The sequence below is a fragment of the Snodgrassella sp. W8124 genome, from assembly GCF_016100875.1.
In the GTDB taxonomy this organism is placed as follows: domain Bacteria; phylum Pseudomonadota; class Gammaproteobacteria; order Burkholderiales; family Neisseriaceae; genus Snodgrassella; species Snodgrassella alvi.
This window is the reverse complement of the sequence record NZ_JACFRP010000002.1, coordinates 115,344-173,014: the sequence shown is the minus strand read 5'-3', so window position 1 is coordinate 173,014 and position 57,671 is coordinate 115,344. Positions and strand designations below refer to the sequence as shown.

Genomic DNA, 57,671 nt, shown 5'->3' with positions numbered 1-57,671 from the left:
AACTTGCGGAAAATGGAGTCCGTATTAAATTTATAATACCTACGAGCAAAAAAAGTGATATTAAATGTTATAAATCAAAATATCTTACTTTTGGTAAAAAAAATCGCCTATCTTATCAAGATAACTTAAAAAATGTCTCTACAGCGGATATCCTGGTAGATTTTGTTATTGCAGATCATAACGGTTTATCGTTCCGCCATTTTGAAGCACTTTACTACAAAAAAAAAATAATCACCACCAACAAACACATTCAATATTATGATTTTTATCATCCGAATAATATATTCATTTGGGACGATAAAAATTTAGGAGAGATAAATAACTTTCTTATGAAACCATATAGTCCTATAAATCCGGATATAGTTGCGAAATACAGTTTTAAAAACTGGATAGAAAATATTTTAGGTATAAATTCATAATTAAAATATATAGACTCATTCAGAATTTAGTCTGAAATTTGTAACACCAGATAAATTTTGCCAGTGACAGTCTTTAAAATTCCGAACTGAAATTAAATACAATAATATTTGAAATAAATATTCATTTTAATTTTTATTAAAATCAATTATTTAACTGGTATTTAATTTACAAAATATATATAAATCCAGATTTAAATTTATAAAAAAATAACTTAAGTTAACAATATAAAGAACAATAATTTATTTAATTAACAACAAAAAATATTAATTGCCCAAGGAATTAAAATAGCGTTTATTATGGATACAACAAATCTAAATTCTTTATTAAATTCAGTTAATCATTATTACGCCCAAAATAATGCAGAAATAGATATTAAATACATAGAGCAACTATTAAAAGAGACAGAAGATTTCCCGATTATATCTTTTGATATTTTCGACACTGTATTAACCCGCTTGTTTGAATGTCCTATTGATCTGTTTGCCTGTGTTGAAGGAATACTAATTGAAAAAAATATTTCTTTGCCTGATTTCGCAAAAAATCGTCTTATAGCAGAAGAAACCAGCAGAAAATATTATGCAGCCAAAGAGTTTCAGGAAGAAGTAACATTAGATAATATCTATTCCCAAATGTTATCATTTTATTCAGGTAAAGAGAAAGAACTAAACTTAGCTAAAAATATAGAGCTGAATACAGAAAAATCCAGCATAATACCGGTAATAGACAATCTTTCCCTCATTAACAAACTGCAGGAACAAAATAAAATAATTTATTTTGTATCTGATACATATTTCTCAAAACAATTTATTGAAGAATTACTCCTGCAAGCCGGAATATCTGATTATGGAAAATTATTTGTTTCCTCTGAAATAATGAAGACAAAACACAGTGGCAGAATCTGGGAAGAAGTACTAAAACATAGTGGAAATAAAAAAATTTTCCATATTGGTGATAATCTCCATGCTGATGTAATTCAGCCACAACAATATAACATCAAAACTTTCTCCTATACACGCTTCATTAGTGAAAGAAGATTAGGAGCACAATTATCACCAGATTTAGTTCCTTTTTCTCTGCTTCAAAAAATGAATAAATTATCTCAAAAAGTAATAGTAAAAGAAAAAAATAAGGAATCTGACTTCTGGTCTAATTTAGGCTGTACATTTGGTTCCGTACTATTGAAAAGTTTTATTTCATGGCTAGACCAGCAGATAACAAAATATCAAATAGATCACATATATTTTTGTGCTCGGGATGCTCAAATTATTCATAAAGTATGGAATATTCTTGATATGGATAAAAATCATCAAACCACTTCAAGTTATTTATACTTATCGCGACAAGCTCTACGCTACCCTATATTTTATATGGATATTCTGAATACTGGAAAATTATCAAACTCTTCATTAGATTTAATCATTAATGAATCTATAAGAGAAGGTGAATCTTACAAAATATTTTTTGATAGAATTGGTATTCAGAATAATATATTATCAAAAACCAAATTTAAATCCAAATTTGGAAATTCAAATCAGAATTTTGACTTTGAAAAAATTGCTGAAATCAAAAATTTCATTCAGTACGAATTAACACCGTATTTATTCTCAATTTACAAAAACCATTATACGGATGCAATGGCCTATTATGAGCAGGAAGGATTATTTCATCCAGAAAAACGTATTGCTATTATTGATTTAGGCTGGAATGGCACATTACAAACTGCATTAACTTATTTCCGGGAACATAAAGGTATTAAACAAAAATTATACGGATTTTATTATGGTTTATTTAATCACAGTGCACCAGGTCGATTATACAAAAATGGTATAATGAAATCTGCTTTTTTTAATATGTTTCAGCGGCCAAGTGAAGAATTACTTTTAGAAAATTCTGTAAATATTCTTGAAAATCTTCATTCAGCCAACCACCAGACAACTTCAAAATTTACTAAAAATTCTGATTCAAATACTTATGAGCCCGTATTAAAACAAGATTCAGAAAATATCTACGTCAATCAGTTTAATAAAACAATTAATGTATTTCAACAAAGTACGATTCAAACCATCACAAATTGGATTCGTAACAATAATCTTTTTGGAATTGGTACTGAATGGATTACTACTTCTGTTGCAACAGCAGCTATTTTACAAGTGTGTATTACACCGAACCAAAATGAACAAAAATATTTAGGCGAAATCAGTCACTGCGCATTGAATGACCATAAAACATCATACTATCTCATACCACAGGAAATTCCTGCAGAGAAAAAAGATGTTACACGACTACTTACTTTAGGCGGTTGGCCATGTGGGGTTATAGGACATTGGAAAGCTAATAAGAACAAGATAAAACCTGAAATTTATAGAATAGCAACTAAATTTTTTGATAAATATCCTGAATTAATTAAAAATTATTTGATGAATTAATATGACTATTAACGAAAACCTATACCCAATTAAAAGTTGGTCTGATATACAACTAAACAATATAAAACATGATAATTCAGTAGCAATTATCATGCGGACCAAAAATCGCCCTGTATTATTAGCTCGGGCATTGGAAAGCGTTATTCAACAAAGCTATACAAACTGGCATTTATATCTGGTTAATGACGGAGGTGATACCAGCCCCGTTAATCAATTAATTGATCTGAATTTTATAGATTTAAACCATAAAATTACCGTAATACATAATAATTATTCCTTAGGGATGGAAGCAGCATCTAACTGCGGTCTAAATATTGCTAATGAAGAATATTTAGTCGTACACGATGACGATGACGCCTGGCACCCTGATTTTTTAAAAGAAACTGTTGCCTATCTCAATACTGAACAACAAGCTGTTGCTGTATTAACAAATTGTATTATCATTAATGAGGAAATTCAGGAAGATAAATCCATTCAACTTGGTACAATGCGATGGCCTAACTGGCATGATCAGGTTGATATTACAACTTTAATAAAAAATAATGTATCTCCTCCGATATGCTTACTTATTAGAATGAGCGTTGCTAAACAAATTGGTGAATTCAACAAAAATTTACCAGTTTTGGGAGATTGGGATTACATATTACGATTGTTCAGAGCTGGTGAAATAAAAACATTAAATAAGATTTTAGCCTATTATTATCATAGACCAAATCACAGTAATAATTATGGTAATTCGGTTATTGCAGCAATAGATAAACACCAAAAATATCATGTTGAATTTAGAAATTCTTTAGTTCGTCAATCTATTTTAGAAAATCAGGGGAATTATGGTATTTTACATATACTGTTAAATGATAATATGGAAAAATATAACTTATTATCACAAAAAATCAATAAATTAGATCATAAAATCGGCGATATCCAAGGAAATGTTTATTATTTAAGAAGAAAATCATTTCCCTTAAAGCGACTGGCAGCAAAACTACAGCGGTGCATAAGAAAATGGAGACATAAAATTTAAAATTAATCTCGTACTACATATATATTTTCTAGATGGTTCAATTTTAATTTATTGAAAAGGCAAGCGTATTTTATCATATGAGGATAAATTTAGAATATTCTTTATCCAATTACCAAAACTATATTTTTTTACAATTTCATCATCTATCGGTCTAAAGGGTTTAGATAAAAACTCTTTAATTTTTTGTGAAAGATCATCTTTATGCCAGATAAGGATATTATCAGGATGATAAAAATCATAGTTAGATACATTAACATTATTAGTAATTAATTTTTTCTGGTAATACAAAGCTTCAAAAAAACGAAAAGATAAACCATTATGAAGTGGATTAACGAAATCGACAATAATATCTATTTCGTTTAACATTTCTATGTTTTTAGAAAAATCAACTTCATTTTCGGCACCAAAAATAAAATAATCAGAGCGAGTGTATTGATTAATCTTATTCTGATTGCTCGTAGGGATAATAAACTTGAGCTGGATACCGTTCTTAATTAGCTCAGCTGCACAATACTCAATGTCAGCAACACGTTCGGAAACATGTGTTCCTACATAATATGCTATTGTTCCATTGTGCTTCACCGGTTGCGGTTTGTTCATATCAAAATAAAAATTGGTTATTCCCTCCAATTTATAGTTTTGATAATTATTATCAACTAAATCATGACTATCAAATACATAAAATCTATCAAATAAATTTATTGTATCTTTTGTACAAGGCATGCGTCTCAGTCCATCCCATTGATAAGCAATAAATTCGTTTTTGGTATGTGCTTTCATCAGGTTTAATAAGCTTACCGGATACAAATCAGGACGTATAATAATAGCATATTCATAATTCCTTTTACTTAGCGTTCGCTCAGCATTTGATAAAAGTAATTTTTCTTTTAATTTTGTTTTATATGAATAATTTCTAAAAAAAAGCTTTTGCACCTGATTATACAAATAATCTTTAAAACTCTGATAATGAAAATGCTTGATATATTCTGGATAGTTATCTATGTACAAAACATCAAACCCGTAAAATTCCAGATTTTTTTTGATTTGTAAGTAAATATTACGGCTTTTAGGCATACCCAGAATAATTGTTTTTGTCATAAAATATACCTTGTCTCCCATATAAAATTTACGGAACCATTATACAATATAAATTTAAACAATATCAGACCAACTATATTGCTCGTTAAACAAAGATGACTCAAATTAATTAAATAAATTTTTTTCATCTTACTTTAAATTTTTTATATTCTGATATAATTTATATTATAAAATATTACATTTTTACCAATTTTGAATGTAATTTTATGAATATCCTTATCACTGGGGGAGCAGGATTTATTGGGTCAGCAGTTATCAGATATCTGATCAATGAAACTGACCATAAAATTTTGAATGTTGACAAATTAACCTATGCCGGTAACTTAGAATCATTAGCCACTATTGCAAATAATTCACGTTATCATTTTTGTCAGGCCGATATTAGTGATCTAGTACATATAACACAATTATTTAAGCAATTTCAGCCAGATATAGTAATGCATCTGGCAGCAGAATCACATGTTGATCGTTCAATATCCAGCTCAGCAGAATTTATTCAGACTAATATTGTAGGCACATTTCAACTTTTGGAAATAAGTCGTCATTACTGGGAAAATTTGCCTGAAGAAAAACAACATCTATTTCGCTTCCATCACATATCAACTGATGAAGTATATGGTGATCTTAGTGATTTAAGTTCAGAATTATTTACAGAATCTACTCCATACGCTCCAAGTTCACCATATTCAGCCAGTAAGGCAAGTTCAGACCATCTGGTTCGTGCCTGGCATCGTACTTATGGACTGCCTGTTATTATTACAAATTGCTCGAATAATTATGGACCTTACCATTTCCCGGAGAAATTAATTCCATTAACTATTCTTAATGCTTTACAAGGAAAAAAACTGCCTGTATACGGAAATGGTGAACAAATCCGGGACTGGCTGTATGTTGAAGATCACGCCAGAGCTTTATATCAGGTTGTCACAAAGGCCGAAGCAGGCAGTACCTATAATATTGGAGGGCATAATGAACAGAAAAATATTGATGTCGTAAAAAATATATGTACTCTTCTAGATGAACTGGCACCCAATAAAACACTTGGGATAAAATCCTACAAAGATTTAATCACATTTGTTCCGGATCGTCCCGGACATGATGTACGTTATGCTATTGATGCGAGTAAGATTAAACAAGAACTTGGCTGGGAACCAGAAGAAAATTTTCAATCAGGTTTACGCAAAACCGTATTATGGTATCTAAACAATCAGGATTGGGTAAATCATATTCTGACCGGAGAATATCAGAAATGGATACAACAACAATACCACCCGCAATAAGACATAATAAACCAAATATTTATTTAAAATTAAATTCTAATTGAATTAATAATCAAGGAACAAAAAATGGTTAAACGAAAGGGTATTATACTGGCTGGCGGATCCGGAACCAGACTTTATCCTATTACTTTAGGCGTATCAAAACAGTTATTACCCATTTATGATAAACCGATGATTTACTATCCCCTTTCTGTACTTATGCTGGCCGGGATACGAGAAATCATGATTATTTCAACTCCTGCAGATTTACCTAATTTTAAAAAAATGTTAGGTGACGGCAGAGATTTAGGAATTGATTTATCTTATAAAGTACAACCATCTCCTGACGGATTGGCACAAGCTTTCATTCTCGGAGCAGAATTTATTGGCAAAGATAATGTCACACTTATTCTGGGTGATAACATTTTTTACGGGCAAAGTTTCGGTGCACAATTACAAAAGGCAGCACAACAAGAAAAAGGTGCTACTGTATTTGGTTATTATGTCAATGATCCTGAGCGATTTGGTGTAGTCGAATTTGACACCCATGGAAAAGCACTTTCCATAGAGGAAAAACCGAATGAAGCAAAATCAAATTATGCAATTACAGGATTGTATTTTTATGATAATGACGTTATTGAGATAGCCAAGAATATTCGTCCTTCACCCAGAGGTGAACTCGAAATAACCGATATTAACAATGCTTATTTAAATAAGAAATTATTAAATGTTGAAATACTCGGGCGTGGCTTTGCATGGCTGGATACTGGTACACATGATTCACTGATTGAAGCCAGCTGTTTTGTTCAGACAATTGAAAAAAGACAGGGTTTAAAAATAGCATGTCTTGAAGAAATTGCTTTTAATAATAGATGGATAGATTTAGATCAACTGTTTAAACGCGGCAAACTTTTTCAAAAGACAGATTATGGTAAATATCTATTAAAACTATATAGTGAATTTTCGAGGAAAGCCTGAATATGAATGTGATTGAGACAAAGATTAAAGATCTGCTGATTTTAGAACCCAGAGTTTTTGCAGACAATCGTGGCTGGTTTATGGAAAGTTTTAACCAAACAACCTTTAATTCCATTTTATCGTCATATAATCAATCAATTGTAAACTTTGTACAAGATAATCACTCAATTTCACATAGAGGCGTAATCCGTGGATTGCATTATCAGATAAATCCACATGCTCAAGGAAAACTTGTACGAGTAGTCAGTGGAAAAGCATGGGATGTCGCTGTGGATATACGGACATCATCTCCAACTTTTGGTCAATGGGTGGGAGTTGAGCTATCTGAAAGCAATCTTCGGCAATTCTGGATACCCGCTGGATTTGCACATGGTTTCATTGCCTTAGAAGATAATACTCAATTCTTATATAAAACCACCAATTATTATTCTAAAGAATGCGAACGCAACCTGTTATGGAATGATACAGATCTAGCTATTAATTGGCCGATAGAAAACGATATGTCAATAAATCAAACAGATAAAGACAATAATGCTCCAAATTTTAAGAAACTGATAGATAACAAAATCGATTTATTTTAAGCAAATAAAAGGATTAAATCATTAATCCTTTTATTTTTCTTAATTCAATACTAATCGTATCAACTAACCAAACCTCTGCCACAGTAATCGTCATCCAGAATTAAATTTTCTAAAACTTTATTTTTTTTAATTCTTAAAGTTAAACAAAAGTCTTTATATAAAGAGTCGGCGATAAACAAAGAAGGTTTAAAATCAAAGTAAAGATTTTTACGAAGATTGACCGCATCCTTCACAAAATCTATAGCACCTTGTTGTAAAGCATTTCGTATTGGCTGGGTTGCCAGTTCTCTATCGGACAAATTTTTAAACTCTCCTTTTAGCATATCATCATTAATGCAATATTTTATAATTTGAGTATCATCAGCACTTAATAATTTTTCTAACTCAAAACTTCGGGCAAAAATTTGAGAATCAGGATACAGATTTGCTAAATTATTTACATAACAGCCTTTTATCTTAATATCTTTTGTTCTTCCTTCTATATTCGGGATGATTGTTGCAAAGTAATAACCATGAATTGGCTGTATCGATAGTTTATTTAATGCTTGTTGAATTGTCCCAGAATACCCTACATCTACAACTGCAGAATTTTTACTTGAAAAGAGACCGGATGTTTTCAGATATGTCATTAAAGGCAGTTTTTCAGTTTGTGCCAGATTTAAAATATCTGTTTGCAGGTATTGTAATAAAGGCTTTATATGATCAATTTGTTTTTGTTTTATAATTAATTTTTTATCCTTATCCCATAAATTTTTTTGATATATTTTTTTCCAACGTTCAGCATCCAGACTTAAGCCAAATCGTTCAATCAAATAATTTTGAATACTATTTTCACAGTAGTTTTTCTCTGCAATATCAATAATATCTTCAAAAGAATTAATAGCCGGTACTGTTACACATCTACGAGAAACTTGCAGATAATGACTTTGAGGAGTATTTTTTTGCGGTGAACTCCACAAATCATAAATTTGTTTAACAAGCTTACCTTCTCTGGCTAAAAAATATAATTCATTAATATGATCTGTCTGAGCTTGCTCAATCAGCCATTGACAAAAGGCACTCACTACGGGCCCTAATACGTTATAACCTAACTGATAAGGATTTGAGCTAAATAATTTGAATTTTTCTGATGAGTTATTATACCCATATATATTGTTTAAATTTTTTCTGACTAATAAGCCTATTGTTAATTCATTATTAATATTATCTTGATTTAAATCGCTTTTTATAATTTTAAAATAGTCAGGCAGTGCACATGCCAAATCCGCGGCCCTCAAAATATGAATACATTTTATTCCAAATTCATCCGTAGGCAATTGTATATCCGAACGTTCATTGTCACCAATCATCACTACTTCGCGTCCAGTGATATCTTCTTTGTTTAACATGTACTTATATAGCTCTCCAGTATCCTTTCGAACTCCGGTTTCTGAAGATAAATATAAATTATGCCATTCCGTAATTCCATGTTGAGATAACATCCTCTCAACTATTTCTCTTGATAAAAACATATCGCTAATTAAAATAATCTTTTTCCCTATATTTTTAGCAAATTGCATTAATTCAATTACGTCATAACGGGGACTGACTGAAGCCAGTTCAACCCTTTCCTCAATTTTTTGTATTTGCTGAACCTGATTATTTGTAAGTTGTGATAAATTTTTAAATTGAACATATATTTCATTTAATGAAACATCCTTACCTTTACTACTCCTAGCCTGAGTTTCCGCAACTACCCGATATTTTTTAAAAATCATTCTGCATTCATCATCTAGATACTGGGATATTATTTTTTTTGTGTGATCAGGATTTAAAAGTGGTCTTACCAATAAGGTATCAAATATATCAAAAGCAACTATTTTTACTTTCTCTTTGTTAATTCTTGATTTATAAAATTGTATGTCTCGTGTCAGGTATTGGGTATCAATCCGGAAGGATGACCAGGAAGAATACTTTAAATCCTGAATAATTACTGAGTTATAACCGGTTAAAGGGGGTACAATGCCTAGCAATCTTTCAAGTGCATGTGCCAATGTTCCATCTGTTTGTCCTCGTTCTTCTGGAAAATCTTCCCATTTCAAATTGAGATCAAATAAAGGCATTAATGCATTCGTTTTAGCCCAGAACATTGAGCCAACCGGATAATTGAAATAACCATTTATCATTGGTAATTGCATACGAGTTAATAACTTTTGCCCCTGGCTTTTATTTGCTAACCAAGTACAGGCAAAATAAGGTAGCCGATGATAAATTTGCGGATAAATTATACCTAAATTATTATTTTCTATTAATAATGAATAAATTTTCTGTATGTTTGCCGCAGAACCAAACATCGAATTAAAAAGATACGAACGCCAACCATCTGTAACCCCTTTGTTATATATCGATTTCTTACTGTGTAAATGTACCAGATAATCATACTGCTTTAATTGCTGACCAAACTCTGCAAACATTGGCGCGAGGTCACGACCACGATTTGGAACTATTTTTATTTTAATTTCATATGCATTTTTTAATTTACTCATATATCTTTGACATCGTTGCTGAGAATCCTTATCCGGTACAGAAACAAATAAATCAAATCTAAACGGAATTTTTGATAAATGGTCTATAAATTCAGATATTAAATCTATATAAAAAATATGACAATGAATTGCAAATTTATATGATTTTAATATTGGTTTATATTTATATATATCAATATTTAACAGTAATATCCCATTTCCATAATAAATTTTTTTATTTAATACTTTTGGATGGTTTTTAAACCAGCTTGGATGAATTTTGATTGCCCAAGCTAATAAATTCGGTCGCCACCGTTCGGGGAATATGTAATAAAGTTTTTTAAAATAATTTCGTATTGCTTTCTTAATTTTTTTTTTCACTTTCGACCTTTGTATGTTTGATATAACTGAAATAGTCTGATAAGTGTATAAAATTAAATATTTCTCTCACTTTTCTATAACTATTTCAGTTTATGGGATTAACACATCCCCTAATTTTTATAATTAATTCAAACATTAACAAAAACAATACTATTAATTTCAATTTATTTTTATATAAGAAAATTTTATGTGAAAAATTTTTTATTTACAAGACAATAAATAAAAAATTTATTATATGCAACATATTTACAACCTAATACGTTGAAATAAGGGGATACATATATTTATGATTATTGGAAATAAATTTGGGTTTTATGATATCTTTTTATTATTTCAGCATATTAAATACAGATATCTGCAAAAAATAAAACCAAATACAGAATTCATTAATAAATATCGATTATTTTGATACTACTTATAAATTTTATTATTTTATATGCTTTTAACATTTTAAATATACTTAATATAAATAGAATATACGAATTCAATATTCACATAACTATTTTTCAGTAGCTCATCAATAGGTTTAGTCTAATCTTCACATTACAACACTGAATTATTCGATGTCAGTGTTAAATAAATGCTATTATTTAACACTGTTGTTTGCTATAAATTTTAATAAATCATGACCATTATGACCTGGCTAATTTTGATATTTTTATTTATCTTAATCATTTGTATATTATATCTATTTTCACGCCAAAAGTTGTTACAGGAACGCCAGGCCGGACATATTCTCTTATCTGAAGCCCAAAATGATCTAAGTCGAATCCAAGCAGAAGTAAATAATCTACACCAAATCAATCAGAATTATAATGCTGAGCTTTGTAATTGCCGCCAAGAGTTACAGATCGTACATAAACGTTTAAGTGCAGCCGAAGCTGTTAATGCTCAATTAACCGATATTCAGAGTGCTTTAGAGCGGGAACAGCAAATATGCCGGTCTGTTTCTACCCAACTGGCAGCAGCAGAACAGCAACTACAAGACTGGCAGTTACGTAGTGAGGAGTGGCATTTGCGTGAAGAAGAGTTTCTAAAGGTACAGGAAGAATTAAATCATGTGCGTGTGGAAAATAGTCGTCTGGCTACACAATTAAAGCATGAACGTGAAACTTATGATGAAAAGCTAACTTTGCTTAATGAAGCCCGTGTTAGTCTGACTGATCAGTTTAAAGCACTGGCCAATGATATACTTGAAGAAAAAAGTAAACGTTTCAGTGAACAGAATCAAACCAGTCTTAATCAGTTATTAACTCCCTTACATGAACGTATGCAGGGATTTAGTCAACTTGTACAAAATACTTATGAAAAAGAAGCTAAAGAGCGCACTACTCTTGAAACTGAACTGAAACATTTACAGCAGTTAAATGCGCAGCTGCACAATGATGCTAAAGCACTTACGGATGCATTAACTGGTACCCAGAATAAAAATCAGGGTAACTGGGGCGAAATGATTCTGGAAAAAGTGCTGGAAAATTCAGGCTTACATAAAGGGCGTGAATATGTTTTACAGGCATCCTCTACTGTTATTGATGAGGATGGCCGGCAGCGCCGGCTGCAACCGGATGTACTGGTGAATTTACCGGACAATAAACAGATCGTTATTGATGCAAAAACTTCGTTAACTGCTTATGTACGCTATACTCAGGCAACAGACCCCGCTTCTGCCACCAAAGCACTGGCAGCTCATATTCAGTCAGTACGCCAGCATATTAAGGATCTTTCAGCTAAGAACTATGATGAAATTGACGGGTTAAATACACTGGATTTTGTGTTCATGTTTATTCCGGTTGAACCGGCATATTTACTTGCCTTGCAACAGGATAATCAACTTTTTGATGATTGTTTTCAGAAACGGATTATGCTGGTCGGCCCCAGCACCTTACTGGCCACATTACGTACAATTGCCCATATCTGGCGTAATGAACAGCAAAACCAGAATGCTTTGGCTATAGCCAAAGAAGGTGGCAAACTATATGACAAATTTGTTGGTTTTGTGAATACGCTAGAAGGTGTAGGTAAAAATCTGGATCAGGCTCAGGGACAATTTCAGAAAGCAATGGGGCAATTAGTAAACGGACGTGGTAATCTGGTTAGTAAAGCCAATAAATTACGTCAATTAGGTGTACAAAGCAGTAAATGTTTACCAGAACATTATCAAACCCCAGAAGAAGACGAGGAGGAATTAACTCTGTCTATTCCTGATTCACTTTGAAAATAGTTCACCATTTATTTTTGATGTTGATGATTTAAATATGATTTTGTTTAAATGTATATCAGTAACTTAAATTATAAACTAACGTACAAGAGCTGTTGACAGACAGTATTTTTAACCATCTTGCCAATTACATAAATAATTAATATTTATGCAGTCTTTCAGGCATATATCATTTGATGCTGGGTTGTATCCGAATGACTCAAACTGATTCTCAATCATCTGTTTCATTATTACGCAGAATTTTTAGCCGACATATGCTGATATGTATATTTACAGGTTTCAGCTCTGGTTTGCCCTATTATTTTCTGATTAATCTGATTCCGGCATGGTTACATAGTGAACATATAGATTTGGCAACTATTGCTTCATTTTCCATTTTCGGTCTGCCTTTTACCTGGAAATTTTTATGGTCACCATTGATGGATTTAGTTAAATTACCATGGCTGGGTAGACGGCGTGGCTGGATGTTTATCACACAAATTGCATTATTGCTGACTTTACTCGGCTACATCGGGCTTAATCCTAATCAGAATATGACAACTATAAAAATTCTGTCTGTGTTCGTAGCCTTTTTTGCGGCCAGTCAGGATATTGTTTTGGATGCTTTCCGGCGTGAAATATTGCAGGATAATGAGTTAGGATTAGGTAATGCGATTCATGTTTATGCCTATCGTATTGCCTCAGTTATACCGGGCTCTTTATCATTGATTCTGGCTGAGACACATCCATGGTCGACAGTATTCGCCATTACCGCACTATTTATGCTTCCTGGTCTATTTATGACCTTCTTTCTGACACAAGAACCCAAACTTCCTGTAATTACTCACAAATCTTTTAATCAGACAGTTATTGCTCCTTTTAATGAATTTTTTAATCGTAAAGGTATTAAAAATGCTTTGCTGATACTGTGTTTTATTTTTTTGTATAAACTGGGTGACAATATGGCTACTGCGCTGGCTACACCTTTTTATTTAGATATGGGCTTCAGTAAAATAGATATCGGTCTGATTGCTAAAAATGCCGGCTTGTGGCCAACAATTATTGCTGGTATTCTGGGCGGGATTTGGATGATTAAATTAGGTATTAATCGTGCTTTATGGCTATTCGGACTGGTACAGGTTTTTTCTATATTGGGATTTGTCTGGCTGGCAAGTCAGGGACCTTTTGCCGTAATCAGTTTAAAGCAGCAGTTAATGCTGGCAACCGTTATTGGCGTTGAAGCAATTGGTGTGGGTTTGGGTACGGCTGCTTTTGTGGCTTATATGGCACGTGAAACCAACCCTGCCTTTACTGCCACACAACTGGCATTGTTCACCAGTCTGGCGGCAGTACCAAGAACTTTATTTAATGCAACAACCGGTTATCTGATTAACTGGCTGGGCTATGTCAATTTTTTCTGGTTATGCTTTTTTCTGGCATTCCCCGGTATGCTGCTATTAATAAAAGTTGCGCCATGGAATAAAAACGTAACAGATACTTAGTACTGTTTGTGCATATAATTAAACTAAAAAGAGATTATCAGAACTCAGTTTGTGCCTGATTCAAAAGCCAATCGGCAAACAAAATGATCTGGTTCAATTCAGAATACATAATTCTGCATATTTGCATTAAAGCTTCAATAATCAGGTTTTGCAGGATAAATTTGAACTTTTTGTCAGTTAAATGTAAGCCTAATTAGCGTAAATACGGATTATGCAGTTTCTCATGACCGATAGTGGTCATAGGACCATGCCCCGGCAAAATACGAGTACTATCAGGCAAAGTTAGTAGTTTACTTTGAATCCCATGAATTAAATCAGCATGATTTCCGCCCGGGAAATCAGTACGGCCGATAGATTCACGGAATAAAACATCACCGGCGATCAATAAGTTATTTTCCTGATTGTAAAACACAACATGACCGGGCGTATGACCGGGTATGTGATAAACAATAAATTTATGTTCACCAACGGATAATTCATCGCCATCTTCCAACCAGCGTGTGGGAGTAAGTGGTTTACTAACCGGAAAACCATAATTAGCGGTAATTTCAGGTAATGCCTGCAACCAATAATCATCAGACTGATGCGGCCCCAGCACGGGAACACTTTGCTGCTCAGTTAAATCGGCTACACCACTGGCATGATCAAGATGTCCGTGTGTTAACCAGATAGCCTGCAGTTTAAGCTGGTGCTGGCTGACTGCTGATAATAAACGTTCAGACTCTCCGCCAACATCAGTTAGTACTGCTTCCCTGCTGACATCATCCCAAAGCAATGCTGCATTTTGTTGAAATGGTGTTACTGGTATCACTTGAATTTGTAAAGCCATTATTTTCTCTTATTTTGCTACAAATTTATAAGAATAGTGCTTTGCTTAAAAAATATATACTCATGAACAATAATAAACAGGCAAAACATTGTTTCAGCATTGTCGGTGAAAGCCGATGAGCTACTTTAGCACCCTGTTTGGCAGTGATAAAGCTCATAATACTTATACCAATAAATGCGTAAATATGAACATAACCAATGGTATGAGCTATATCAATGTGTTCATGCGCTCCAAAGAATATAAAGCCTAATGCCCCAGCAATCGCAATCGGCAAACCACATGCAGCGGAGGATCCTACTGCCTGTTGCATTGCTATTCCGCTTCGATTCAGATAAGGCACTGTTAAACTTCCGCCTCCGATACCAAATAAAGCAGATGCCAGGCCAATAACAACACCTGCAAACCAGTGCCAGCGTGGATTAATTAACGGCCTGTTCTGTCTGCTGGATTTTACCCGGGCACTGCGAAACATATTGCTGCCAACGAACAAAGTAAAAATACCGATAACCAGTTGCAGTTTCTGACCGGATAAAGCATCGGCAATAGCCGCACCTGCGAATGAGCCAAATACAAGTCCAGGAGTTAACCGTCCTACCACCGGCCAGAGCACTGCATGATTTTTATTATGAGCCAGCATGGAACTGACTGATGTAACCATAATAGTGGCCAGGGATGTGCCAAGCGCAAGATGCATGGTGACAGCTTCACCATAGCCCGCATGCATAAAGACTATATAGAGTATAGGAACAACAATTAAACCGCCGCCTACTCCGAACAGACCGGCAGCAAAGCCGGCTACCGCACCGATTATTAAATAAGCAAGCAGTTCCATAGATTATTTTTTTGCTGCACTAATACTGTATATTAATGGCGAAAGTGACGTACTCCGGTTACGACCATTGCTATACCATGCTCATTGGCAGCATTAATCACCTCTTCATCCCGTACAGAACCGCCAGGCTGAATAATGGCTTTAATACCCTGCGCAGCAATTACATCTACGCCATCTCTGAAAGGAAAAAATGCATCTGAGGCAGCACAGGCACCTGCCAGCTCAAAACCTGCATCCTGTGCCTTACGGGCAGCGATTCTGGTTGAATCGACCCTGCTCATCTGACCTGCCCCGATACCGTAGGTTTGACCGCCTTTACCAAAAACAATTGCATTCGATTTTACGTATTTCGCTACTTTCCATACAAACAGTAAATCATGCATTTCCTGTTCAGTCGGTGAACGTAATGTGACTACCTGCAATTGTGCTTTTTCGATCTGATGATTATCCGGTGTCTGTACCAGCAGACCACCGCCAACACGCTTTAATTCAAACTGATTGGCTCCGGCTGACAAGGGAATTTCAAGCACACGTACATTTTTTTTAGCAGCAATAATGGTTTTTGCCTCTGCAGTAAATCCGGGTGCCATTAATACCTCAAGAAACTGACCGGTAACTGCTTCTACTGTTGCTGCATCTACCTCACGGTTAAACGCGATAATACCGCCAAATGCACTGGTTGTATCGGTAGCAAATGCCAGACGGTAAGCAGTTAACGTATCCGCTGCAACTGCTACTCCGCAAGGGTTAGCATGCTTAACGATAACACAGGCTGGCTGAGTAAAAGATTTAACAGCTTCCCATGCTGCATCGGCATCAGCAATATTGTTATACGATAATTCTTTGCCTTGCAATTGCTGATAATTAGCCAGACTACCGGCAGCCGGCTTCACATCACGATAAAATGCTGCCTGCTGATGAGGATTTTCTCCATAGCGTAAATCCTGCACTTTCAACCAGTTCTGATTATATTGCTGGGGAAAAGTGTGTAATTGCGGCTTTCCAGACAGATTCTTATCGTCAATACAAGTCAGGTAATTAGTGATCATGCCGTCATATTGAGCTGTATGGGCAAAAGCTTTTCGTGCCAGATTAAAACGCGTTTGCATAGATAAACTGCCAAGCTGCTGTATTTCGGCAATAACGGCTTCATAATCATGATAATCTGTAACAATGGCTACATCCCGCCAGTTTTTGGCTGCAGAACGCACCATTGTCGGACCACCAATATCAATGTTTTCAATAGCATCTTCCAGTGTGCAGTCAGGTTTAGCTACTGTTGCCGCAAATGGATACAAATTTACACAAACCAGATCAATGGTTCCAATATCATGCTCTGCCATTTGTGCTACATGCTCAGGACAGTCACGTCGTCCCAGAATACCGCCATGAATTTTCGGATGTAATGTTTTAACCCGTCCGTCCAGCATTTCCGGAAAACCCGTATAGTCTGCCACTTCAGTGACAGCAATACCGGCATCAGCCAGTAAACTGGCTGTGCCGCCGGTTGACAGTAATTCAACCCCCAGTTGTGCCAGCTGATGCGCAAATTCAATTACACCTGTTTTGTCTGATACACTCAGCAGTGCCCGTTTGATTACAGCCATGATTTCTCCCTTAATATGCGAATATTACTGATTTAATCCAGCAGATGATGCTGGATTAATTTTTTACGTAAAGTATTGCGGTTCAAACCAAGAATTTGTGCTGCACGTGTCTGATTGTTATCACATACGTCCATTACACAACGTAATAGCGGTAGTTCCATCTGCTGTAATACCATATCATATACTGCACAAGGTGTTTCACCATCAAGATCAGCAAAATATTGACGTACATTTGCCTCTATACATTGAGCGATACTAACTTTAGGCATTTCACTCATTTACATTTTCCTTATATAACTCAGGGCAAACTGCTTATTGCTCACGGTAATCACATGGCCACTCTGTTAATTGTGCTACTTGCCTGTCCAGAAAATCATTAACCAGCCGCAACTGTATTTGCGCATCATCTGTCGTGCTCACCTGTCTGCGAAAAATTTCACCTTCTGGCAGACCGGACACATACCAGCCAATATGTTTACGGGCAATGCGCACCCCCGTAAATATCCCGTAAAAATCATGTATAGCAGAAACATGATTAACTATAATCTGTGCATGCTCCGCTACGGTCAGTGCCTGCGGTAAACAACCATGCTTATAGTAATATACCAAATCACGGAACAACCATGGCTGTCCCTGTGCAGCGCGCCCGATCATCACACCATCGGCGCCGGTTTGTTGTTTTATATCAATCGCTTTTTGCGGGCTGGTAATATCACCGTTAACCCATAATGGTAGGTTTATCTGCTGTCGTACTTGTGTAATCAGATCATAACTTGCCGTTCCCCGGTACATTTGCGTTCGTGTTCGGCCGTGGATAGCAAGAGCTGTAATCCCTGCCTGTTCAGCTATTTGCGCAATGGTTAAAATATTACAATGATCGTCATCCCATCCCAGACGGGTTTTCAGCGTTACCGGAACATCAACTGCGCCGACAACGGTTTGCAAAATAGCCTTAACCAGCGATTCATTTTGTAATAGAGCACTGCCAGCCAATACATTACATACTTTTTTTGCCGGGCAGCCCATATTAATATCAATTACTTCAGCACCACGGGCTACATTATAGCAGGCAGCCTCGGCCAGCTGCTGCGGATCACTACCCGCAATCTGTACTACCCTGACCCCGCTTTCACCGTCGTAGTCTGCCCGCTGCAAAGTCTTACGAGTTTTCTGTAAATAAGGATCACTGGTAATCATTTCACTTACAGCCCAGCCTGCACCAAATTCACGGCATAACTGACGGAAAGGTTTATCAGTTATACCTGCCATCGGAGCTAAGGCAAACGGAGTAGCAAGCTGATAACAACCAATTTGCATAATTGCTAAATCAAACGGAGAAAGAAGAATAAATATCTAAATATTGTACATTTTTTAGGCACTCACTCCAAATATAAATAATATTATTAATCTAGTACATTGATTAATTTAAAAAAATTATTTCTTAAATATAAAATAGTTTTAGCCAGATAATACTATAGCTCAGTTTGTATTCCGCGACTTGCTTTCAGATGTTCGAAATAGATAGTTGCTGCATCGGTTAAATACCGATTAATCAATTATGTGTAAAATACTAACCAACAGGCCAGAATATAATAAATTTTATGCTATCTATTTATATTTATCTCTGCTGTAATAAAGCGACTATGTCAAAATGTCAGCACTTGGATAAGAAGATATAAAACAGCCTGTCGACTTGTTGGTCAAATAACCACAAGCAAATTACAGGTGATATTTAAAGTGATTTTAAAGCTTGCTGGCAATATTTATTTTATTTTGTGTGAAGTTAAATGATCTTAGGTACAGTTAACTGGCAGGAAGATATTGAAAGCTACAAATACAGTCCATCATACTAAAAGAGCAGCTTAATAAAGTTTTATTAAGATAAAAAACTCTATTAAGCTGCCGGATACTATTCAGATAACAATTATTCTATCCATTGAAGAATTTGTTGCTGAATTTTTTCTGCACTTAATCCCATTTGCGCTAACAATCGTGCTGTATCACCATGTTCAGTAACAATATCAGGAATTCCGAGTGTCAAAACGGGTTTAGTCAGATTATGCTGTGTTAGAGCTTCAAGCACAGCACTTCCTGCACCACCAATTTTACTGTTTTCTTCAAGCGTAACTATATAATCATGTTCTGCTGCAAGCTGTACTAATAACTCTTTATCCAGTGGTTTGACAAAACGCATATCTGCTACTGTAGCATCAATAGCATTAGCTACAGTCAGTGCCGGTTGTACCATGCTACCAAACGCTACCAAAGCAATTTTACTTCCTTTACGGCGTACTAATCCCTTACCAATTGCTACTGTGGACAAATCTGATCCCGCTTCGATACCGGTACCCATACCACGCGGATAACGCACAGCCGCCGGCTGATTAAGCTGATAGCAGCTTGATAATAGTAAACGGCATTCGCGTTCATCACTAGGAACAGCAATTACCAGATTGGGTACACAGCGCAAATAGCTTAAATCATAGACACCCGCATGTGTCGGACCATCTGCACCGACAACTCCGCCGCGATCAATAGCAAACAAAACCGGCAAATTCTGTAATGCCACATCATGAATCAGCTGATCGTAAGCACGTTGCAGAAAAGTTGAATAAATTGCTACAACCGGCTTCATCTGCTCACAGGCAAGTCCGGCAGCAAAAGTAACTGCATGCTGTTCTGCAATACCAACATCAAAATAACGTTCAGGGTAACGCTTCTCAAACTCTACCAAACCACTGCCTTCACGCATTGCCGGAGTAATGGCCAGTAATTTATTGTCTGCCGCGGCCTGATCAATTATCCACTGACTAAAAATCTGTGTATAAGTGGGTTTAGCAGCTTCGGCAGATGAATGCAAACCCTGCTGAGGATCAAATGCACTGACAGCATGGAATGCAACCGGATCATTTTCTGCCAGTTTATAGCCATGCCCTTTTTTAGTAATAATATGCAACAATTGCGGTCCTTTACGGCTGCGCATTTCCTGCAATACATCTACCAGCTGAATCACATCATGCCCGTCAACCGGACCGGAATAGGTAAATCCAAAATTATCAAATAATGATAAAGTTTCGGAGCTGGTGCTTTCTTCAATCAGCCCCTTAATTTTATTTTCTACCCGCTGAGCCACATCCAGAGCGCCCGGAACCAGACTCAGCACTTTTTCTGATTTGTGCTTGATAGATTTCACTAAGTCTTTTACATCATGCAAAGGATTTTTCGCTAAATATTTGGGTAAAGCTCCCACATTGGGTGAAATAGACATTTCGTTATCGTTGAGAATAACCAGCAAATCAATGTCCATATCCCCGGCATTATTCAACGCTTCAAATGCCTGTCCCGCCGTCATTGCCCCGTCACCAATAATAGCCACACTACGATTGGTTTTATGCTGTAATTTATCAGCAACAGCCATACCCAGAGCAGCACCAATCGAAGTAGAGGAATGACCAACGCCAAACACATCGTATTCAGACTCGCTGCGTTTAGGAAAACCGGCCAGACCACCGCATTGCCGCATTGTATTCATGCGTTGCTTACGTCCGGTCAGAATTTTATGCGGATAACTCTGATGCCCTACATCCCAAATCAGATGGTCATATGGCGTCTGATATACAAAATGCAAAGCAACAGTTAACTCAACAGCCCCCAGATTACTGGCAAAGTGTCCACCTGTTTTACTTACTGATTCCAGTAAATAGGCGCGTAATTCATCGGCCAGCTCAGGTAACTGTGTTTTTTGTAAACGACGAACATCCTGCGGTAAATCAATGGTATCAAGCAGTGGTGTAGGATTCATGATCAGACTTTGCTTATTATTAATTTATTAATCCGGATGACAGATCAAATACCTGCCAAATAAATGCAGAGTAATTATATACCAGCATACCCCCTGCACGGGGGTATTTCATTGTATGACGATAAATTATTTTTATCCGGATTCATCCAAATAATTTCAGTCAATCAAAACAATTCAATCTTAAATTACCAATCAACACTATTGAATTACTCACGATGATAAGGATGATTATGCAGAATCGACTGTGCACGATAAAGCTGCTCTGTCAGCAATACCCGCACCATACCATGAGGTAAAGTAAGACTGGAGAGCCGCAATAACAAATTCGCCCGCTGTTTTAAACTATCGGTCATACCATCGGCACCACCAATAACAAAACACAGATTATCACCCTGATGCTGCCATTTTTTTAACCAGTCAGCGAGTTCCATCGAAGTAGGGGCTTTTCCGCGCTCATCCAGAACTATCAGGTAACTATGCGCAGGAATGGCTGCAACAATACGCGCCTCTTCTGCAGCCATTGCCTGCGCTGTACTCGTTCCGGGACCACGCTTTTCCGGCTTGATTTCTTTAAGCTGAAACTGAATTTCACGACCAAATCTTTTACTGTAATCGGTTACAGCATAATCTACCCATTGCGGCATTTTCGTTCCTACCGCCAGCACAGTAATATTCATTCAATTCCAGTAAAATTAGTATCCGGCACAAATCAATCTGCAGCCTGCCATGGCTTAGCTGCCCCTGCATGAAAGGAAGGTTTTTCACCACCCCACAAAGCTTCAATATCATAATAATCGCGTACTGCTGGCTGCATAACATGCACAACCAGATCACCAGCATCAACCAATGCCCATTCACCGCTATCAAGACCTTCAGTGCTGATAATTTCATAACCAGCCTCTTTCAAATCGACAGCCACATTATTGGCCAGAGCTTTCACCTGACGTGTACTGTCACCACTGGCAATAATCATGCGTGAAAACAGTGAAGTTTGTGCTGAAGTATCCAGCACAATAATATCTTTTCCTTTAATATCTTCAAGTGCATTAACGCTAACGGCTACCATATTTTCCCATTGAGCGATAAGATTTTCATCCATATAGTAAAATACCCTATTATGTTAAAAGCATTTCCAGCTTAGAAATACTCTATAAATATAAATTATGCCTGATAAAGACCTTCATGGTCGATGTATTCAGCCACAGTCTCTGGAACATCATCATGATGACCTGATGACCATTTTGCACGAATATCAGTTGAGCTGACTGGTAAAAATGATGTTTGTAATAAAACTGCACGTCCGCCATCACTACCATCCGGTACAGTCATATTTTTAGCCAGTGCATCTGGCAACCATTGCTGCAATGATTCCGGCAAATCGGTTAATCTCTGTTGACCGCGCTGAGCAATTGCCAGATTCACACTTTGTAGCAGAGCCTGATAACGATGCCAGTGAGGTAATTGCAACAATGAATCCATTCCCAGCAACCACCATAACTGAGTCTGCGGAAATACCTGACGAAACAGAGATACCGTATCAATAGTATATGTAGGTCCATTACGTAGTACATCGCAATCAGACACACTAAAACGTTTGTCTGTACTAATTGCCCTTTCCACCATAGCAAGACGTTGTAGTGCCGGTGTACAGATAACTGTCGGTTTATGATACGGATCACCAGCCGGAATAAAAATAACATTATCCAGCATTAACTCATCCGCAAAACCCTGTGCAATATGAATATGCCCATTATGCGGAGGATCAAAAGTACCGCCGAACAAACCGATACGTTTCATACTTTATTTCCGTTAACCACAATATTCAGCTTACCGGTAATCGGATGAATAACCAGACCATGTACCCTAATCTCACTGGGCATCAGAGGATGCTTACGTATCATATTCACCGAATGCATAATAGCATCTTCCACACAATCAAAATCAGTTAACCATTTATGGAAATCTACGCCGGCATTTTCCAGAATTTCAAGGCGCTCATCGCTGATCCCCCGGGCGCGCATTCTGTCAAGCATATCAGGCACATGTAATTCCTGCATGCCGCAATCATAATGCCCGATCACCATAATTTCAGTTACATTCATTTCAAATACAGCCACTAGTAATGAACGCATCACGGAACCCCAGGGATGGGTGACTAAAGCACCGGCGTTACGAATTACCTTAGCATCTCCATTCTTCAATCCCAGAGCACGGGGTAATAAATCCAGAATCCGTGCGTCCATACAGGAAACAATCGCCAGATTTTTTTCCGGATATTTATCTGTAAAAAATTGCTCATACTCTTCTGCATCAACAAATCTTTGATTAAAGTCCATAATTTCATCGATTAAAGACATAATTTCTCCCTCTGCATTTATTTAATCGTTACATGAATCTTATTACATTGATACATCAGCCCGAAGAACAAAAACCATAAAATATTTAGGCAGCCCAACGGCTGCCTGTTAACAAACCGAACTGTCTATGCACCTAACCAGAGCAATTTAAAAGCCCATAGTACAGCAATAATCCACACCATATAAGAAACTTCTTTAACTCTGCCACAGAACAGTTTAATTAGTGCATAACTAATAAAACCCATTGCAATACCATCTGCAATTGAATAAGCGAAAGGCATAAAAATCAGTGTAAAAAATGCTGGTGCAGCTTCAGATACATCTTTCCAGTCAATTTCCGTCATACTGCGCATCATCAGTACACCCACATATAACAAAGCAGGCGCAGTTGCATATGCCGGTACACTGGCAGCAAGCTTGGAAAACCACAAACTGGCCAGCATCAGAAGACCAACCACCACTGCTGTCAGACCTGTACGGCCGCCTGCAGCTGCTCCGGCTGCCGACTCTACATAAGCAGTAGTAGAAGAAGTACCCAGCCCGGCACCGACTACAATTGCCGTTGAATCGGCCAGCAACGCTTTTTTTACCCGTGGTAATTTGCCATCCACCAACAAACCGGCGCGTCCGGCAACACCAATCAGAACACCGGTACTGTCAAATAAATCCACAAAGAAAAACACAAAAATAACGCTAACCAGACTCATGTTAAATAAATCATGAAAATCCAGCTGTAAAAAGGTAGGAGCCAGAGAGGGTACCGGCGCAAATACTCCCTTAAATTCATTAAGACCTGCTACTGAAGCAATAGCCGTAATTACCAAAATACCGATAATAATTCCGCCACGTATGCGGAAATGCTCCAAAGTAACGATAAAACAAAAGCCCACGATCGTCAGCAACACCTGAGGAGAATGAATATCACCCAGACTGACCAGAGTGTCCGGATTAGATACCACTACTTTGGCACTTTTGAGCGCTACCAGAGCCAGAAATAAACCAATACCGCCGCCAATAGAATACTTGAGAGAATTCGGTAATGAATTAACAATCGCTTCGCGCACCTTAAACAGGCTTAAGATAATAAAAACAATACCGGAAACAAAAACTGCACCCAGTGCTACCTGCCATGATATACCCATACCTTTTACAACAGCATAAGTAAAATAAGCATTCAGTCCCATACCGGGCGCGAGTGCGATCGGATAATTAGCTACCAATCCCATCATCATGCAGGCAAAAGCTGAAGAAATACAGGTAGCCACAAATACCGCACCAAAATCCATTCCCGCATCCTTAAGAATGGAAGGATTAACTACCAGAATATAGCTCATTGCCAAAAAAGTAGTCAGACCGGCTAACACCTCAGTGCGCACACTGCTGCCACTTTCTTTAATTTTAAAAAAACGATCCAGAAAAGAAGTACCCGCTGGGCTCATGCCAATTCCTTTTAATACCGAACAAAGGCCAGACAAAACCGGTTATCATTAATAAATTTTTACTGATAACCAGACGAAAAAACAAACAAATATAGCATTACATTCCGACAACAAGCACAGCCTTTATACTGTATTAATGTACATGTTCCGGTATCCAGATAAATGGATTAATGCAGCGTTTCCCCTTATTAGAAAGATTAATTACTTAATCGGCTAAAACCATTTTTCCGCGTAAAGAAAAAGTATGTGCCTCAGTGATTTCCAGCTCTACCATCTGATTAATCAGACGAGGATGCCCCGTAAAATTAACTACCCGGTTATTTGCTGTACGCGCCTGTAACTGATCAGGATCTTTTTTAGACACACCTTCTACAAGACAGCGCTGTACACTACCAAGCATAGATTGATTAATACGCGCTGTCTCAGCTTCAATCACTGTATTTAATGCTTCCAGACGACGTACTTTTTCAGCATGAGGAGTATCATCCGGTAAATTTGCTGCCGGTGTTCCCGGACGCGGACTATAGATAAATACAAAGCTTAAATCAAAAGCCAGGTCTTGTACTAACTTCAGAGTTTGCTCAAACTCACGCTCAGTTTCTCCCGGAAAGCCAACAATAAAGTCTGAACTTAAACATAAATCCGGCCGGATAGCCCGCAACTTACGGATAATATGTTTATACTCTAAGGCTGTATAGCCACGTTTCATTGCCATTAAAACACGGTCGGAACCAGACTGTACCGGAAGATGCAAATGTGATACCAGCTTAGGTAAATCACGATAACACTCAATGATTGCATCAGAAAATTCTCGCGGGTGGCTGGTCGTAAAGCGCATGCGTTCAATACCGGGTATCTCATGCACTATGCGCAGCAACGTTGCGAAATCACAGATTTCACCATCACCCATATCGCCGCGATAGGCGTTTACGTTTTGTCCCAGCAGATTAATTTCTTTGACACCCTGTTGTGCCAGACCAGCAATTTCAGTAAGCACATCGTCAAGTGGACGTGAAAATTCCTCTCCGCGCGTATAGGGTACAACACAAAAACTGCAATATTTGGAACAGCCTTCCATAATAGATACGAACGCTGCTCCACCTTCAACACGTGCAGGCGGTAAATGATCAAATTTTTCTATTTCCGGAAAAGAAATATCTACCTGTGACAGACCACTGGTTTCTTTATCGAGAATCATTTGTGGTAAACGATGCAAAGTCTGAGGACCGAAAACCACATCCACATAAGGTGCGCGCTGAATAATCGCCTCACCTTCTTGTGAAGCCACACAACCACCGACACCGATAATTAAATCCGGATTTTTAACTTTCAAAGGTCGGATACGACCCAAATCTGAAAATACTTTTTCCTGAGCCTTTTCCCGAACCGAGCAGGTATTAAAAAGAATAATATCTGCATCTTCAGCCCTGTCAGTTCGTTCTAAAGGTTGCCCTTCTGCCAGAACAGACAGCATTTTTTCACTGTCGTATTCATTCATCTGACAACCAAAGGTTCGTATAAATACTTTTTTCATAACACCTACAATAATTATTCAACCTGCGGATTATTAGGTCTTACTAATGCGTCCTGCTCTTCATCAGTCAGTACCCAGATTTCCTGAATCTGATTTGCTCTGTCAACCCGCACTGCTATCGTTGCATTCTTAAATTTGTATAAATTGTTATACGTAACAAAACGATTATTTGTATCATGTATACGTACTCCCCTGCTTAATTGAAATGTTTTATTACCTTTAACTAAGCCCAGACTTAACGTACGTAACCATGCCTTTTTTGCCGTCCCTAATACAACCTGCTGTCCTTCTGCTTGTTTCAATACAACTATATGAATATCATTAGGTAAAACACGACCTGCCCATACTAATGAAGAGGATAAAAAAATCAGGCTCAACAATACTAAACGTAAATATTTCATGATTTCTCCTTAAATAACAATAGTCAGCTAAGAGTCAATAATTATACGCAGAAGAGAGATAAACAGCAGCTTTTTAAGAAAAACGAATTCTGAAAAGCTAAAACAGCAAATACAAACTTATTAAATCAAACAAATATATTTAAATAGAATTACGGTAATAAACTTACACTAAACAAGTAATTTAAATTCGTTTCAAAAATCAGCTTTTTATTTGTGTATTGATTAATTCCTAAAATAACTATATTTTCAGCATCATAACAAAAAACTACACTTACTCTATGATGAAAAAAGTAGTGAATCGTACCTAATAAAATTTATAGATATATACTGAATTAATACATCTCAACTACTAAATAAATACACATTTTTAAACTATTCACAAAACCATAAAGCAAAAAATCAAAATGAAACAAGCCAGCCTAATGGCTGGCTTGTTCGTGAAGCCTGATTACTCAGCTACAGCTTCAGATTCAGGTGCTTTCTCAACCAACTCAACCAGAGCCAGCGGAGCATTATCGCCTTTACGGAAGCCATACTTCAATATGCGCAGATAGCCACCATTCCGATTAGCAAAGCGCGGGCCTAACTCATTGAACAATTTAACAACAACATCACGATCACGTGTACGATTAAAAGCTAAACGATGATTAGCCAGTGAAGGCTTTTTACCTAAAGTAATCAATGGTTCAGCTACACGACGCAACTCTTTTGCTTTCGGCAAAGTAGTTACAATTGTTTCGTGAGTCAATAAAGAATTGGCCATATTACGCAACATAGCAGCGCGATGACTACTGGTGCGATTTAATTTGCGGTTACCATTACGATGACGCATGTCATTATCCTTTAATCATCAAACTTGTGGCTTTTCCAGACTGGCCGGCGGCCAGGCTTCCAGTTTTGAACCCAACGTCAATCCTTTGGAAGCCAGGACTTCCTTGATTTCGTTCAGAGATTTTCTACCCAGATTCGGGGTTTTCAACAATTCAGTCTCTGTGCGTTGAATCAAATCGCCAATATAGTAAATATCTTCAGCTTTCAAGCAGTTTGCTGAACGAACGGTCAACTCCAGATCATCAACTGGACGAAGCAGAATCGGATCAATCGGTGGTTCTTTCTCTTCTACCACGGTAACTGGAGTACCCTGTAAATCTGCAAAAATTGACATTTGATCAATTAAAATACAGGCCGCATTGCGAACTGCTTCTTCAGGGTCAATAGCACCGTTAGTTTCAATATCCAGAACCAGACGATCTAAATCAGTACGCTGCTCAACACGAGCAGGTTCTACTTCAAAGCTGACACGACTGATAGGCGAAAAGCTTGCATCTAGTTGAATAGCGCCGATACGTTTGTGGTCGTCTTTATTACGACGGCCTGACACAGACTCATAGCCTCTGCCTTGTTCAACCTTAATTTCCATATTGATACTACCACCTTCAGACAGGTGGCAGATAACATGATCAGGGTTAACAATTTCGACATCATGAGGTAACTCAATATCAGCTGCGGTAACAACACCGGCACCTGATTTTTTCAAACTTAAAGTTACTTCTGTGCGGCCATGCACTTTAAATACTACACCTTTCAGGTTCAGCAGAATATCAACAACATCCTCCTGAACGCTGTCAAGTGTAGAATATTCATGCAATACGCCTTCAATCGTTACTTCTGTCGACGCATAACCATTCATTGATGACAGTAAGATACGACGCAAAGCATTACCCAAGGTATGGCCGAAACCACGTTCAAAAGGCTCCATAGACACTTTGGCACGGGTAGCAGACAAGGTGTCAACGTCAATTTGACGTGGCTTCAAGAATTCGGATGTGTTTTGCATTTAACTGTCCTCACTTAACCAGCTTTATTTAGAGTAAAACTCTACCACCAGCTGTTCATTAATATCGCCACTCAATTCAGTGCGATCTGGCATGTTTTTGAAAACACCTTCCAGCTTGCCTTCTTCAACAGAAACCCAGCTTGGTAAACCAATCTGACTGGCAAGACTGAATGCTTCCTGAATTCGCACCTGTTTTTTGGCTTTTTCGCGAACAGCAACCACATCACCAGCTTTCACCTGAAAAGAAGGGATGTTTACAACCTGACCGTTCACGGTAATGGCTTTGTGAGATACCAACTGACGGGCTTCGGCACGAGTAGAGCCAAACCCCATACGGTATACCACGTTGTCTAAACGAGATTCCAATAACTGAAGCAGCAATTCACCAGTCGAACCTTTACGACGGGCTGCTTCAGCAAAATAACGGCGGAACTGACGTTCTAACACACCGTAAATACGGCGGATTTTCTGTTTTTCACGTAATTGCAGACCATAGCCGGACAAACGCGGTTTTTTTGCGCCATGCTGGCCGGGAGCAGAGTCTAGTTTACATTTTGAATCCAGAGAGCGACGTGCACTCTTCAGAAACAGATCTGTGCCCTCACGACGGGCTAATTTACATTTCGGGCCGGTATAACGTGCCATACTCAAATACTCCTGTTAGATACGACGTTTTTTAGGTGGCCGACAACCATTGTGTGGCAATGGAGTAACGTCTGTAATACTGGTAATCTTGAAACCAAGAGCGTTGAGCGCACGCACAGAAGATTCGCGACCAGGACCCGGCCCTTTAATGCGAACTTCCAGATTTTTTACGCCATACTCTTGGGCAACTTTACCAGCTGCTTCTGCCGCAACCTGAGCGGCAAATGGTGTGCTCTTACGTGAACCTTTAAAACCAGCACCGCCAGAGGTAGCCCAAGATAATGCATTGCCCTGACGGTCAGTGATAGTAATGATGGTATTATTGAAAGATGCATGTACATGCACAATACCTTCACTTACGGATTTACGTACTTTCTTGCGCACACGAGCTGTGTTTGCTTTAGCCATTATTATTCCTTATCAATTATTTCTTGCCTGCGATCGCTTTACGCGGACCTTTACGCGTACGCGCATTGGTACGGGTACGCTGACCACGGCACGGTAAACCACGACGATGACGCAGACCACGATAACAGCCCATGTCCATCAGACGTTTGATGTTCATGGTTACTTCACGGCGCAGATCACCTTCTACATGGTATTTGGCAATCTGTTCACGCAAAGCATCAAGCTGAGTCTCGTCTAAATCTTTTACTTTAGTGCTCGGCACAACGCCGGCAGCTTCGCAAACTAGTTTAGCGCGAGACGAACCAATACCATAAATAGCCTGAAGGCCAATTACGATATGGGCATTGTTAGGGATATTTACCCCTGCAATACGAGCCATATTTTTTCCTTAGGGCAAAAGTCTGTCACTATAACACAAAGACTTATGGTTATCCATTAGCCTTGGCGTTGTTTATGACGAGGGTCAGTACAAATCACGCGTACGACACGATTACGACGAATGATTTTACAATTACGGCAAATTTTCTTTACCGATGGCTGAACGCGCATATTATTTCCTTTCTACTCTTAGCGGGCGCGGAAAACGATGCGGGCACGAGTCAAATCGTACGGAGTCAATTCCACAGTCACTTTATCACCGGGTGAAATACGAATGTAATGCATGCGCATTTTTCCGGAGATATGACCTAAAACGACGTGATCGTTTTCAAGTTTAACTTTAAAAGTTGCGTTGGGCAGGGTTTCAAGAATTTCACCCTGCATTTGTATGGTATCTTCTTTAGCCATAATACTTAACGACGTGATGATAATGATTTCATCGCAGAACGCTTCATCAGATGTTCATACTGACTGCTCATTACGTAAGAAGCGATTTGCGTTTTAAAATCCATGGTCACCACCACCAGAATAAGTAGTGAGGTGCCACCTAGGTAGAAAGGTACATTCATCGCAGAAGTCAGCACTTCCGGAATCAGGCACACGATAGCAATATAAATTGCGCCCCAAAAGGTCAAACGCAATACAACTTTCTCCAGATAACGACTGGTTTGCTCACCAGGCCGGATACCCGGAACGAAAGCACCACTTTTCTTCAGATTTTCTGCCATTTCCCTTGGACTGAACACCAAAGCCGTATAGAAATAACAAAAGAAGATAATAGTAGCTGCAAATAACAAAATATAAACAGGCTGACCATGCTGCAATAATGTAGCCAGTTTCTGTAACCAACTATCAGGATTTGCCGAACCAAACCAGCTTAACAAAGTAGAAGGAAACAAAATGATACTGGATGCAAATATTGGCGGAATAACCCCGGCCATATTCAGTTTGAACGGCAGATGAGAGTTTTGCGCCTGCATAATTCGATTACCTACCTGACGCTTCGCATATTGCACAGGTACTTTACGTTGTGCACTTTCAATATATACAACAGCATATATCAATGCCAGCGCACCAACAATCAGTGCAACAGCCATCAGATAACTAATTGATCCCTGACTGGTTAATGTCAGCAAACGACCAATACCGGCAGGCAGACTGGCTGCAATACCGGCGGTAATAATCAGCGAAATACCATTACCTATACCACGTTCAGTAATTTGTTCACCCAGCCACATCAGAAACATGGTTCCGGTAACCAGACAAACCATAGTCGAGAAATAAAACTCAATCTGACCGGAAACTACTACATTTTGCTGGTAAACAAATGCAGCAGCACCAAAGCTTTGCAAAGTGGCCAGCAAAACAGTACCGTAACGGGTATATTTGGTCAAAATACGGCGCCCCGCCTCACCTTCTTTTTTTAGAGCCTTCAATGAAGGAATAATTTCAGAAGCAAGCTGAATAATAATTGAGGCTGAAATATAGGGCATCACACCTATTGCAAAAATACTGAACCTTTGCAGAGAACCGCCGGAAAACATATTAAGCATACTTAGTATGCCTCCGCCGGCACTTTCATACAATTTGGCCAAAGCAGCACCATCCACACCGGGCACTGGAATATGTGAACCGATGCGGAATACAACCAACGCACCAAGTAAAAATAACAGACGATTTTTCAAATCACCGAACTTTGAAAGTCCTGTTGCGGATTGCGGATTAGCCACTTGAGTCCTTGCCTTATTCTGCTACTTTACCACCGGCAGCTTCAATGGCCTGTTGCGCACCTTTGGTGGCCTTAATACCATTTAAAGTTACCGCCTTATCAATACTGCCTGATGCAATAATTTTAACATTCAGAGCAGTAGCAGGCACCAGTCCTGCCTGTTTCAGAACTAAAACATCAATTTCATCAACTGCAATTTTAGCTAGTTCATCTAAACGCACTTCTGCATTCAGATTAGCAGTCAGAGATTTAAAACCGCGTTTCGGTAGACGGCGTTGCAAAGGCATCTGACCGCCTTCGAAACCGACTTTATGATAACCACCTTTACGGCTTTTCTGACCCTTATGGCCTCGACCACTAGTTTTGCCTAAACCGCTGCCAATGCCACGACCTACACGGCGAGCCGCGTGTTTAGCACCTTCAGCAGGTTGAATGGTATTCAAAAGCATGTTACTTCTCCACTTTCAAAAGGTAGCTGATTTTGTTGATCATGCCACGATTTTCGGGGGTATCAAGCACTTCAACAGTATGCTCGCGGTGACGTAAGCCTAAACCGCGTGCGCAGGCACGATGAGCAGCAATAGTGCCAATCAGACTTTTAACCAGTGTAATGCGTATGGTTTTTTGCTCACTCATGATCTGCTCCTAAAATTTCTTCTACGGTCAGGCCACGTTTAGCAGCAATCTCAGCCGGCGTATACAGCTTAGACAATCCGTCCAGAGTTGCGCGAACAATGTTGTATGGATTGGTTGAACCATGTACTTTAGCAGAGATATTATGAATACCCATTGCATCAAATACCAAACGCATTGGACCACCAGCTTTCACACCGTTACCTTCTTTGGCCGGTTGCATGAATACACGGGTTGCACCATGACGACCAATTACTTCGTGATGAATGGTACGTCCATTCAAAGGCACTTTGATCATATTGCGGCGGGCTTGATCCATAGCCTTCTGTACGGCCACAGGTACTTCTTTAGATTTACCCTTGCCCATACCAATGCGACCATCGCCATCACCTACTACGGTTAAAGCCGAGAAGGCCATAATGCGGCCACCCTTAACCACTTTGGTCACACGGTTTACGGCAACCATTTTTTCAATCAGGCCGTCACCGCGTTCTTCAGTTTCGTGTTTTGCCATATTTCTGGTCTCCAGTTTATTAGAAGCTCAAACCGTTTTCACGGGCTGCCTCAGCCAAGGCTTTAACGCGACCATGGTATTGAAAACCAGAACGGTCAAAAGCCACTGCATCAATGCCGGCTGCTTTGGCTTTTTCAGCAATGCGTTTGCCAACCACAACAGCAGCATCTACATTGCTGCCATATTTAATGCTGGCACGTACATCAGCCTCAAGAGTAGAGGCCTGAGCCAGTACTCGGTCACCTTCTGCGCTAATAACCTGGGCATAAATGTGATTATTGGTGCGGAAAACGCACAATCTCACTTTGTTCAGGGCTGCAATTTTGGCACGGGTTTTACGTGCTCGACGCAGTCTTGCTACATTTTTATCCATCAGTGAGCCTCAATTATTTTTTCTTGGTTTCTTTAATAACGACACGCTCATCAGCATAACGTACACCTTTACCTTTATAAGGTTCCGGCGGACGGAATCCACGAATTTCAGCGGCCACCTGCCCTACTACCTGTTTATCTGCACCGGCAATGATTACTTCGGTAGCAGAAGGAGTAGTAGCAGTAATGCCTTCAGGCAATTCGTAGTTAATCGGATGAGAGTAACCTAAAGAAAGATTCAATACTTTACCCTGAGCCTGAGCGCGATAACCCACACCAATCAGCTGCAGCTTTTTCTCAAAACCATTGCTCACGCCCACAACCATATTATGCAATAAAGCACGAACTGTACCGGATAAAGCATTTGCTTTTGTACTGTTATCATTGGCGGTAACAACCAGCTGACCATCATTCAATGCTACATTCACTTCAGCGTGCTGATGCAGAGACAATTCGCCGTTTTTACCTTTAACAATGATAGCCTCTGGAGAAAACTTAACGTCAACGCCAGCCGGAACCACTACCGGATGTTTTGCAATTCGAGACATGTTTTCTCCTTAGGCAACTACGCACAATAACTCACCGCCAATACCATTGGCACGGGCTTTACGGTCAGTCATTACGCCTTTAGAAGTGCTCACAATCACAACGCCCAAACCATTCATTACAGAAGGAATGTCGTTGGAACCTTTATACACACGCAGACCAGGACGTGATACGCGCTGAATGCGCTCAATTACCGGCTGACCAGCATAGTATTTCAATTGTATTTCCAATGTCGCCTTAGTTTCAGCAGATACGGCGAAATCTTCTACGTAGCCTTCTTCTTTCAAAACTTTGGCAATTGCTACTTTCAGTTTTGAAGAAGGCATACTTACAGAGACTTTATTCGCACGCTGAGCGTTGCGAATACGGGTCAACATATCGGAAATAGGATCATGCATACTCATATTTTATACTCCTATTACCAGCTGGCTTTGATGACACCCGGAATTTCACCACGCATGGCGATTTCACGGATTTTGGTACGGGCCAAGCCGAATTTACGGAAATTACCACGCGGACGACCGGTCAAAGCGCAGCGACGACGTTGACGAATCGGAGCAGCATTACGCGGAATAGCCTGCAGTTTCAGACGTGCCTGAAAATGTTCTTCATCAGTCGCGTTAGCATCATTGATGATGGCGAAAATGGCTTCACGCTTTGCAGCATATTTTTTTGCCAAAGCTTCACGCTTCAGCTCACGATTAATAAGTGCTTTCTTAGCCATAATTAACCCTTAAACGGAAATTTGAACAGAGACAGCAGTGCTTTGGCTTCTGCGTCAGTTTTGGCAGTAGTGGTAATAGTAATATTTAAACCACGCAAAGCATCAATTTTATCGTATTCAATTTCCGGGAAAATAATTTGTTCACGCACGCCCATGTTGTAATTACCACGACCGTCGAATGATTTACCATTTACACCGCGGAAGTCACGTACACGCGGCAAAGCGATTGCAATCAGACGATCCAGAAATTCATACATACGATCACGGCGCAAAGTTACTTTGCAGCCAATCGGGTAATTATCACGGATTTTAAAGCCTGCAATTGACTTGCGTGCTACAGTTACTACTGGTTTCTGACCAGCAATTTTTTCCAGATCACCAACTGCATGTTCCATTACTTTTTTATCGGCAACCGCTTCACCAACACCCATGTTGAGGGTAATTTTTTCAATACGCGGTACTTCCATGATAGATTTGTAACCGAACTGTTTGGTCAACTCAGGAACAACAGTAGTGTTATAAAAGTCTTTTAAACGAGCCATTGATTACTCCTTAAGCTCCCACGGCGGCACCGGTAGATTTATATACACGGGTACGCACTACTTTACCGTCTACAGTTTCTACTTTGATACCTACGCGGTCAGCTTTTTGGGTTTCCGGATTGAAAATCGCTACATTGGAAATAGCCAATGGCGCATCTTTGGTGATTACACCACCTTCAATCCCACGCATGGGGTTAGGTTTCTGGTGACGTTTAACACGATTTACGCCGTCAACAATCACTTTATCACCCAAAACACGCACTACTTTACCCTGTTTGCCCTTATCTTTACCGGCAATAATGATCACCTGATCACCAGTTTTAATCTTTTTCATTGCAACCTCACTTACAGTACTTCAGGAGCCAATGAAACGATTTTCATGAATCGCTCAGTACGTAGCTCACGGGTTACCGGGCCAAAAATACGGGTACCAATTGGTTCCAGTTTGGTATTCAACAGCACGGCTGCATTGTTATCAAATTTGATCAGTGCTCCGTCATTACGACGTACACCTTTAGCTGTACGCACTACCACAGCGTTATATACATCGCCCTTTTTAACGCGACCACGGGGAGCTGCGTCTTTTACGGCCACTTTAATAATGTCGCCTACAGATGCGTAGCGACGCTTAGATCCACCTAATACTTTGATGCACATTACGCGGCGCGCACCAGAGTTGTCAGCCACATCTAAGATGGTCTGCATTTGAATCATGTTATTACCTTTAAAAATCCAACTTAATTTACCGCTTTCAGTCAGCCTGTTACCACTTAATAGCTGTCTGAAACCATTAACGGTTCTAGTAAACCAGTCTTGGGTCCCGAAGGGAGAGTTCCGGCGACTGCCGGAGACTTTCAAGAAACTGAAAGTTAAGGAACGAAGTTTACAGACAATATCTGATTGTCGCAAGACTTCGTTCCCTAATTGCAGCACATTGTTGTGTTAATTACACATTACGCGCTTTCTCAATCAGCTCAGTTACAACCCAGCTTTTGGTTTTTGACAACGGGCGACCTTCGGAAATGACAACAACGTCACCAATACCGTATTGGTTTTGCTCATCGTGCGCATGGATTTTAGTAGAACGACGGATTACTTTACCATACAGCGGGTGTTTCACTTTACGTTCCACCAATACTGTTACAGTTTTATCCATTTTGTCGCTCACGACTTTGCCCTGCAAAGTACGTACGTTTTTAGCTTCAGTCATTATTCACCATCCTTCTGATGCAAAATGGTTTTTACACGAGCAATATTACGACGCACTTTTTTCAGCTCACTGTTTTTACCCAGCTGGCCGGTGGCGTGCTGCATACGCAAACCAAACTGCGCTTTCAACAGACCAACCAGTTCTTCGTTTAACTGCTCAACAGATTTGTCTTTCAATTCACTGGTTTTCATTATTGACCTACCTGGCGTTTAACAAATACAGTCTGAATCGGCAATTTGGCTGCAGCCAGTTCAAAAGCCTGACGAGCCAATGTTTCATCAACACCGTCCATTTCGTAGAGCATTTTGCCCGGCTGGATTTCAGCAATGTAATATTCCACATTACCTTTACCGCCACCCATACGAACCTGAATTGGTTTTTCAGTAATAGGTTTATCCGGGAATACGCGAATCCAGATACGACCGCCACGTTTAATATGACGGGTCATTGCACGACGTGCTGCCTCAATCTGGCGTGCAGTCAAACGACCGCGACCCACAGCTTTCAGACCAAAATCACCAAAGCTAACTTTATTGCCACGAGTAGCAATACCCGTGTTGCGGCCTTTTTGCTGTTTGCGGTATTTCATTCTAGTTGGCTGCAGCATTTCGACCACCTGCCTTTCTGCTGTGTTTCTTGTCCTGTTCCGGCTTAGCCTGAATTTCACCCAGTGTCAGTTCACCTTTGTAAACCCAGACTTTGATACCGATAATGCCATATGTAGTTTTGGCTTCGCTGGTAGCGTAGTCAACATTGGCACGCAGGGTATGTAAAGGCACACGACCTTCACGATACCATTCGGTACGCGCAATTTCGATACCGTTCAGACGACCTGAAGACATAATTTTGATGCCTTTGGCGCCAACGCGCATAGCATTCTGCATAGCACGTTTCATGGCACGACGGAACATAACGCGTTTTTCCAGTTGTCCGGCAATATTGTCCGCAATAATTTGCGCATCGATTTCCGGTTTACGGATTTCTTCGATGTTTACATGCACCGGTACGCCCATGATTTTCTGCAAATCACGTTTTAATACTTCAATATCTTCACCTTTTTTACCGATTACAATACCAGGACGGGCACTGTAAATGGTAATACGTGCAGATTTTGCCGGGCGTTCAATTACCACGCGACCTACAGAAGCATTTGCAAGACGTTTGCGTAAAAAATGGCGTACGTCAATATCTTCTTTCAGCACTTTGGAAAAGTCGCCGCTTTTGGCAAACCACTTGGAAGACCAATCTTTATTCACTGCCAGGCGAAAGCCTGTAGGGTTAATTTTTTGTCCCATCGCTTTTCCTTAGTTGCCTACAATCACGTTGATGTGACAAGTTTGTTTTTCGATGCGGTTACCACGACCTTTAGCACGTGCCTGAAAACGTTTCAGACTCGGACCTTTGTCGATATAAATAGTAACCACTTTCAGTTCATCGATATCAGCACCTTCGTTGTGTTCGGCATTGGCTACTGCAGATTCCAGTACCTTTTTAATCAGTTCAGCACCCTTTTTCGGGCTGAATGTCAAAATGTTCAACGCCTGGGCAATATCTTTGCCACGTACCAAGTCAGCTACCAGACGGGCTTTTTGTGCTGAAATACGGGCATTTTTGTGTTGTGCACTAACTCTCATGTTTTATCCCTTATTTTTTAGCCTTCTTATCAGCCAAATGGCCTTTGAAGGTACGGGTCAATGAGAATTCACCCAACTTATGACCAACCATATTATCGCTGATAAATACCGGCACGTGGGTACGTCCGTTGTGTACAGCAATGGTCAGACCGATAAAATCAGGCAGAATAGTGGAACGACGTGACCAGGTTTTAATCGGGCGTTTGTCGTTATTAGCACGAGCCGCATCGACCTTTTTCAGTAAATGCAGGTCGACATATGGGCCTTTTTTTAATGAACGAGCCATATCAGTTAACCTTTATTTGAGTAACGGCGGCGAACAATCATATTGTTCGTGCGTTTATTACGACGAGTACGATAGCCTTTAGTCGGTGTACCCCACGGGCTAACCGGTTCACGAGCTTCACCTGTACGACCTTCACCACCACCATGCGGGTGGTCAACCGGGTTCATCACAACACCGCGTACGGTCGGACGAATACCACGCCAGCGTTTAGCACCGGCTTTACCCAGTTTTTGCAGGCTTTGTTCTTCATTGCCTACTTCACCAATGGTGGCACGGCAGTCAACATGAATTTTACGTACTTCACCTGAACGCAGACGCAGCTGTGCATATACGCCTTCTTTTGCCAGCAATACAGCAGATGCACCGGCTGAACGAGCAATCTGTGCACCTTTACCCGGTTTCATTTCAATACAATGAAGAGTTGTACCTACCGGAATATTGCGGATTGGCAGATTATTACCAGCTTTAATTGCAGCTTCAGAACCGGAAACCAATACGGCACCTACCTGAACATTACGCGGCGCAATAATGTAACGGCGTTCACCATCTGCAAAACACAATAACGCAATATGAGCGGTACGGTTCGGATCGTACTCAATACGTTCTACTTTAGCAGCGATACCGTCTTTATCATTACGTTTAAAGTCAACAATACGGTAATGGTGTTTGTGACCACCACCTTTATGACGGGTTGTAATGCGTCCGCCATGATTACGACCGGCAGTTGAAGACTGTTTTTCTAATAGTGGTGCATAGGGTGCACCTTTGTGCAAGCCTTCCGCAACCACGCGTACCATGCCGCGACGGCCAGCAGAAGTCGGCTTCATTTTAACAATAGCCATAGTGCTTATTCCTTATCTGCAGAAGCGGCAGCAGATTCAATATCCAGCTCCTGACCAGCCGCCAGGCTGACATAAGCTTTCTTAACATCACTGCGCTTACCGATGGTACGGCCAAAACGTTTGTTTTTGCCTTTAATGATGGTTGTGGCTACAGAATCCACTTTCACATTAAATAATAGTTCCACTGCTGCCTTAATTTCAGGTTTAGTGGCATTCGGCAATACTCTAAACGTCATCTGGTTGCGTTTTTCAGCCAGCATGTTGCTTTTTTCGGAAACAACAGGAGCCAAAAGCACTTGCATTAAACGTTGTTGATTCATACCCATTGCTCCTCAAGTTGTGCAACTGCTGCTTTGGTAAGCACCACTTTCTTAAAGCGTAACAGATTGTACGGATCAGTTTGCTGTGCTTCCAGAACCAGTACATTCGGCAGGTTGCGGCTAGACAAGTAAACGTTTTCATCCAGCTGTTTGGTAATGAACAATACCTGCTCCATACCCAGATTTTTAACCTGTTCAGCAAATGCTTTGGTTTTAGGAGTAGCAGCAGATAATTCATCAATAACAAACAGGCGTTCATCGCGTACCAGCTGAGACAGAATGGCTGCCATACCCGCACGGTACATCTTACGATTTACTTTCTGGGTAAAGTTTTCATCTGGTTTATTCGGGAACGCACGACCACCACTGCGCCACAGCGGAGAAGATGTCATACCGGAACGGGCACGGCCGGTTCCTTTCTGACGCCATGGTTTTTTAGTGGAGTGTTTTACTTCGGCACGGGTTAACTGTGAACGGTTACCGGAACGGGCATTAGCCAGAAAAGCTGTAACCAGCTGGTGAACCAGATCTTCATTGTATTCACGTGCAAACAATGCGTCAGACGCAGCAACTGCACCTGCAACCTGACCCTGAGCATCAATTAATTTCAGTTCCATTACGCACCTACCTTCACGCTCGGACGCACGACAACGTCGCTGTTAACCGCACCGGGCACCGCACCTTTTACCAGCAATAACTGACGTTCGGTGTCTACGCGTACGATTTCCAGATTCTGAATGGTGGACTTAACGTTACCGTACTGTCCGGCCATACGTTTACCACGGAATACGCGACCCGGATCCTGTGCCATACCGGTTGAACCAGGCACACGATGAGAGCGTGAGTTACCGTGAGAAGCACGCTGAGAACCAAAATTGTGACGTTTGATGGTGCCAGAAAAGCCTTTACCTTTACTGGTACCAGTGACATCAATTAACTGACCTGCTGCAAAAATGCCGACATTGATTTCAGCACCGGCAGACAATTCAGCCAGTTTTTCTTCAGAAACAGCAAATTCAACCAAGCCACGACCGGCTTCAACACCTGCCTTGGCAAAATGACCTGCCTGTGCCTTGCTTACGCGATTGGCTTTTTTCTGACCAAAAGTTACCTGTACGGCAGTGTAGCCATCAGTAGCTTCGGATTTGAGTTGAGTGACGCGATTAGCAGACATATCCAGTACAGTTACCGGAACTGATGCGCCGTTCTCATCGAACACGCGCGTCATGCCTACTTTGCGCCCAACCAGACCTAAAGTCATAGTTATTTCCTTTTATAAAGGGACCAATTACGATTGATTGGCCTCGCACAAATAAAGAATCTTGCCGACGTAAAATCGGCAAGATGGCGATAGTATCATGTTTACTCTGCATGAATCAATTTTTTATGCAAGTAAAGCACGGATTTTTAGATAAAAAAACAACGTTTATGCCTTATACATGACTATTAGTCTGGATTTCGGGTATTTTTACTCTGCCTGAATATAAATATTATCTGGTTAATTCATCAGTAATACTTTGCAGAAACTGAAGTCGTTCAGGCTTCAGTTTCCCATCTGCCGCAGCCAGTTTCAGTGCACAGCCCGGTTCCTGACGATGAGTACAATTATGAAAACGGCACTCCCCGATATACTGACGCATATCAGGGAAATAATGCAGCAGATTACTAACTGACAAATGATGTAAGCCAAATGCCTGCAATCCGGGCGAATCAATAAGCTGACTGTGTGCATCCAGATCATATAATTGCGCATGAGTCGTGGTGTGACGACCTGAATCCAGTGCCGCTGAGATATCACCTACCCGTGCCTGTTCATTACCCAGCAATGCATTGGTTAAAGTTGATTTACCCATACCTGACTGACCTAACAGGATTGCCCGCTCTCCCTGTAAATACTGACGCAGCTCAGCCAAATTATATAAGGCACTAATATTGATTACCTGATAACCCAGACTCTGATAAAAGGCCAATTTTTCGAGCCAAAGCTTATTTTGTAGTAAATCTGCTTTATTTAATACAATCAGTGGCGGTATATCCGCAGCCTCTGCAGCCAGTAATGCACGCTGCAATAATAATTCACTGGGAGTCGGTACAGCAGCCAGTACGATTAGCATAAGGGTAACATTAGCCGCAATGAGTTTACTGCGCGTAGCATCCTGCCGGTAAAGCAGGCTGCGCCGGGGTAAATAATCCTCAATTACAGCCTGCTGCTGATTGATATGACTAATATGGACTTCATCACCACAGGCAAAATCAACTCTTTTCTTTCGTGTAGTGGCTTCATAAGTTTTACCCGCATATGTTCGCACCATGAAGCGGCGCCCGAAACTGGTAATAATCTGTGCTGTTAATAATTCATTCGCAGGCTGCGCCATTCTCAGTCTGCCTTTACGGCTGTTTGTAATGCCGCAATACGTTCACGTGCTCCCGGATGTGAATCATAAAACCGCGAATACCAGATATCACTAACCAGACTGGAGGCATTAGTACGATAAAGTTTGGTTAAAGCATGAATCAGATCATCGGCATTTGCATATTTTGCTGCAAAACGGTCTGCTTCAAATTCATTTTTACGGGACAAAACACTCGACAATGGTGAAAACGGAAAAGTAAATACGGGCAGTACCAGCATAAATAATAATAAAGCCATAGCATGACTGACTTCATGCACACCCAGACCAGTATAAAAACCAGTCTGAGGTAATAGCCAGCCCAAAACAGCAAAAACAATTAAAGCCAATATAAAAGTAACAAGCATTTGTTTGAATACATGTTTGTGAGCAAAATGCCCTAACTCATGGGCCAGCACAGCCTCAACCTCACTTATCTGCATATCTTTCAGTAAGGTATCAAAAAATACAATGCGCTTATGTTTCCCCAGACCGGTAAAATAAGCATTACCATGCCCACTGCGTCTGGAGCCATCCATTACAAAAATACCATCACTCTGAAAACCAGTACGCTGCAACAAGTTTTCAATCCGGGTTCGCAATGCATCATCTTTCAATAGTTCAAATTTATTGAAAAGCGGCGCAATCCATTTTGGAAAAGCCCACATCAGCAACAAGGAAAAACTGACCCATACCAGCCATACAGCCATCCACCATGCGCCACCAAACCAGTTTGCTGCAATCAGAATCCGCATCAGCCACAGAATAATATACAGTAAGGGCAAGCCAACAATAATGGCTAAAAGACTACCTTTAAACTGATCAGCAATAAAAGTAGCCATGGTCATTTTGTTAAAGCCAAATTTTGCCTCCAGACAAAAACTGCGGTACCAGGCGATCGGCCAGCCAAGAATCATATTAACCAAAGCAAACAGACCAATAAGCACAATTCCCTGTGCAATATCGTGCTGCACCCATTTTTGACTTAAATGCGCTAATAGATCAAGACCGCCACCAAGTGTGAATATTAGTAATAATAATGCCTGAAACAGAATTTCATAACGAGCCAGACGCTGCTTGGCCAAAGTATAATCCGCTGCTTTCTGATGCTCTGCCAGTGACACACTTTGTGCAAAAGCCGCTGGAACATGGCTACGATGTGCCAGTACAGCTTTACTTTGGCGAACCGAAAGATATAACTGGCCACATATGCTGCAGATGAAAAATAATAAAAACAATATATAAATCGTTTGGGCAGAAAGATAAAACACCATAAAAATACTTTGTACCTGAAAATAATCATTTTAACGGAGTTTATCTGTTACTGGCTAAAAAGTGACTGAATAAACATCCTTCTATTTAAAATTAACATGATTATTTGACTGAATAATATATTATTACCGTATGTTATCTTGTGATAATATCCAAAACTACTTACAACATTACACAAATTATATTCAATTAGAATAATTGAAATTTAGTCTGTTCTGTGTTCTCCTAAAACAATTACTTTTGCCTGATTTTAGCTCTAGATATAGGTAAAAAAATCAGCTTAACCTATCAGCCTTACCAGAAAGAAGCTAAAATCATATTTTATTATTAATCAAGATTAAGATATGCAAAACGCTAAAAATCTTGCGTGGCTGGATATGGAAATGACCGGATTAAATCCGGATACAGACCGTATTATAGAGGTTGCCATGATCATTACCGATAGTGACCTGAATATACTCGCACAGTCTGAAGTACTGGTAATTCATCAGCCAGACAGCATTATCGATCATATGGATAAATGGAATACCACTACGCATACCCGTACTGGTCTGGTAGATAAAGTAAAAGCTTCAACGCTAACAGAAGCTGAGGCTGAAGAAAAATTGCTGGCTTTTATCAGTGAGTGGATACCGGAAAAAGCCTCACCAATGTGTGGCAATTCCATTCATCAGGATCGCCGCTTTATGGTGCGCTACATGCCGCGACTGGAAGCTTACTTCCATTACCGCAATCTGGATGTTTCTACTCTTAAAGAACTGGCCAGACGCTGGAATCCTGCCATTGTCAAAGGCATTAGTAAAAAAGGTGCGCATCAGGCTCTGGATGATATTAAGGAAAGCATTGAGGAAATGGCTTATTATCGCGAACACTTCTTAACAATACCTAGCTGATTTTGTATACTGCCCTATTTATCTTTGCTGAAATTAATTCCGGTTATGATCAATCCGTCCTGCCCCATTAATCAGACAGCCATTTGGGCACAATTGCATCAGCATCAGCGCAGCACCCGTTTCTTGCATATGCGCGACTTATTCCGTCAGCAGCCGGATCGTTTTGCACAAATGCATGAACAATTAAATGGTCTGTTACTGGATTACAGCAAAAACCGTATTACTGAAGATACACTTGCATTACTGATTGAGCTGGCCAATATTGCAGATGTACGTGGCTGGACTGATAAAATGCGCCGCGGTGATAAAATTAATGTTAGCGAAAATCGTGCCGTATTACATACAGCACTCAGGTTACCGCCGCATGCTGAATTGTATGTTGATGATCATAATATCGTACCAGATATCCATCGGGAACTGGAACGAGCCTACCACTTTGCCGAATCAGTGCGCAATGGTGAATATACCGGAGCTGGTAATGAACGTATTATGGATATTATTAATATAGGTATTGGCGGATCTCATCTTGGTCCGGAAATGGTGACACTGGCCTTACGTCCGTTTCAGCAAACTGGTCTGAATATTCATTATGTTGCCAATGTTGACGGCGCCAACCTGATTCAGGTATTAAATAAAGTTAATCCGGCCACAACCATTTTTATTATTGCCAGCAAATCTTTCACTACACCTGAAACTTTGCTGAATGCACAAACCGCACGTAACTGGTTTTTACAACAGGGAATGAGTGAAGCTGATATCAGCCGCCATTTTATAGCTATAACCAGTGCTGTTCATAAAGCACAAACTTTTGGTATCACTTCGGATCATACATTCTCCATGTTTGACTGGGTAGGCGGTCGCTACTCTGTTTGGTCAACTATTGGATTATCAGTTATTTGCGCCATTGGTAAAGAAAATTTTCAGGATTTTCTTGCTGGCGGCAGAGCAATGGATGAACATTTTTTTCATGCACCGCTAAGACATAATATTCCGGTTTTACTCGGACTGATCGGATTGTGGTATCACACCTTTTATACCACAACCAGCCATGCAATCATTCCTTATGACCACGGACTGCGCCGTCTGGCTGCGCACTTGCAGCAGCTGGACATGGAAAGTAATGGAAAACAGGTAAGCCGTTATGGAGAACGGCTGGACTTTGATACTGGTCCGATAATCTGGGGTGAGGAAGGTGTTAACTGCCAGCATGCTTTTTTTCAATTACTGCATCAGGGACCACGACTGATTTCTTCCGATTTTATTGTTCCAGTTAACAGTTTTTATCATGTCAGTACCCAGCATAAAGTTCTTGTTGCTAATGCCTTTGCTCAAACTGAAGCACTTATGCGTGGCAAAACACTGGCGGAAGCTTATGCCGAATTAATTCATCTGGATAACAAATCACGCGATATTATGGCTCCGCAAAAAGTATTTCCGGGTAATCAGCCATCTAATACACTCTTAATAGATGAAATTAACCCGTTTAATCTGGGTATGCTGCTGGCCATGTATGAACATAAAGTATTTGTACAGGGTGTAATCTGGGGAATTAATTCATTCGATCAGTGGGGTGTAGAGTACGGAAAAGTTCTGGCTAAAAATATTGAACCGGAATTAAGTACTAATGATTCGCTACACCATGATGCTTCAACTAACGGCCTCATTGACTATTTCAGAAAACATCACCATGACACAAACCTTAATTGACATTACCACCAAACTGGATGAATTGGGACATACGGTAACCTGTGCCGAATCATGTACCGGGGGCTTGTTGGCAGCAGAACTAACTCGCCTGCCGGGTAGTTCAAATTGGTTTAATATGGGCTATGTCACTTATAGCAATCAGGCAAAAAAACAGTTACTTAATGTTAACGAAACAACTTTGCGCCATTATGGAGCTGTTAGTGAGGAATGTGTACGCGAAATGGCACTAGGTGCTCTGATTAATTCGAAAGCAAATTATGCTATTTCGATTTCCGGTATTGCCGGGCCAACTGGAGGAAGTGCCGAAAAACCAGTTGGTACAGTATGGTTCGGGCTGGCAACCAAACAGCGTATCTGGGCTAAAAATTATCAGTTTAACGGTAATAGAGATACAATCCGCACTCAGGCTGTGGAATATGCTTTGCGTTTTTTACGTCAATATTTATACCGTTAAACCAGACTGTATACGTTATCAGAATCCAGCAGATAAAATAAAACTGACCGGTTTTTCACAGCCGGTCAGTTTTTCATTTCAAACAGAATTGAGAATCAACCATACTTATTCAATACGTTCACCATGGATACTCACATCCATACCTTCGCGTTCTGAATCATGATCAATACGTAAACCGCGACATACAATTGCCACAATTTTAAGAATAAGATAAGTCATAATTACGCTGTATACAATTGTAATAGCCACATCTTTAATCTGAGCCAGCAGTTGACTACCTAAAGTCGCCTCACCGCCAAAAATGGCGTTACTGAACAGCAAACCAGTTAAAATTGAACCAACGATACCGCCAAAGCCATGAATACCAAAGGCATCAAGCGAATCATCATAACCAAATCTGCGTTTTAAATACACTGCGGCAAAATAAGCAGCAACAGCTGTCAATACTCCGATTACCAATGCAGCCTGTGGACCGACAAACCCGGCAGCAGGTGTAATGCCCACCAGACCGGACACCGCACCAGAAGCCATACCCAATGCAGAAGGTTTATGTCCTGCCAGTTTTTCACATAACATCCATGTTAATGCTGCTGAAGCTGCTGCTATCTGAGTCACAGCCATAGCCATACCTGCAGAAGCATCCGCAGCACCAGCTGAACCGGCATTAAAGCCAAACCAGCCAACCCATAGCATCGCAGCACCGGTTAGAGTAAGTACCATATTATGTGGTGCCATTACATCCTTACCGTATCCCAGACGTTTACCAATCACCAGTGCAGCTACCAGTCCGGCAACACCGGCATTAATATGCACAACCGTTCCGCCGGCAAAATCCAGAACCGGTGTTTGCGTATTACTCATAAAGCCTCCGCCCCAGACCCAGTGACATATCGGCGCATAAACACAAGTAACCCAAAAACCGGAAAATAACAATAAGGCTGAAAATTTCAGACGTTCGGCAAAAGCACCTGTCACAATAGCCGTAGATATAATGGCGAAGGTCATTTGAAAAAACATGAATACTGACTCAGGAACAGTACCATCTCCATTAACAATAGTAGTCATTTCTCTGGTTTTATCCAGTCCCATACCGCTAAGCATAAACCGATCCAAACCACCAATAAATGAATTACCCGGGGTAAAAGCCAACGAATAGCCTATTATCATCCACAGCACACTTACCAGAGCGGCAACGACAAAGCTGTGCATCATGGTACCCAATACATTTTTTTTTCGTACCATTCCGCCATAAAACAATGCCAGACCCGGAACAGTCATCAGCAAAACCAGTACGGCAGAAGTCATTACCCATGCTGTATTACCTGCATTTATCTCTGACAGCGGTCGCCACCAGCCGGACAAATCAGCAGCTAATAGCGGCAATGGTAATAACAGAGCTATCGTTACTACACATTTATCAATCAATTTCATTGTATTTCCCTTAATAATTATTCAGATTATTTATACAGCATCCGATCCGGACTCACCTGTACGTATTCGCACCACCTGCTCAACCGCTGAAACAAAAATTTTGCCGTCACCCACTTTACCTGTACTGGCGCATGTCATTATCGCTTCAACAGCTCGCTCTACCAGATCATCCACGAGTACAATTTCTATTTTAATTTTAGGTAAGAAATCGACTTCATATTCTGCACCTCGATAGATTTCAGTATGCCCTTTTTGCCTGCCAAAACCTTTTACCTCACTGACAGTCATTCCTTGCACACCTATTTCAGCCAGTGCTTCACGTACATCATCCAGCTTGAATGGTTTAATCATCGCTGTAACTTTTTTCATATAACTCTCCTCTTTTCTGAATTTTTGAATGTTGCTCATCAAGACAATCTTAATGACATTTATCAAATCCAATTTGTTAATTCTGTAATTTGCAGCAAGCAAAAATTTTAATTACACCATACATCTTTATTTTAAATCTGCAAAGATGTATCAAAATTACTGGGGTATTTATCTTATCTTTTGCTAATGAATCCATCAGACAAATGTCATAATCAATCTGGTCGATATAGCCTATAGAACAATTAAAATAGTTATATAAACCATTTATATTTCAATTCTGCATATAAACTAATCAGCTCAATAGATTTAATTACATAACAAGTCCAGATGATATCTTTATCAGAAATTGTATCTGACAGAATAAAAGTAGCAGATGAAATAAAATTACATTTATTATTCTTTTTGCATAAATAATTTCAATAGAAAACACACACATGTGACATACATTAAATATGCCGTATCAGGTATAATTAATCACGACAGTAAAAATAAATATATGCATTATTGAAACTTCATGTTTCTATCAAGAGGTCAACATGCTAATTTGCAATCCGTATGAAATCGTTATCCAGGGTATGACTAATAATAATAAACGTTTTCGTCCCAGTGACTGGGCTGAGCGTTTATGCGGTATATTGTCCTCTTTTGATCAGGGACATCGTCTGTCTTATCATCAATGGGTTCGTCCTATTTTAATAGATAATATTCGTTGTGTTGCCGTTGATCGTAAACTGGAAGAAATCAGCAGCACAGCATTCAATTTTCTGATGGACTTTGCCCGTGATAACGACCTACGTATTCTGGATTGCAAATCTTTATTAGAAGAACAGGAACATAAACAAATTACACTCACCGATGCTGTATCTCAGAAAAATGCAGAAACAGCACAAACACAATTAAATACAATTCAAACAGAAATAGAAACAGAACTACAGGTTCCGGTTAATCAATTACGTGAACTGACTCCTGCAGAGACTAGTTCTGCTTTTGCAGCTTTACATCTGTTGCATCCCAATATTCGTGATATAGCTCAGTTTCAGGATCTGGTCAAAATTCAGCAGACCGAAGGTTATCGTCTTTTGGGAATATTTGAAGAAGGTAAACAGAATGCCGTGACCGTTTGTGGCTTTCGAATTGTGACTAACTTTGCTTCTGGACGCCATATACATATTGATGATTTAGCCAGCCTTCATTTACCCATAGCTGATGAGCAGGCTAGCCAGATTTTCAAAACATTGAAAACAATTGCAATAAATGAACACTGTAGCAGTATTCATGCTGATTCAAATGTATCTTCGGATAGTAGCAATATGCATCATTTATATCTGAAAAACGGTTTTACATTATGCAGCCATAAATTCAGTCAAAAAATTGATTAAATAACATCTTCATAACATATAAAAATACAGGATATTTCATATCCTGTATTTTTTATCCGCATATTAGCTATTAAGATAGCAAATTTATCTTCAGTTAATTTGTTTTTAAAATACACAAATCAGATTGAATTTATTTTCATATTTCTGAATAGCACGATATAAATCTCATTCTTTTTCAGAAAGATAGCCACGCAATTTCTGCATAGCTTTGGCTTCAATCTGGCGGATACGTTCTGCAGATACACCATATTCACCAGCCAGGTCATGCAAGGTTAATCCACCATCATCTGCCAGCCAGCGACTTTCAACAATATGCCGGCTGCGATCATCCAGTTTAGCCAGTGCATTCTGCAAACCTTCGGTCTGCAGAGTATAATGCGCCTGCTGCGCCAGTACTTGTGTTGGTTCTGTAGTACTGTCAGTCAGCCAGTCTATCGGTGCAAAATTATCCTCATCATCATTTTCTGCCAGCAGCGACATGTCCTTACCTGTCATCCGCTGTTCCATTTCCAGAACTTCAGACAGTTTCACACCTAAATCATCAGCAATCGACTGTGCTTCTTTGTTACTTAACGCAGCCATAGATTTGCGCATACTGCGTAAATTGAAGAATAATTTACGCTGTGGTTTAGTAGTAGCTACACGTACCAAACGCCAGTTACGTAAAATAAATTCGTGTATTTCAGCTTTAATCCAATGTACCGCAAACGAAAATAAACGTACGCCACGACTTGGCTGAAAGCGTTTTACCGCTTTCATCAAACCAATATTGCCTTCTTGAATCAAATCAGCCTGATTCAGACCATAACCATCATAACCACGAGCGATAGAAACGACTACACGCAAGTGGGACAAAATCAGTTTTTTTGCAGCCTCTAAATCCCCTTCGGTCTGGCGTACCGCCAAATCCTGTTCTTCCTCAGGAGAAAGCATAGGAATATTGTTTACGGTATGAATGTATTGCTCCAAACTACCATGCCCGGTCAGCACGGGTAATGCAAAAGCGGTATTCATGCCTGTCCTTTCTCTGTGTGCCCAGCTATTTAATTATTTTTCGCTCCCTACAATAACACATTGTTTATTGCAGGAAAACAATTAATAACTGAGTTAATAATTTATCATTGTAATTAAAATATTACTGTACTTCAATTACTATTTATGATTTGTTCATTATAGGAAAAATAATGTATATTCAAAATTATGATTGTATAAATTTATCATTATACACATTAGTTTGGTTTATTCAATGGCGATAATGTCCATAAATACCTAGTATTAACAGTAAAAACAGACTGATCAAAGCCAAAGGCCAGCTGCTTCCGAGTCGCATATAGGGTGTACTACCTTTATAACCGGATATTTCACCTTCTAATACAGATGCAGTATCAGGTTTGAGTTGTGCCACAACTTTCCCTTTAGGATTAATAATTGCAGTCATTCCTGTATTGGTTGCACGAACCATATAGCGCCCTGTTTCTAATGCACGTGCCTGAGATTGCTGTAATTGCTGCTGCATAGCATGTGACTTTCCATACCAGGCCATATTGCTTACATTTGCCAGTAAACTCGCCTGTTTGGCTGTAGCAATTAGTTCATCTCCGAAACCATCTTCATAACAAATATTAAATGCAATACGCTGATTAGCCAGTTGTAAAGGCATTTGTCCTATGCCACCACCAGAAAAACCGACCAGTGGCATGTCCATCTTACTATATAGCCAGCCCAGTAAAGCCGGAAAAGGAATATACTCACCAAACGGAACCAGATGATTTTTTGCATAGAAAGGTAATCCGGCTGTTACAGGAGTAGCTGTAAAATTAATCACTGCATTTTGATAACCGGTTCCATCTGCCGTATATTGCGGAATACCCACGGCGAGTGCAGAACCATGGCTGCGCGCAAGCTGAGTAAATTCATCTAATAGTTCAGCAGGCATATCCTGACGCATTACCGGAATCGCTGTTTCTGGCAAAATAACAATATCTGCATGGGTACTGGCTATCTGATCAAAATAACGTTGTAATGTTGGCTGTAATGACCGCTCATCCCATTTGAATGACTGCGGAATATTGCCTTGTGCCAGAGCAATCCTGGCATGAGTGCCATCTGACTGTGTAAAGTGAAACTGTAATAATATTGCTCCAAGCAACCATACACTTATTAATGCAACACCACAGCTAATCTTTACTCTCCAGCTTTTTGCCAGTACCAACTCAGCCAGCCAGGCACCACTGGCTACAGTAACCAGTGTAACCAGAAAAATACCACCCACTGGTGCATAACCGGCCAGAGCCGAATCTGCTATTTGGCTATAACCCCAGATGCCCCAGCCAAAACCTGTTAGTGCACGTTCACGGACAAATTCAGCCAGACACCATAACAAAGGCAATACAATAGTATGGCAAATAGTGCCTGAAAACCTGAATTTACCCAGTAACCAGAATACTATAGCAGGATAAATAGCCAAATAAGCAGGTAATATCAATGTCAGCGGCCAGGCCCAAATTTGCGCTAATCCGGCAATATCATGTAAAGCAATATCTATCCAGTAGAGTAATGATGTATATGCAGTTAATGCCCATAGATAGGCTGTCCTGATACGCCATTGTGGCCGTACACTCTGCAAAATCAGCAATACCGCCAGTAAAACTGGTAATAACCAATAATGATAATAAGGAGCAAAGGTAAATGGTACCAGAACCGCAGATATGAATAATAACGGCCAGTACACCCATGCTTTAGCTAAAATAGCATGACACTTCATAGCAGAAGAATGTTGTGCAGCTATCTCCGGTTGAGCAGTCACATAAATCTCCGCAGCTTTTAGACAGCTAAATTAAAATTTAATAATTACATTAGCCATTAATGGCAAACATCAATATTCATTATATTTTAATAATATATTTTCAATACAATATATGATTAATTACCATAAATATTGCCTTCTATAAAATACGGATTGATAAGCTATCTCTATGTTTCTGTAGCTAAAACAATGTAAATAAAAAAATTTTCAATGCGCAAACGCATTAAGTATACTAATCTACATCATGTTTAACAGTTACCATTAGTGTCTGTAAGCGCCGTGCATCAGCCCGGGCTATTGTGAAGTTTAATTTACCAATGGTAATTTTTTCACCTCGTACTGGCATGTGGCCTATTTCCTGAATAACCAGACCACCAATAGTGTCTACTTCTTCATCAGAATAATCAGTACCGAAGAATGCATTGATATCTTCTATTTCTGTCACCGCATTAACGCGAAACCGCTCAGCAGACACTGCAAAAATATTATCAGCACTATCATCTTCATCAAATTCATCTTCGATATCACCAATGATAGGCTCTATTACATCTTCAAATGTCACCAGTCCGGAAGTACCGCCATATTCATCAACAACAATAGCCATATGATTACGTTGCTCACGGAATTCTTTCAGCAATGTATTCAGTGATTTACCCTCCGGAACAAATACAGCAGGACGTAATATTTGCTCTAGCTGAAAATGCTCTGTTTTATTCCAGTATTTGAGTAAATCTTTTGCATGCAGGATACCCAGAATTTCATCTTTATCCTCACCAATTACCGGAAAACGAGAATGAGCAGTATCAATGATATAAGTAATAATTTTGTCTAATGAATCATCAATCTTAATCACATCCATCTGGCTGCGCGTTATCATCGCGTCGCGTACTTCCAGATCAGCGAAGTCCAGTACATTTTCCAGACATTGTAAGGTATCTGCATCAAAAACCTGTCGTTCATGGGCTTCCCGCAAGGTTTGCAGTACGTCTTCTTCAGTATCCGGCGTCTCTCCAGATATACGATTAACCAGTCGCTCAAAAAATCCGGGTTTCGATGAACTTTCGTCCATAATCAATATTCATCCTGTATATAGGGATTGGTATATCCTAACTGATGCAGAATACGAATTTCAAGCGCTTCCATAATTTCTGCTTCATCATCATCAATATGATCATAGCCCATCAGGTGTAAAACACCATGGACAGTAAGATGAGCATAATGCGCTATTACTGATTTATGCTGATCAGCTGCTTCTTTTTCTATCACCTGCGGACAAAAAACCAGATCACCATTGAGTTCTGAGCAGTTAGGTAAATACATACTCTCACCTTCATTGAGTGCAAAACTCAGAACGTTAGTTGCATAATTTTTGTTTCGATAATTATGATTAAATTGGCATGCCGCATCTTCATTACATAGTAATATGGCAATATTGGCTCGGTTATAACTATTCTTACACGTTTGCCATATCCATTGCCGCCACTGTCTATAAGTCGGAACAAGGCTGGCATTACTGCGATTATCGACATTTAAACTGAATATTTGATTCAAATGCTGTAAAACCGGCTTTTTTTTGGCAATTTTCATCTAATTTATTTTGGATCCTAATGGATATATTTTAGCAAGTGCTACTGATAAATGCACTAACTACTCCTATTTCGTTTTAATTACCTTAAAAATCTGATATTTCATTCTAATTACTACTATTCGTATTAAAAATCTGACCAATAAGAATTTATTTATCCTGTGTTAGTGCATAGTATTATTTATATACAATTGTAGGAATGATCTATTGGAATTCTTTTCTAAAATTTTTTATTCAGTGTTTTTAAAAATAATTTAGTTCTTATTTTAAGATTAAGATATTTATTATTTCAGTAGTTAATGAATACTAGGCTTTAAAAAAACAATATTTTGACATTTCACTAATAGATATAGCTGATTAATGAATAATTAAGACTATTTCTTTCGCCAATAAACAAAATCCATAAGTAAATTCAATCTTTTATTCAAATATGAATATACTTATGGCAAAAGACATCTGGTAAATTGATTGCTTTAAATAATTTAAAATATACTGCTATTCTAAGCTACTTATCAATTTACCTCTTTGATATAAAATTACTCACCCTGCTTAAATATATGAAAACAGGGCTTTCATTATATATGATAATTTAGCGTAAAATATCTACAATACTACGTGCTGCGCGGCGGGCATCCAATAAAATGAGGCCAAGCTTAGCGCCTTCGTTAGCAGTAACTGCCAGCACATTGGTCTCACCTGCCTGAATTAGCAGAATATAACCATGTTTACCCTTTACCATAACCTGTTCGAGTTCATCACACTGTAACTCACGAGAGGTACGGTTACCCAAAGCAAGCAGAGCTGCTGCCATTGCACCAACGCGGTCTGGATCAACACCATTCGGTAACAAGGTTGCTACCGGCAGACCATCGGAGGAAATTACAGCAGATGCGGTAATATCAGCCGAAGAGCTGTTTAAATCACTTAATACCGAAACCAGTAATTGTTCTTGCATCTTGATGTCTTTCTATTGATGTTATTCATTTACCACATGAATGTCTTCACCCGCCAATACGTACAAACCACGTACCATCGTGACAAAAGCTTCACCATTTAGTAGCGGCAATCCTGCTGTTACCAAAATATTTTTGGTATTGCCTATATACAGAGGGAAGAATGTTAATTCACTCTGACCGGCAGGATCACATATCCCGATAGCGTTGTTGTAGATATTAAGGTTATTTTTAATCAGTAAACTGTGTTTTTCTGTCAGGCGTGTAGCCTCACTAGCCAGATTAGCTACCTCTTCGGCAGTTTCATGATTAAAACCGACATTAGCAAAATAAAAACCATCCTGATCTACCAACAGTGCTTTATGGCTGTCTGATAGCTGCCCCAGAATGTTTTCAAATTCATCAGAGGTAACTTTAACCAGCTGAGAACTGGGTTTAGCCTCTCCGTATAAGAATTCCAGACGTTGTAAGCGATATAACAAATTCAACGCTGTGTGAACATCATCTGTTTCAGCCCATCGTTTCAAACGCTCTTCGGTTAACTTCGCATTAATATCCGCCTGCAGAATATTGGCCAGCAACATACGACTGGCACTCTGGTTGGGGCTGGATACCGCATAAAATGCACCGGCTGGCATCACTTTAGGATACAAATCATGATGTAGCTGTAATGTAGATTCCATACTAACTACCCTTCTAAACCTGGATCAATTGAGTACAGCATAGCAGTAACCAGTTGTTTTACATCATCTTCATTACGGGCATCTACCTCAAAAACAGGTACATTAAGTTTATGCTGCGCCAAATACTGCTGATAAACATCCACGCCCGGCTGAGGATTGATATCCATTTTAGTTACACCAACGACAACCGGAGCCTCATCCAGTAAATCATGAAAAGAGGTAAGAAAAAATTTCAAATCTTTTAATGGATTCTGGCGGGTATTATCCAGCAGCAGAATTAAACCCATACTCCCCTTACTTAAAATACTCCACATGAAGTCAAAACGTTCTTGACCAGGTGTACCATATAAATGAACTTTTGTATGTTCATCAAGCCGAATAACACCATAATCCATGGCTACAGTAGTATGACCTTTTCTATCCTGTGTCATATCCGACGCACTGGCATCAGTCTGTACCGGAGGATCATCCGATAATGCAGCAATGGCAGTCGTTTTTCCCACCCCAACCGGGCCGGTAAATATAATTTTATTTTCAACCATGATTACTCCCTGCTTAGGTATTAATTGCCACGCAAGCGACCCATCAAACGTGCCAGTAAACCACCTTTCGGCTTGTCTTTATCGCTCTCATCATATTCTGCCTCTTGTGTACCACTTGCTGGTTTAGCAGCTTGTGGTGCTTTTCTTGTCAGAACCATTTCTTTCTCCTGTTGTGTAGCAGGAGGAGTCAACTGCTGCTCAATAATCAGGGCACCAATTGAATATGTAGCTGCTATATAGTTTAAAACATCTTCTAAAGAAACTGGTAATAACTTATATAAAGTATTCAGTGCCACAGGCGTACGCACCAAAAAAGCTGACAGACGCATAGCTTCAGGCAAATAAGCCAGACGAGTCATATTTGGCCATGCTTTCAGTCTGATCACTGTATCCGGCGTAATAGGCTCAATCAGACGACCGCGTGCTGTCCAGATTGATAACTGCCAAATACAGGATTGTAAGGTTAGCTTAGCTTTATCATGCAACTGTGCTGTTGATGCGGATGCAGGTACAGTTTTAGTCTGCCATTCTGCATCAGTTTGCATACACAATTGTTGCAAAAAATCACTTTCAGCTGCCAGTAATACTCTTTCAATGCTGGGAAATACAATTAATACAGGCTTATTATTAAACAGAATTGCTGTATCTTCAGTTTGCTGAGCAAGCTTTTGTACTATACCCAGTAAGGTTCCCTGAGTATGAAAGCGCACTACAGTTACCGACTGATGTGCATGCTCAGCAATTTTGTCTGCCTTATGTTCAGCATTTGATTCAATTTTTTCACTAACTGATTCTTTTTGTGCAGCTGCTTTATCAGCAAGCCAGACCCCGTTCCCCTGCTGCAAATTACGCAGATGCTGAAACAGCGTATCGAATCGGATAGGTTTCATCAGGTAAGGTGCTGTAAAAGATGGTGCATTACGACCAAAAAAGACTACCACAGCATCAGGAAATTTCTTTTTTGCCTTATGCCAGAGCTCTTCGCCGTCGTCAGCATCACCATCAACCAAAACCAGTTCGGGCTGTAAATTATCTTCAGGCTGAACTAACTGGTAATTTACACTATTGTACATCTTAAATGCCATGCGCAACATGGCTGTCTGGCGATCATCCACATTGACGAGCAAAACATAGGCAGTTTTTACTTTGGGTATTGAATTGTTCATCATTGATTTTGCACACCACCGTGGTTAATACGTTTCAATAATTGACTCATAGCAAGTACAACTTCTTCAGGTGGCGTCTGAATTTCAGCACGAATTACCTGTAACATTTTTTCCAGACGTGACCATTCTTCTGCACGTTCATATAAGTCAAATAAAGTAATGTAAAGCTGAGACTCTTGTGGATAAAGCAGGACTGATTTTTCTAATAAATCCATTGCTTCATCAAACTGACCAAAGGTAAGCAACGATT

At 39.5% G+C, this 57,671-nt stretch carries 67 protein-coding genes and 1 pseudogene (2 of these 68 cut by a window edge); 12 read left to right on the top strand and 56 right to left on the bottom strand.

The window, feature by feature from the left end; genetic code table 11:
• From H3U73_RS08710 to H3U73_RS08700, 3 genes are all read left to right on the top strand, one after another.
• Window positions 1-419, top strand: the 3' portion of a protein-coding gene (locus H3U73_RS08710; RefSeq protein ID WP_084550289.1) for a hypothetical protein. The gene continues 586 nt to the left of window position 1, outside the view; 419 of the gene's 1,005 nt are visible here — the last part of the coding sequence; its start codon lies off the left edge, out of view; it ends in the stop codon at window positions 417-419.
• Window positions 420-716: 297 nt separating this feature from the next.
• Entirely contained in the window at window positions 717-2,846 is a 2,130-nt protein-coding gene (locus H3U73_RS08705) for a hypothetical protein (protein ID WP_084550292.1), read from the top strand.
• 1 nt (window position 2,847) lies between these two features.
• A complete protein-coding gene (locus tag H3U73_RS08700) occupies window positions 2,848-3,870 on the top strand; it encodes a glycosyltransferase family 2 protein (RefSeq protein ID WP_084550295.1) in 1,023 nt (340 codons plus the stop codon).
• Between the two features lie 48 nt (window positions 3,871-3,918).
• Here H3U73_RS08700 and H3U73_RS08695 read toward each other — a convergent pair whose 3' ends face one another.
• Window positions 3,919-4,968 (bottom strand): hypothetical protein, encoded by a 1,050-nt coding sequence (locus tag H3U73_RS08695; protein ID WP_084550298.1) that lies wholly within the window; start codon window positions 4,966-4,968, stop codon window positions 3,919-3,921.
• 206 nt (window positions 4,969-5,174) lie between these two features.
• Here H3U73_RS08695 and rfbB point away from each other — a divergent pair, with 206 nt between their 5' ends.
• From rfbB to rfbC, 3 genes are all read left to right on the top strand, one after another.
• Entirely contained in the window at window positions 5,175-6,248 is a 1,074-nt protein-coding gene (gene rfbB / locus H3U73_RS08690) for a dTDP-glucose 4,6-dehydratase (protein WP_084550301.1), read from the top strand.
• Window positions 6,249-6,314: 66 nt separating this feature from the next.
• Complete coding sequence (gene rfbA / locus H3U73_RS08685; protein WP_084550304.1) at window positions 6,315-7,205, top strand: glucose-1-phosphate thymidylyltransferase RfbA; 891 nt, start codon at window positions 6,315-6,317, stop codon at window positions 7,203-7,205.
• 2 nt (window positions 7,206-7,207) lie between these two features.
• Window positions 7,208-7,786, top strand: a complete 579-nt coding sequence (rfbC, locus tag H3U73_RS08680) for a dTDP-4-dehydrorhamnose 3,5-epimerase (RefSeq protein ID WP_084550309.1) — start codon at window positions 7,208-7,210, stop codon at window positions 7,784-7,786.
• A gap of 59 nt (window positions 7,787-7,845) precedes the next feature.
• Here the strand turns inward: rfbC and H3U73_RS08675 are convergent, their stop codons facing one another.
• The gene (locus H3U73_RS08675; RefSeq protein ID WP_198190397.1) at window positions 7,846-10,671 is read right to left on the bottom strand and encodes an HAD-IA family hydrolase; all 2,826 of its coding nucleotides are present in this window, start codon (window positions 10,669-10,671) and stop codon (window positions 7,846-7,848) included.
• A 1,063-nt stretch (window positions 10,672-11,734) separates the two neighbouring features.
• Here H3U73_RS08675 and H3U73_RS08670 point away from each other — a divergent pair.
• Window positions 11,735-12,817: pseudogene (locus H3U73_RS08670) on the top strand (DNA recombination protein RmuC); the annotation flags it as partial.
• Window positions 12,818-13,083: 266 nt separating this feature from the next.
• Window positions 13,084-14,370, top strand: a complete 1,287-nt coding sequence (locus H3U73_RS08665; RefSeq protein WP_232336248.1) for an AmpG family muropeptide MFS transporter — start codon at window positions 13,084-13,086, stop codon at window positions 14,368-14,370.
• A 193-nt stretch (window positions 14,371-14,563) separates the two neighbouring features.
• On the opposite strand, the gene H3U73_RS08660 is transcribed toward H3U73_RS08665, so the two are convergent.
• The 43 genes from H3U73_RS08660 to H3U73_RS08450 all read right to left on the bottom strand — a co-directional run bounded on the left by H3U73_RS08660 (window position 14,564) and on the right by H3U73_RS08450 (window position 43,455).
• Entirely contained in the window at window positions 14,564-15,199 is a 636-nt protein-coding gene (locus tag H3U73_RS08660) for an MBL fold metallo-hydrolase (RefSeq protein ID WP_084550965.1), read from the bottom strand.
• Between the two features lie 25 nt (window positions 15,200-15,224).
• Window positions 15,225-16,031 carry a sulfite exporter TauE/SafE family protein gene (locus H3U73_RS08655; protein WP_084550963.1) on the bottom strand — a complete coding sequence of 269 codons (807 nt, stop codon included), beginning with the start codon at window positions 16,029-16,031 and terminating at the stop codon, window positions 15,225-15,227.
• Window positions 16,032-16,063: 32 nt separating this feature from the next.
• Entirely contained in the window at window positions 16,064-17,638 is a 1,575-nt protein-coding gene (purH, locus tag H3U73_RS08650; protein ID WP_198190396.1) for a bifunctional phosphoribosylaminoimidazolecarboxamide formyltransferase/IMP cyclohydrolase, read from the bottom strand.
• Between the two features lie 32 nt (window positions 17,639-17,670).
• Window positions 17,671-17,907, bottom strand: coding sequence for a Fis family transcriptional regulator (locus H3U73_RS08645; RefSeq protein ID WP_037394816.1), 237 nt, complete (start codon window positions 17,905-17,907; stop codon window positions 17,671-17,673).
• Window positions 17,908-17,950: 43 nt separating this feature from the next.
• Window positions 17,951-18,955, bottom strand: coding sequence for a tRNA dihydrouridine synthase DusB (gene dusB, locus H3U73_RS08640; protein ID WP_198190395.1), 1,005 nt, complete (start codon window positions 18,953-18,955; stop codon window positions 17,951-17,953).
• Window positions 18,956-19,562: 607 nt separating this feature from the next.
• Entirely contained in the window at window positions 19,563-21,440 is a 1,878-nt protein-coding gene (gene dxs / locus H3U73_RS08635) for a 1-deoxy-D-xylulose-5-phosphate synthase (RefSeq protein ID WP_198190394.1), read from the bottom strand.
• Window positions 21,441-21,646: 206 nt separating this feature from the next.
• Window positions 21,647-22,117: a 23S rRNA (pseudouridine(1915)-N(3))-methyltransferase RlmH gene (gene rlmH / locus H3U73_RS08630; RefSeq protein WP_084548685.1), complete on the bottom strand. Its 471-nt coding sequence runs from the start codon at window positions 22,115-22,117 to the stop codon at window positions 21,647-21,649.
• Between the two features lie 32 nt (window positions 22,118-22,149).
• Entirely contained in the window at window positions 22,150-22,539 is a 390-nt protein-coding gene (rsfS, locus tag H3U73_RS08625; RefSeq protein WP_025331679.1) for a ribosome silencing factor, read from the bottom strand.
• A gap of 62 nt (window positions 22,540-22,601) precedes the next feature.
• Window positions 22,602-23,237: a nicotinate-nucleotide adenylyltransferase gene (nadD, locus tag H3U73_RS08620; protein ID WP_025331680.1), complete on the bottom strand. Its 636-nt coding sequence runs from the start codon at window positions 23,235-23,237 to the stop codon at window positions 22,602-22,604.
• Window positions 23,234-23,797: a carbonic anhydrase gene (locus tag H3U73_RS08615; RefSeq protein WP_025331681.1), complete on the bottom strand. Its 564-nt coding sequence runs from the start codon at window positions 23,795-23,797 to the stop codon at window positions 23,234-23,236. Before H3U73_RS08615 ends, nadD begins: the two co-directional genes overlap by 4 nt.
• A gap of 125 nt (window positions 23,798-23,922) precedes the next feature.
• The gene (locus H3U73_RS08610) at window positions 23,923-25,236 is read right to left on the bottom strand and encodes an NCS2 family permease (RefSeq protein ID WP_037475034.1); all 1,314 of its coding nucleotides are present in this window, start codon (window positions 25,234-25,236) and stop codon (window positions 23,923-23,925) included.
• A 205-nt stretch (window positions 25,237-25,441) separates the two neighbouring features.
• Window positions 25,442-26,770 (bottom strand): tRNA (N6-isopentenyl adenosine(37)-C2)-methylthiotransferase MiaB, encoded by a 1,329-nt coding sequence (miaB, locus tag H3U73_RS08605; protein ID WP_037394635.1) that lies wholly within the window; start codon window positions 26,768-26,770, stop codon window positions 25,442-25,444.
• Between the two features lie 14 nt (window positions 26,771-26,784).
• A complete protein-coding gene (locus H3U73_RS08600; RefSeq protein WP_025331684.1) occupies window positions 26,785-27,171 on the bottom strand; it encodes a hypothetical protein in 387 nt (128 codons plus the stop codon).
• Window positions 27,172-27,619: 448 nt separating this feature from the next.
• Entirely contained in the window at window positions 27,620-28,003 is a 384-nt protein-coding gene (gene rplQ, locus H3U73_RS08595) for a 50S ribosomal protein L17 (RefSeq protein WP_025331685.1), read from the bottom strand.
• Window positions 28,004-28,021: 18 nt separating this feature from the next.
• Complete coding sequence (gene rpoA, locus H3U73_RS08590) at window positions 28,022-29,008, bottom strand: DNA-directed RNA polymerase subunit alpha (protein ID WP_025331686.1); 987 nt, start codon at window positions 29,006-29,008, stop codon at window positions 28,022-28,024.
• A 24-nt stretch (window positions 29,009-29,032) separates the two neighbouring features.
• Window positions 29,033-29,653 carry a 30S ribosomal protein S4 gene (rpsD, locus tag H3U73_RS08585; RefSeq protein ID WP_025331687.1) on the bottom strand — a complete coding sequence of 207 codons (621 nt, stop codon included), beginning with the start codon at window positions 29,651-29,653 and terminating at the stop codon, window positions 29,033-29,035.
• A 15-nt stretch (window positions 29,654-29,668) separates the two neighbouring features.
• On the bottom strand, window positions 29,669-30,061 hold the full coding sequence (gene rpsK, locus H3U73_RS08580) for a 30S ribosomal protein S11 (RefSeq protein ID WP_025331688.1): 393 nt from the start codon (window positions 30,059-30,061) through the stop codon (window positions 29,669-29,671).
• A gap of 16 nt (window positions 30,062-30,077) precedes the next feature.
• Window positions 30,078-30,440 carry a 30S ribosomal protein S13 gene (rpsM, locus tag H3U73_RS08575; protein WP_025331689.1) on the bottom strand — a complete coding sequence of 121 codons (363 nt, stop codon included), beginning with the start codon at window positions 30,438-30,440 and terminating at the stop codon, window positions 30,078-30,080.
• 56 nt (window positions 30,441-30,496) lie between these two features.
• The gene (rpmJ, locus tag H3U73_RS08570) at window positions 30,497-30,610 is read right to left on the bottom strand and encodes a 50S ribosomal protein L36 (RefSeq protein WP_003697674.1); all 114 of its coding nucleotides are present in this window, start codon (window positions 30,608-30,610) and stop codon (window positions 30,497-30,499) included.
• Between the two features lie 18 nt (window positions 30,611-30,628).
• The gene (gene infA, locus H3U73_RS08565; RefSeq protein ID WP_003684714.1) at window positions 30,629-30,847 is read right to left on the bottom strand and encodes a translation initiation factor IF-1; all 219 of its coding nucleotides are present in this window, start codon (window positions 30,845-30,847) and stop codon (window positions 30,629-30,631) included.
• Between the two features lie 5 nt (window positions 30,848-30,852).
• Window positions 30,853-32,169 (bottom strand): preprotein translocase subunit SecY, encoded by a 1,317-nt coding sequence (gene secY / locus H3U73_RS08560; RefSeq protein WP_084550949.1) that lies wholly within the window; start codon window positions 32,167-32,169, stop codon window positions 30,853-30,855.
• Window positions 32,170-32,182: 13 nt separating this feature from the next.
• A complete protein-coding gene (gene rplO / locus H3U73_RS08555; RefSeq protein WP_084550947.1) occupies window positions 32,183-32,617 on the bottom strand; it encodes a 50S ribosomal protein L15 in 435 nt (144 codons plus the stop codon).
• Window position 32,618: 1 nt separating this feature from the next.
• Complete coding sequence (gene rpmD, locus H3U73_RS08550) at window positions 32,619-32,804, bottom strand: 50S ribosomal protein L30 (RefSeq protein ID WP_025331692.1); 186 nt, start codon at window positions 32,802-32,804, stop codon at window positions 32,619-32,621.
• Window positions 32,797-33,315, bottom strand: a complete 519-nt coding sequence (gene rpsE / locus H3U73_RS08545) for a 30S ribosomal protein S5 (protein WP_025331693.1) — start codon at window positions 33,313-33,315, stop codon at window positions 32,797-32,799. The genes rpmD and rpsE overlap by 8 nt, the downstream gene beginning before the upstream one ends.
• Before the next feature lie 19 nt (window positions 33,316-33,334).
• A complete protein-coding gene (gene rplR, locus H3U73_RS08540) occupies window positions 33,335-33,688 on the bottom strand; it encodes a 50S ribosomal protein L18 (RefSeq protein ID WP_025331694.1) in 354 nt (117 codons plus the stop codon).
• A gap of 13 nt (window positions 33,689-33,701) precedes the next feature.
• Window positions 33,702-34,235 (bottom strand): 50S ribosomal protein L6, encoded by a 534-nt coding sequence (gene rplF, locus H3U73_RS08535; protein WP_025331695.1) that lies wholly within the window; start codon window positions 34,233-34,235, stop codon window positions 33,702-33,704.
• A 9-nt stretch (window positions 34,236-34,244) separates the two neighbouring features.
• On the bottom strand, window positions 34,245-34,637 hold the full coding sequence (gene rpsH / locus H3U73_RS08530) for a 30S ribosomal protein S8 (protein ID WP_025331696.1): 393 nt from the start codon (window positions 34,635-34,637) through the stop codon (window positions 34,245-34,247).
• Between the two features lie 14 nt (window positions 34,638-34,651).
• The gene (rpsN, locus tag H3U73_RS08525) at window positions 34,652-34,957 is read right to left on the bottom strand and encodes a 30S ribosomal protein S14 (protein ID WP_025331697.1); all 306 of its coding nucleotides are present in this window, start codon (window positions 34,955-34,957) and stop codon (window positions 34,652-34,654) included.
• Window positions 34,958-34,959: 2 nt separating this feature from the next.
• Window positions 34,960-35,499: a 50S ribosomal protein L5 gene (gene rplE / locus H3U73_RS08520; protein ID WP_025331698.1), complete on the bottom strand. Its 540-nt coding sequence runs from the start codon at window positions 35,497-35,499 to the stop codon at window positions 34,960-34,962.
• A gap of 10 nt (window positions 35,500-35,509) precedes the next feature.
• On the bottom strand, window positions 35,510-35,833 hold the full coding sequence (gene rplX, locus H3U73_RS08515) for a 50S ribosomal protein L24 (RefSeq protein WP_025331699.1): 324 nt from the start codon (window positions 35,831-35,833) through the stop codon (window positions 35,510-35,512).
• 11 nt (window positions 35,834-35,844) lie between these two features.
• Window positions 35,845-36,213 (bottom strand): 50S ribosomal protein L14, encoded by a 369-nt coding sequence (gene rplN, locus H3U73_RS08510; RefSeq protein WP_025331700.1) that lies wholly within the window; start codon window positions 36,211-36,213, stop codon window positions 35,845-35,847.
• A gap of 232 nt (window positions 36,214-36,445) precedes the next feature.
• Window positions 36,446-36,709: a 30S ribosomal protein S17 gene (rpsQ, locus tag H3U73_RS08505; protein ID WP_025331701.1), complete on the bottom strand. Its 264-nt coding sequence runs from the start codon at window positions 36,707-36,709 to the stop codon at window positions 36,446-36,448.
• Complete coding sequence (rpmC, locus tag H3U73_RS08500; protein WP_025331702.1) at window positions 36,709-36,900, bottom strand: 50S ribosomal protein L29; 192 nt, start codon at window positions 36,898-36,900, stop codon at window positions 36,709-36,711. The genes rpsQ and rpmC overlap by 1 nt, the downstream gene beginning before the upstream one ends.
• Window positions 36,900-37,316 (bottom strand): 50S ribosomal protein L16, encoded by a 417-nt coding sequence (gene rplP / locus H3U73_RS08495; protein WP_037394618.1) that lies wholly within the window; start codon window positions 37,314-37,316, stop codon window positions 36,900-36,902. The genes rpmC and rplP overlap by 1 nt, the downstream gene beginning before the upstream one ends.
• The gene (gene rpsC / locus H3U73_RS08490; RefSeq protein WP_198190393.1) at window positions 37,300-38,004 is read right to left on the bottom strand and encodes a 30S ribosomal protein S3; all 705 of its coding nucleotides are present in this window, start codon (window positions 38,002-38,004) and stop codon (window positions 37,300-37,302) included. The genes rplP and rpsC overlap by 17 nt, the downstream gene beginning before the upstream one ends.
• Before the next feature lie 9 nt (window positions 38,005-38,013).
• On the bottom strand, window positions 38,014-38,343 hold the full coding sequence (gene rplV, locus H3U73_RS08485) for a 50S ribosomal protein L22 (RefSeq protein ID WP_037394611.1): 330 nt from the start codon (window positions 38,341-38,343) through the stop codon (window positions 38,014-38,016).
• A 10-nt stretch (window positions 38,344-38,353) separates the two neighbouring features.
• Window positions 38,354-38,629, bottom strand: coding sequence for a 30S ribosomal protein S19 (gene rpsS, locus H3U73_RS08480; protein WP_025331704.1), 276 nt, complete (start codon window positions 38,627-38,629; stop codon window positions 38,354-38,356).
• Between the two features lie 5 nt (window positions 38,630-38,634).
• Window positions 38,635-39,471 (bottom strand): 50S ribosomal protein L2, encoded by an 837-nt coding sequence (gene rplB, locus H3U73_RS08475; protein WP_037394606.1) that lies wholly within the window; start codon window positions 39,469-39,471, stop codon window positions 38,635-38,637.
• A 5-nt stretch (window positions 39,472-39,476) separates the two neighbouring features.
• The gene (rplW, locus tag H3U73_RS08470) at window positions 39,477-39,791 is read right to left on the bottom strand and encodes a 50S ribosomal protein L23 (protein WP_025331706.1); all 315 of its coding nucleotides are present in this window, start codon (window positions 39,789-39,791) and stop codon (window positions 39,477-39,479) included.
• On the bottom strand, window positions 39,788-40,408 hold the full coding sequence (gene rplD, locus H3U73_RS08465; RefSeq protein ID WP_025331819.1) for a 50S ribosomal protein L4: 621 nt from the start codon (window positions 40,406-40,408) through the stop codon (window positions 39,788-39,790). The genes rplW and rplD overlap by 4 nt, the downstream gene beginning before the upstream one ends.
• On the bottom strand, window positions 40,408-41,052 hold the full coding sequence (gene rplC, locus H3U73_RS08460) for a 50S ribosomal protein L3 (RefSeq protein ID WP_037394597.1): 645 nt from the start codon (window positions 41,050-41,052) through the stop codon (window positions 40,408-40,410). The genes rplD and rplC overlap by 1 nt, the downstream gene beginning before the upstream one ends.
• A gap of 229 nt (window positions 41,053-41,281) precedes the next feature.
• A complete protein-coding gene (rsgA, locus tag H3U73_RS08455; protein WP_084550945.1) occupies window positions 41,282-42,166 on the bottom strand; it encodes a ribosome small subunit-dependent GTPase A in 885 nt (294 codons plus the stop codon).
• Between the two features lie 2 nt (window positions 42,167-42,168).
• Window positions 42,169-43,455, bottom strand: coding sequence for a M48 family metallopeptidase (locus H3U73_RS08450; protein WP_198190392.1), 1,287 nt, complete (start codon window positions 43,453-43,455; stop codon window positions 42,169-42,171).
• Between the two features lie 342 nt (window positions 43,456-43,797).
• On the opposite strand from H3U73_RS08450, the gene orn reads away from it, so the two are divergent.
• Genes orn through H3U73_RS08435 form a run of 3 tightly spaced genes read left to right on the top strand, consistent with a single transcriptional unit; the run spans window position 43,798 to window position 46,507 of the window.
• Window positions 43,798-44,346, top strand: a complete 549-nt coding sequence (gene orn, locus H3U73_RS08445; RefSeq protein ID WP_078475446.1) for an oligoribonuclease — start codon at window positions 43,798-43,800, stop codon at window positions 44,344-44,346.
• A gap of 45 nt (window positions 44,347-44,391) precedes the next feature.
• The gene (gene pgi / locus H3U73_RS08440; protein ID WP_084550940.1) at window positions 44,392-46,053 is read left to right on the top strand and encodes a glucose-6-phosphate isomerase; all 1,662 of its coding nucleotides are present in this window, start codon (window positions 44,392-44,394) and stop codon (window positions 46,051-46,053) included.
• On the top strand, window positions 46,034-46,507 hold the full coding sequence (locus H3U73_RS08435) for a CinA family protein (protein ID WP_025331711.1): 474 nt from the start codon (window positions 46,034-46,036) through the stop codon (window positions 46,505-46,507). Before pgi ends, H3U73_RS08435 begins: the two co-directional genes overlap by 20 nt.
• A 105-nt stretch (window positions 46,508-46,612) precedes the next feature.
• Here H3U73_RS08435 and H3U73_RS08430 read toward each other — a convergent pair whose 3' ends face one another.
• Together H3U73_RS08430 and H3U73_RS08425 are read right to left on the bottom strand one after the other, a co-directional pair.
• Window positions 46,613-47,938 (bottom strand): ammonium transporter, encoded by a 1,326-nt coding sequence (locus H3U73_RS08430; protein WP_078475444.1) that lies wholly within the window; start codon window positions 47,936-47,938, stop codon window positions 46,613-46,615.
• Window positions 47,939-47,968: 30 nt separating this feature from the next.
• A complete protein-coding gene (locus tag H3U73_RS08425; protein WP_078475443.1) occupies window positions 47,969-48,307 on the bottom strand; it encodes a P-II family nitrogen regulator in 339 nt (112 codons plus the stop codon).
• A gap of 536 nt (window positions 48,308-48,843) precedes the next feature.
• Between H3U73_RS08425 and H3U73_RS08420 the strand changes: the two genes are divergently transcribed.
• A complete protein-coding gene (locus H3U73_RS08420; RefSeq protein WP_084550938.1) occupies window positions 48,844-49,686 on the top strand; it encodes a DUF3579 domain-containing protein in 843 nt (280 codons plus the stop codon).
• Window positions 49,687-49,851: 165 nt separating this feature from the next.
• Here H3U73_RS08420 and rpoH read toward each other — a convergent pair whose 3' ends face one another.
• The 9 genes from rpoH to H3U73_RS08375 form a co-directional block, all read right to left on the bottom strand.
• The gene (gene rpoH, locus H3U73_RS08415) at window positions 49,852-50,700 is read right to left on the bottom strand and encodes an RNA polymerase sigma factor RpoH (RefSeq protein WP_084550936.1); all 849 of its coding nucleotides are present in this window, start codon (window positions 50,698-50,700) and stop codon (window positions 49,852-49,854) included.
• Between the two features lie 229 nt (window positions 50,701-50,929).
• Window positions 50,930-52,450 carry an apolipoprotein N-acyltransferase gene (lnt, locus tag H3U73_RS08410; RefSeq protein ID WP_084550934.1) on the bottom strand — a complete coding sequence of 507 codons (1,521 nt, stop codon included), beginning with the start codon at window positions 52,448-52,450 and terminating at the stop codon, window positions 50,930-50,932.
• Between the two features lie 274 nt (window positions 52,451-52,724).
• Window positions 52,725-53,561, bottom strand: coding sequence for an HlyC/CorC family transporter (locus H3U73_RS08405; RefSeq protein WP_025331717.1), 837 nt, complete (start codon window positions 53,559-53,561; stop codon window positions 52,725-52,727).
• A 2-nt stretch (window positions 53,562-53,563) separates the two neighbouring features.
• Entirely contained in the window at window positions 53,564-54,079 is a 516-nt protein-coding gene (gene ybeY, locus H3U73_RS08400) for an rRNA maturation RNase YbeY (protein WP_084550932.1), read from the bottom strand.
• 587 nt (window positions 54,080-54,666) lie between these two features.
• On the bottom strand, window positions 54,667-55,032 hold the full coding sequence (locus H3U73_RS08395; protein WP_025331721.1) for a roadblock/LC7 domain-containing protein: 366 nt from the start codon (window positions 55,030-55,032) through the stop codon (window positions 54,667-54,669).
• Window positions 55,033-55,053: 21 nt separating this feature from the next.
• Window positions 55,054-55,713: a peptidase M23 gene (locus H3U73_RS08390; protein WP_078475436.1), complete on the bottom strand. Its 660-nt coding sequence runs from the start codon at window positions 55,711-55,713 to the stop codon at window positions 55,054-55,056.
• 5 nt (window positions 55,714-55,718) lie between these two features.
• Entirely contained in the window at window positions 55,719-56,255 is a 537-nt protein-coding gene (locus H3U73_RS08385) for an ATP/GTP-binding protein (protein ID WP_078475435.1), read from the bottom strand.
• A 20-nt stretch (window positions 56,256-56,275) separates the two neighbouring features.
• A complete protein-coding gene (locus H3U73_RS08380; protein WP_084550930.1) occupies window positions 56,276-57,424 on the bottom strand; it encodes a hypothetical protein in 1,149 nt (382 codons plus the stop codon).
• Window positions 57,421-57,671, bottom strand: partial view of a hypothetical protein gene (locus tag H3U73_RS08375; protein WP_078475433.1) — the 3' portion only. Its footprint extends 1,204 nt past the window's final position; 251 of the gene's 1,455 nt are visible here — the last part of the coding sequence; its start codon lies off the right edge, out of view; the stop codon is at window positions 57,421-57,423. The genes H3U73_RS08380 and H3U73_RS08375 overlap by 4 nt, the downstream gene beginning before the upstream one ends.

Coding starts and splice junctions, on each gene's coding strand:
- ybeY (WP_084550932.1), bottom strand. CDS start 54,079: ATGAAAATTGCCAAAAAAAAGCCGGTTTTACAGCATTTGAATCAAATA.
- rpmJ (WP_003697674.1), bottom strand. CDS start 30,610: ATGCGCGTTCAGCCATCGGTAAAGAAAATTTGCCGTAATTGTAAAATC.
- rplQ (WP_025331685.1), bottom strand. CDS start 28,003: ATGCGTCATCGTAATGGTAACCGCAAATTAAATCGCACCAGTAGTCAT.
- rpsD (WP_025331687.1), bottom strand. CDS start 29,653: ATGGCACGTTATACCGGCCCGAAATGTAAATTAGCCCGTCGTGAGGGC.
- rplD (WP_025331819.1), bottom strand. CDS start 40,408: ATGGAACTGAAATTAATTGATGCTCAGGGTCAGGTTGCAGGTGCAGTT.
- miaB (WP_037394635.1), bottom strand. CDS start 26,770: ATGAAAAAAGTATTTATACGAACCTTTGGTTGTCAGATGAATGAATAC.
- H3U73_RS08380 (WP_084550930.1), bottom strand. CDS start 57,424: ATGATGAACAATTCAATACCCAAAGTAAAAACTGCCTATGTTTTGCTC.
- rplF (WP_025331695.1), bottom strand. CDS start 34,235: ATGTCTCGAATTGCAAAACATCCGGTAGTGGTTCCGGCTGGCGTTGAC.
- H3U73_RS08700 (WP_084550295.1), top strand. CDS start 2,848: ATGACTATTAACGAAAACCTATACCCAATTAAAAGTTGGTCTGATATA.
- H3U73_RS08615 (WP_025331681.1), bottom strand. CDS start 23,797: ATGTCTTTAATCGATGAAATTATGGACTTTAATCAAAGATTTGTTGAT.
- rplE (WP_025331698.1), bottom strand. CDS start 35,499: ATGGCTCGTTTAAAAGACTTTTATAACACTACTGTTGTTCCTGAGTTG.
- pgi (WP_084550940.1), top strand. CDS start 44,392: ATGATCAATCCGTCCTGCCCCATTAATCAGACAGCCATTTGGGCACAA.
- rlmH (WP_084548685.1), bottom strand. CDS start 22,117: ATGAATATTACTGTGCTGGCGGTAGGAACGAAAATGCCGCAATGGGTA.
- rpsQ (WP_025331701.1), bottom strand. CDS start 36,709: ATGACTGAAGCTAAAAACGTACGTACTTTGCAGGGCAAAGTCGTGAGC.
- rplB (WP_037394606.1), bottom strand. CDS start 39,471: ATGGCTATTGTTAAAATGAAGCCGACTTCTGCTGGCCGTCGCGGCATG.
- rsgA (WP_084550945.1), bottom strand. CDS start 42,166: ATGGCGCAGCCTGCGAATGAATTATTAACAGCACAGATTATTACCAGT.
- H3U73_RS08395 (WP_025331721.1), bottom strand. CDS start 55,032: ATGCAAGAACAATTACTGGTTTCGGTATTAAGTGATTTAAACAGCTCT.
- H3U73_RS08655 (WP_084550963.1), bottom strand. CDS start 16,031: ATGGAACTGCTTGCTTATTTAATAATCGGTGCGGTAGCCGGCTTTGCT.
- rpmD (WP_025331692.1), bottom strand. CDS start 32,804: ATGAGTGAGCAAAAAACCATACGCATTACACTGGTTAAAAGTCTGATT.
- rpsE (WP_025331693.1), bottom strand. CDS start 33,315: ATGGCAAAACACGAAACTGAAGAACGCGGTGACGGCCTGATTGAAAAA.
- rpsK (WP_025331688.1), bottom strand. CDS start 30,061: ATGGCTAAAGCAAACACAGCTCGTGTGCGCAAGAAAGTACGTAAATCC.
- H3U73_RS08705 (WP_084550292.1), top strand. CDS start 717: ATGGATACAACAAATCTAAATTCTTTATTAAATTCAGTTAATCATTAT.
- rplV (WP_037394611.1), bottom strand. CDS start 38,343: ATGAGAGTTAGTGCACAACACAAAAATGCCCGTATTTCAGCACAAAAA.
- nadD (WP_025331680.1), bottom strand. CDS start 23,237: ATGAAACGTATCGGTTTGTTCGGCGGTACTTTTGATCCTCCGCATAAT.
- dusB (WP_198190395.1), bottom strand. CDS start 18,955: ATGCAAATTGGTTGTTATCAGCTTGCTACTCCGTTTGCCTTAGCTCCG.
- rfbB (WP_084550301.1), top strand. CDS start 5,175: ATGAATATCCTTATCACTGGGGGAGCAGGATTTATTGGGTCAGCAGTT.
- H3U73_RS08435 (WP_025331711.1), top strand. CDS start 46,034: ATGACACAAACCTTAATTGACATTACCACCAAACTGGATGAATTGGGA.
- rpsN (WP_025331697.1), bottom strand. CDS start 34,957: ATGGCTAAGAAAGCACTTATTAATCGTGAGCTGAAGCGTGAAGCTTTG.
- orn (WP_078475446.1), top strand. CDS start 43,798: ATGCAAAACGCTAAAAATCTTGCGTGGCTGGATATGGAAATGACCGGA.
- rplP (WP_037394618.1), bottom strand. CDS start 37,316: ATGCTGCAGCCAACTAGAATGAAATACCGCAAACAGCAAAAAGGCCGC.
- lnt (WP_084550934.1), bottom strand. CDS start 52,450: ATGAAGTGTCATGCTATTTTAGCTAAAGCATGGGTGTACTGGCCGTTA.
- H3U73_RS08430 (WP_078475444.1), bottom strand. CDS start 47,938: ATGAAATTGATTGATAAATGTGTAGTAACGATAGCTCTGTTATTACCA.
- H3U73_RS08390 (WP_078475436.1), bottom strand. CDS start 55,713: ATGGAATCTACATTACAGCTACATCATGATTTGTATCCTAAAGTGATG.
- purH (WP_198190396.1), bottom strand. CDS start 17,638: ATGGCTGTAATCAAACGGGCACTGCTGAGTGTATCAGACAAAACAGGT.
- H3U73_RS08425 (WP_078475443.1), bottom strand. CDS start 48,307: ATGAAAAAAGTTACAGCGATGATTAAACCATTCAAGCTGGATGATGTA.
- rpsS (WP_025331704.1), bottom strand. CDS start 38,629: ATGGCTCGTTCATTAAAAAAAGGCCCATATGTCGACCTGCATTTACTG.
- H3U73_RS08660 (WP_084550965.1), bottom strand. CDS start 15,199: ATGGCTTTACAAATTCAAGTGATACCAGTAACACCATTTCAACAAAAT.
- dxs (WP_198190394.1), bottom strand. CDS start 21,440: ATGAATCCTACACCACTGCTTGATACCATTGATTTACCGCAGGATGTT.
- H3U73_RS08610 (WP_037475034.1), bottom strand. CDS start 25,236: ATGAGCCCAGCGGGTACTTCTTTTCTGGATCGTTTTTTTAAAATTAAA.
- H3U73_RS08385 (WP_078475435.1), bottom strand. CDS start 56,255: ATGGTTGAAAATAAAATTATATTTACCGGCCCGGTTGGGGTGGGAAAA.
- H3U73_RS08450 (WP_198190392.1), bottom strand. CDS start 43,455: ATGGTGTTTTATCTTTCTGCCCAAACGATTTATATATTGTTTTTATTA.
- H3U73_RS08600 (WP_025331684.1), bottom strand. CDS start 27,171: ATGAAATATTTACGTTTAGTATTGTTGAGCCTGATTTTTTTATCCTCT.
- rplR (WP_025331694.1), bottom strand. CDS start 33,688: ATGGATAAAAATGTAGCAAGACTGCGTCGAGCACGTAAAACCCGTGCC.
- rplX (WP_025331699.1), bottom strand. CDS start 35,833: ATGAAAAAGATTAAAACTGGTGATCAGGTGATCATTATTGCCGGTAAA.
- rplW (WP_025331706.1), bottom strand. CDS start 39,791: ATGAATCAACAACGTTTAATGCAAGTGCTTTTGGCTCCTGTTGTTTCC.
- H3U73_RS08645 (WP_037394816.1), bottom strand. CDS start 17,907: ATGCCTAAAGTTAGTATCGCTCAATGTATAGAGGCAAATGTACGTCAA.
- infA (WP_003684714.1), bottom strand. CDS start 30,847: ATGGCTAAAGAAGATACCATACAAATGCAGGGTGAAATTCTTGAAACC.
- rplO (WP_084550947.1), bottom strand. CDS start 32,617: ATGCTTTTGAATACCATTCAACCTGCTGAAGGTGCTAAACACGCGGCT.
- rplN (WP_025331700.1), bottom strand. CDS start 36,213: ATGATTCAAATGCAGACCATCTTAGATGTGGCTGACAACTCTGGTGCG.
- H3U73_RS08665 (WP_232336248.1), top strand. CDS start 13,084: ATGACTCAAACTGATTCTCAATCATCTGTTTCATTATTACGCAGAATT.
- rpsH (WP_025331696.1), bottom strand. CDS start 34,637: ATGAGTATGCATGATCCTATTTCCGATATGTTGACCCGTATTCGCAAC.
- rpmC (WP_025331702.1), bottom strand. CDS start 36,900: ATGAAAACCAGTGAATTGAAAGACAAATCTGTTGAGCAGTTAAACGAA.
- H3U73_RS08420 (WP_084550938.1), top strand. CDS start 48,844: ATGCTAATTTGCAATCCGTATGAAATCGTTATCCAGGGTATGACTAAT.
- rpoH (WP_084550936.1), bottom strand. CDS start 50,700: ATGAATACCGCTTTTGCATTACCCGTGCTGACCGGGCATGGTAGTTTG.
- rpoA (WP_025331686.1), bottom strand. CDS start 29,008: ATGCAAAACACATCCGAATTCTTGAAGCCACGTCAAATTGACGTTGAC.
- rpsC (WP_198190393.1), bottom strand. CDS start 38,004: ATGGGACAAAAAATTAACCCTACAGGCTTTCGCCTGGCAGTGAATAAA.
- H3U73_RS08695 (WP_084550298.1), bottom strand. CDS start 4,968: ATGACAAAAACAATTATTCTGGGTATGCCTAAAAGCCGTAATATTTAC.
- rfbA (WP_084550304.1), top strand. CDS start 6,315: ATGGTTAAACGAAAGGGTATTATACTGGCTGGCGGATCCGGAACCAGA.
- rplC (WP_037394597.1), bottom strand. CDS start 41,052: ATGACTTTAGGTCTGGTTGGGCGCAAAGTAGGCATGACGCGCGTGTTC.
- rfbC (WP_084550309.1), top strand. CDS start 7,208: ATGAATGTGATTGAGACAAAGATTAAAGATCTGCTGATTTTAGAACCC.
- rpsM (WP_025331689.1), bottom strand. CDS start 30,440: ATGGCTCGTATTGCAGGGGTAAATATCCCTAACAATGCCCATATCGTA.
- H3U73_RS08405 (WP_025331717.1), bottom strand. CDS start 53,561: ATGGACGAAAGTTCATCGAAACCCGGATTTTTTGAGCGACTGGTTAAT.
- rsfS (WP_025331679.1), bottom strand. CDS start 22,539: ATGGATGAAAATCTTATCGCTCAATGGGAAAATATGGTAGCCGTTAGC.